Origin of the sequence: Larkinella rosea, from assembly GCF_003858635.1 — a bacterium.
Taxonomy (GTDB): Bacteria; Bacteroidota; Bacteroidia; order Cytophagales; family Spirosomataceae; genus Larkinella; species Larkinella rosea.
Window position 1 is genome coordinate 932,893 of the sequence record NZ_RQJO01000007.1, and the last position, 57,671, is coordinate 990,563.

General features: G+C 48.9%; 47 protein-coding genes (2 of these 47 only partly in view). 25 read left to right on the forward strand and 22 right to left on the reverse strand.

Going from position 1 to position 57,671, the window contains the following annotated elements:
* On the reverse strand, nt 1-26 hold the 5' end (the start) of the coding sequence (gene hemN / locus EHT25_RS04145) for an oxygen-independent coproporphyrinogen III oxidase (RefSeq protein ID WP_124871061.1). The gene continues 1,342 nt to the left of window position 1, outside the view; 26 of the gene's 1,368 nt are visible here — the first part of the coding sequence; it begins with the start codon at nt 24-26; its stop codon lies beyond the left edge, outside the window.
* 128 nt (nt 27-154) lie between these two features.
* On the opposite strand from hemN, the gene EHT25_RS04150 reads away from it, so the two are divergent.
* Nucleotides 155-2,569: a heavy metal translocating P-type ATPase gene (locus EHT25_RS04150; RefSeq protein ID WP_124871064.1), complete on the forward strand. Its 2,415-nt coding sequence runs from the start codon at nt 155-157 to the stop codon at nt 2,567-2,569.
* Between the two features lie 48 nt (nt 2,570-2,617).
* Here EHT25_RS04150 and EHT25_RS04155 read toward each other — a convergent pair whose 3' ends face one another.
* The 3 genes from EHT25_RS04155 to EHT25_RS04165 form a co-directional block, all read right to left on the reverse strand.
* Complete coding sequence (locus EHT25_RS04155) at nt 2,618-3,367, reverse strand: fatty acid desaturase (protein WP_124871067.1); 750 nt, start codon at nt 3,365-3,367, stop codon at nt 2,618-2,620.
* A gap of 239 nt (nt 3,368-3,606) precedes the next feature.
* A complete protein-coding gene (locus EHT25_RS04160) occupies nt 3,607-4,092 on the reverse strand; it encodes a YybH family protein (RefSeq protein ID WP_124871070.1) in 486 nt (161 codons plus the stop codon).
* 43 nt (nt 4,093-4,135) lie between these two features.
* Entirely contained in the window at nt 4,136-4,669 is a 534-nt protein-coding gene (locus EHT25_RS04165) for a YMGG-like glycine zipper-containing protein (RefSeq protein ID WP_124871073.1), read from the reverse strand.
* A gap of 534 nt (nt 4,670-5,203) precedes the next feature.
* Between EHT25_RS04165 and ccoS the strand changes: the two genes are divergently transcribed.
* The 8 genes from ccoS (at nt 5,204) to EHT25_RS04200 (ending at nt 12,810) form a co-directional block, all read left to right on the forward strand.
* On the forward strand, nt 5,204-5,386 hold the full coding sequence (gene ccoS, locus EHT25_RS04170; RefSeq protein ID WP_124871076.1) for a cbb3-type cytochrome oxidase assembly protein CcoS: 183 nt from the start codon (nt 5,204-5,206) through the stop codon (nt 5,384-5,386).
* Nucleotides 5,383-7,581: a cytochrome-c oxidase, cbb3-type subunit I gene (ccoN, locus tag EHT25_RS04175; RefSeq protein ID WP_124871079.1), complete on the forward strand. Its 2,199-nt coding sequence runs from the start codon at nt 5,383-5,385 to the stop codon at nt 7,579-7,581. The genes ccoS and ccoN overlap by 4 nt, the downstream gene beginning before the upstream one ends.
* Before the next feature lie 120 nt (nt 7,582-7,701).
* Complete coding sequence (locus EHT25_RS32580; RefSeq protein ID WP_185731277.1) at nt 7,702-7,869, forward strand: hypothetical protein; 168 nt, start codon at nt 7,702-7,704, stop codon at nt 7,867-7,869.
* 10 nt (nt 7,870-7,879) lie between these two features.
* A complete protein-coding gene (locus EHT25_RS04180) occupies nt 7,880-8,692 on the forward strand; it encodes a cbb3-type cytochrome c oxidase N-terminal domain-containing protein (RefSeq protein ID WP_124871082.1) in 813 nt (270 codons plus the stop codon).
* A gap of 123 nt (nt 8,693-8,815) precedes the next feature.
* On the forward strand, nt 8,816-10,264 hold the full coding sequence (gene ccoG / locus EHT25_RS04185) for a cytochrome c oxidase accessory protein CcoG (RefSeq protein WP_124871085.1): 1,449 nt from the start codon (nt 8,816-8,818) through the stop codon (nt 10,262-10,264).
* Nucleotides 10,265-10,299: 35 nt separating this feature from the next.
* Nucleotides 10,300-10,731, forward strand: coding sequence for a FixH family protein (locus EHT25_RS04190; RefSeq protein WP_124871088.1), 432 nt, complete (start codon nt 10,300-10,302; stop codon nt 10,729-10,731).
* 18 nt (nt 10,732-10,749) lie between these two features.
* Entirely contained in the window at nt 10,750-11,442 is a 693-nt protein-coding gene (locus EHT25_RS04195) for a sulfite exporter TauE/SafE family protein (RefSeq protein WP_124871090.1), read from the forward strand.
* A 183-nt stretch (nt 11,443-11,625) separates the two neighbouring features.
* On the forward strand, nt 11,626-12,810 hold the full coding sequence (locus EHT25_RS04200; protein WP_124871092.1) for a hypothetical protein: 1,185 nt from the start codon (nt 11,626-11,628) through the stop codon (nt 12,808-12,810).
* Nucleotides 12,811-12,979: 169 nt separating this feature from the next.
* Here the strand turns inward: EHT25_RS04200 and EHT25_RS04205 are convergent, their stop codons facing one another.
* The 8 genes from EHT25_RS04205 to EHT25_RS04240 form a co-directional block, all read right to left on the reverse strand.
* The gene (locus tag EHT25_RS04205; RefSeq protein ID WP_124871094.1) at nt 12,980-13,876 is read right to left on the reverse strand and encodes a DUF4595 domain-containing protein; all 897 of its coding nucleotides are present in this window, start codon (nt 13,874-13,876) and stop codon (nt 12,980-12,982) included.
* 287 nt (nt 13,877-14,163) lie between these two features.
* Nucleotides 14,164-18,261 (reverse strand): hybrid sensor histidine kinase/response regulator transcription factor, encoded by a 4,098-nt coding sequence (locus EHT25_RS04210; protein ID WP_124871096.1) that lies wholly within the window; start codon nt 18,259-18,261, stop codon nt 14,164-14,166.
* Between the two features lie 258 nt (nt 18,262-18,519).
* Nucleotides 18,520-19,332: an acyl-CoA desaturase gene (locus EHT25_RS04215; protein ID WP_124871098.1), complete on the reverse strand. Its 813-nt coding sequence runs from the start codon at nt 19,330-19,332 to the stop codon at nt 18,520-18,522.
* A 125-nt stretch (nt 19,333-19,457) separates the two neighbouring features.
* A complete protein-coding gene (locus tag EHT25_RS04220; protein WP_124871101.1) occupies nt 19,458-20,129 on the reverse strand; it encodes a DUF4159 domain-containing protein in 672 nt (223 codons plus the stop codon).
* Nucleotides 20,130-20,215: 86 nt separating this feature from the next.
* Complete coding sequence (locus EHT25_RS04225; protein WP_124871104.1) at nt 20,216-20,917, reverse strand: 16S rRNA (uracil(1498)-N(3))-methyltransferase; 702 nt, start codon at nt 20,915-20,917, stop codon at nt 20,216-20,218.
* Between the two features lie 45 nt (nt 20,918-20,962).
* Nucleotides 20,963-21,532, reverse strand: a complete 570-nt coding sequence (locus EHT25_RS04230) for a hypothetical protein (protein ID WP_124871107.1) — start codon at nt 21,530-21,532, stop codon at nt 20,963-20,965.
* 90 nt (nt 21,533-21,622) lie between these two features.
* A complete protein-coding gene (locus EHT25_RS04235; RefSeq protein WP_124871110.1) occupies nt 21,623-22,831 on the reverse strand; it encodes a M28 family peptidase in 1,209 nt (402 codons plus the stop codon).
* A gap of 202 nt (nt 22,832-23,033) precedes the next feature.
* Nucleotides 23,034-25,223 carry a glutamine synthetase III family protein gene (locus EHT25_RS04240; RefSeq protein ID WP_124871113.1) on the reverse strand — a complete coding sequence of 730 codons (2,190 nt, stop codon included), beginning with the start codon at nt 25,221-25,223 and terminating at the stop codon, nt 23,034-23,036.
* Between the two features lie 316 nt (nt 25,224-25,539).
* On the opposite strand from EHT25_RS04240, the gene EHT25_RS04245 reads away from it, so the two are divergent.
* Entirely contained in the window at nt 25,540-27,372 is a 1,833-nt protein-coding gene (locus EHT25_RS04245; RefSeq protein ID WP_124871116.1) for an LTA synthase family protein, read from the forward strand.
* Nucleotides 27,373-27,484: 112 nt separating this feature from the next.
* Nucleotides 27,485-28,828, forward strand: a complete 1,344-nt coding sequence (gene mtaB / locus EHT25_RS04250; protein WP_124871119.1) for a tRNA (N(6)-L-threonylcarbamoyladenosine(37)-C(2))-methylthiotransferase MtaB — start codon at nt 27,485-27,487, stop codon at nt 28,826-28,828.
* A gap of 211 nt (nt 28,829-29,039) precedes the next feature.
* On the opposite strand, the gene EHT25_RS04255 is transcribed toward mtaB, so the two are convergent.
* The 3 genes from EHT25_RS04255 to EHT25_RS04265 all read right to left on the reverse strand — a co-directional run bounded on the left by EHT25_RS04255 (nt 29,040) and on the right by EHT25_RS04265 (nt 32,363).
* Nucleotides 29,040-30,371, reverse strand: coding sequence for an ammonium transporter (locus EHT25_RS04255; protein WP_124871123.1), 1,332 nt, complete (start codon nt 30,369-30,371; stop codon nt 29,040-29,042).
* Nucleotides 30,372-30,441: 70 nt separating this feature from the next.
* Nucleotides 30,442-31,659, reverse strand: a complete 1,218-nt coding sequence (locus EHT25_RS04260) for a porin (protein WP_124871126.1) — start codon at nt 31,657-31,659, stop codon at nt 30,442-30,444.
* A gap of 350 nt (nt 31,660-32,009) precedes the next feature.
* Nucleotides 32,010-32,363, reverse strand: coding sequence for a 4Fe-4S dicluster domain-containing protein (locus EHT25_RS04265; RefSeq protein WP_124871129.1), 354 nt, complete (start codon nt 32,361-32,363; stop codon nt 32,010-32,012).
* A gap of 187 nt (nt 32,364-32,550) precedes the next feature.
* Between EHT25_RS04265 and EHT25_RS04270 the strand changes: the two genes are divergently transcribed.
* Nucleotides 32,551-33,570 carry an acyl-CoA reductase gene (locus EHT25_RS04270; protein ID WP_124871132.1) on the forward strand — a complete coding sequence of 340 codons (1,020 nt, stop codon included), beginning with the start codon at nt 32,551-32,553 and terminating at the stop codon, nt 33,568-33,570.
* Between the two features lie 100 nt (nt 33,571-33,670).
* Here the strand turns inward: EHT25_RS04270 and EHT25_RS04275 are convergent, their stop codons facing one another.
* Nucleotides 33,671-34,393 carry a hypothetical protein gene (locus tag EHT25_RS04275; RefSeq protein ID WP_124871135.1) on the reverse strand — a complete coding sequence of 241 codons (723 nt, stop codon included), beginning with the start codon at nt 34,391-34,393 and terminating at the stop codon, nt 33,671-33,673.
* Between the two features lie 125 nt (nt 34,394-34,518).
* Between EHT25_RS04275 and EHT25_RS04280 the strand changes: the two genes are divergently transcribed.
* From EHT25_RS04280 to EHT25_RS04300, 5 genes are all read left to right on the forward strand, one after another.
* On the forward strand, nt 34,519-35,100 hold the full coding sequence (locus EHT25_RS04280) for an RNA polymerase sigma factor (RefSeq protein ID WP_124871137.1): 582 nt from the start codon (nt 34,519-34,521) through the stop codon (nt 35,098-35,100).
* Complete coding sequence (locus EHT25_RS04285) at nt 35,097-35,822, forward strand: tetratricopeptide repeat protein (protein ID WP_124871140.1); 726 nt, start codon at nt 35,097-35,099, stop codon at nt 35,820-35,822. The genes EHT25_RS04280 and EHT25_RS04285 overlap by 4 nt, the downstream gene beginning before the upstream one ends.
* Before the next feature lie 199 nt (nt 35,823-36,021).
* The gene (locus tag EHT25_RS04290) at nt 36,022-36,723 is read left to right on the forward strand and encodes a tetratricopeptide repeat protein (RefSeq protein WP_124871143.1); all 702 of its coding nucleotides are present in this window, start codon (nt 36,022-36,024) and stop codon (nt 36,721-36,723) included.
* Nucleotides 36,724-37,888: 1,165 nt separating this feature from the next.
* A complete protein-coding gene (locus tag EHT25_RS04295) occupies nt 37,889-39,400 on the forward strand; it encodes a S8 family serine peptidase (protein ID WP_124871146.1) in 1,512 nt (503 codons plus the stop codon).
* Nucleotides 39,401-39,599: 199 nt separating this feature from the next.
* Nucleotides 39,600-42,245 (forward strand): CHAT domain-containing protein, encoded by a 2,646-nt coding sequence (locus tag EHT25_RS04300; RefSeq protein ID WP_185731278.1) that lies wholly within the window; start codon nt 39,600-39,602, stop codon nt 42,243-42,245.
* Here EHT25_RS04300 and EHT25_RS04305 read toward each other — a convergent pair.
* Nucleotides 42,239-43,042 carry a glycoside hydrolase family 16 protein gene (locus EHT25_RS04305; RefSeq protein WP_124871152.1) on the reverse strand — a complete coding sequence of 268 codons (804 nt, stop codon included), beginning with the start codon at nt 43,040-43,042 and terminating at the stop codon, nt 42,239-42,241. The genes EHT25_RS04300 and EHT25_RS04305 overlap by 7 nt on opposite strands.
* 33 nt (nt 43,043-43,075) lie before the next feature.
* Nucleotides 43,076-43,912: an alpha/beta hydrolase gene (locus EHT25_RS04310; RefSeq protein ID WP_124871155.1), complete on the reverse strand. Its 837-nt coding sequence runs from the start codon at nt 43,910-43,912 to the stop codon at nt 43,076-43,078.
* A 156-nt stretch (nt 43,913-44,068) separates the two neighbouring features.
* On the opposite strand from EHT25_RS04310, the gene EHT25_RS04315 reads away from it, so the two are divergent.
* From EHT25_RS04315 to EHT25_RS04340, 6 genes are all read left to right on the forward strand, one after another.
* Nucleotides 44,069-44,773 carry an esterase family protein gene (locus EHT25_RS04315; RefSeq protein ID WP_124871158.1) on the forward strand — a complete coding sequence of 235 codons (705 nt, stop codon included), beginning with the start codon at nt 44,069-44,071 and terminating at the stop codon, nt 44,771-44,773.
* A 90-nt stretch (nt 44,774-44,863) separates the two neighbouring features.
* Nucleotides 44,864-45,334: a DinB family protein gene (locus EHT25_RS04320; protein ID WP_124871161.1), complete on the forward strand. Its 471-nt coding sequence runs from the start codon at nt 44,864-44,866 to the stop codon at nt 45,332-45,334.
* A 49-nt stretch (nt 45,335-45,383) separates the two neighbouring features.
* Entirely contained in the window at nt 45,384-46,451 is a 1,068-nt protein-coding gene (locus EHT25_RS04325; RefSeq protein ID WP_124871164.1) for an ATP-grasp domain-containing protein, read from the forward strand.
* A 31-nt stretch (nt 46,452-46,482) separates the two neighbouring features.
* The gene (locus EHT25_RS04330) at nt 46,483-47,583 is read left to right on the forward strand and encodes a carboxylate-amine ligase (RefSeq protein ID WP_124871167.1); all 1,101 of its coding nucleotides are present in this window, start codon (nt 46,483-46,485) and stop codon (nt 47,581-47,583) included.
* Between the two features lie 84 nt (nt 47,584-47,667).
* Nucleotides 47,668-48,465, forward strand: a complete 798-nt coding sequence (locus EHT25_RS04335; protein WP_124871170.1) for a type 1 glutamine amidotransferase — start codon at nt 47,668-47,670, stop codon at nt 48,463-48,465.
* A 52-nt stretch (nt 48,466-48,517) separates the two neighbouring features.
* Nucleotides 48,518-49,714, forward strand: a complete 1,197-nt coding sequence (locus tag EHT25_RS04340; RefSeq protein WP_124871173.1) for a hypothetical protein — start codon at nt 48,518-48,520, stop codon at nt 49,712-49,714.
* 87 nt (nt 49,715-49,801) lie between these two features.
* Here EHT25_RS04340 and EHT25_RS04345 read toward each other — a convergent pair whose 3' ends face one another.
* Nucleotides 49,802-50,680, reverse strand: a complete 879-nt coding sequence (locus EHT25_RS04345) for a hypothetical protein (protein WP_124871176.1) — start codon at nt 50,678-50,680, stop codon at nt 49,802-49,804.
* Between the two features lie 137 nt (nt 50,681-50,817).
* Between EHT25_RS04345 and EHT25_RS04350 the strand changes: the two genes are divergently transcribed.
* On the forward strand, nt 50,818-51,987 hold the full coding sequence (locus EHT25_RS04350; protein ID WP_124873497.1) for an aspartate aminotransferase family protein: 1,170 nt from the start codon (nt 50,818-50,820) through the stop codon (nt 51,985-51,987).
* Nucleotides 51,988-52,008: 21 nt separating this feature from the next.
* Here the strand turns inward: EHT25_RS04350 and EHT25_RS04355 are convergent, their stop codons facing one another.
* Nucleotides 52,009-52,773, reverse strand: a complete 765-nt coding sequence (locus EHT25_RS04355; protein ID WP_124871179.1) for a helix-turn-helix domain-containing protein — start codon at nt 52,771-52,773, stop codon at nt 52,009-52,011.
* Between the two features lie 230 nt (nt 52,774-53,003).
* Here EHT25_RS04355 and EHT25_RS04360 point away from each other — a divergent pair, with 230 nt between their 5' ends.
* A complete protein-coding gene (locus tag EHT25_RS04360) occupies nt 53,004-53,393 on the forward strand; it encodes a DUF1398 domain-containing protein (protein ID WP_124871181.1) in 390 nt (129 codons plus the stop codon).
* Nucleotides 53,394-53,733: 340 nt separating this feature from the next.
* Here the strand turns inward: EHT25_RS04360 and EHT25_RS04365 are convergent, their stop codons facing one another.
* Both EHT25_RS04365 and EHT25_RS04370 read right to left on the reverse strand, forming a co-directional pair.
* Nucleotides 53,734-54,876, reverse strand: coding sequence for an efflux RND transporter periplasmic adaptor subunit (locus tag EHT25_RS04365; RefSeq protein ID WP_124871184.1), 1,143 nt, complete (start codon nt 54,874-54,876; stop codon nt 53,734-53,736).
* Nucleotides 54,860-57,671: the 3' portion of an efflux RND transporter permease subunit gene (locus EHT25_RS04370; RefSeq protein WP_124871187.1), read on the reverse strand. The gene runs 482 nt beyond the window's last position; 2,812 of the gene's 3,294 nt are visible here — the last part of the coding sequence; the start codon falls outside the window, past its right edge — the gene reads right to left on this strand; it ends in the stop codon at nt 54,860-54,862. The genes EHT25_RS04365 and EHT25_RS04370 overlap by 17 nt, the downstream gene beginning before the upstream one ends.

Sequence of the window (57,671 nt, forward strand, 5' to 3'; positions counted from 1 at the left end):
TATTTGCGGATCAGGTCAGTGTCCATCGGGTTTCTTTTTTGCAAAAATGATCCCACCGACAGTGGATTATTCTAATGACAATCAGACTCGAAGCTGATTGTTATCATGTCTGTTGCAGGGCAGAAAGTCAATTTTTGTAAAAAGATAAGGCATAATGAGTCCAGTCCTTGCTACCCAACAGACGTGCTATCATTGCGGTACAACTTGTAATAAAACGATCCTTCTCGACGATAAACCGTTCTGCTGCGAAGGCTGCCAGGCGGTTTATCAGATTCTGAATGATAATCAGTTGTGTCAGTATTACAACCTAACTGCCGCGCCGGGTCAGTCGCCCAAAATCTCACGGTTCAGTTTTCTGGATCATCCCGACATCGTTGCCCAGCTGATTGATTTTTCGGATGGCAACCAGTCGAACGTTACATTTTACGTTCCCACGATTCATTGCAGTTCGTGTCTGTATTTGCTGGAACACCTGTACCGGCTGCATCCGGGCGTTCGTCGGTCGCGGGTGGATTTCCTCAAAAAACACGTTCACGTAACGTTTCAGCCCGCCGATTTGTCGCTCCGCCAGTTGGCCGAGTTGCTGACTTCATTGGGTTACGAACCGCTGATCAGCCTGAACGACGTGGTGCAGGAGCAGCAAAAACCGTCGTATAAACCGCGATTGTATAAACTGGCCGTTGCTGGTTTTTGTGCCGGAAACATCATGCTGTTCAGCTTCCCGGAATACCTCGGTCTGGATGATCCGGCGTTTCGGCGTTTGTTTGGCTACCTCAACTGGCTGTTGGCAACACCGGTCGTCTTTTACTCCGGGTGGGAGTATTTCGAATCGGTCTGGTCGGCGTTGCGCCGAAAAATGATTAACATCGATTTGCCCATCCTGACGGGAATCCTGACCGCCTACGGGCGGGGCATTTACGAGGTGCTGACGCAAACCGGCGCCGGTTATTTTGATTCGGTTTCCGGGCTGATTTTCTTTTTGCTTATCGGCAAATGGTTTCAAAAACACACCTACGATTTTCTGTCGTTCGAACGCGATTACAAATCCTATTTTCCACTGGCGGTGACGGTTTTGAAGCCGGATGGTGAACAGGCGGTTCCGGTGGCCCAGGTAAAAAAAGGCGATCACCTCCGTATCCGGAATGGTGAGCTGATTCCTGCCGATGGCATTCTGTATCATGGACAGGCCACCATAGATTACAGCTTTGTTACCGGAGAATCTGAACCGGAATACAAACATGTGGGATCGCTGCTCTATGCCGGAGGCAAGCAGATCGGCGAAACCATTGAACTGGAGGTTGTCCGGGAAGTTTCGCAGAGTTACCTGACCCAGCTCTGGAACAACGACACGTTCCGCAAAGGTGCTCCCAGCCGGATTCGCACCTTTGCCGATCTGGTCGGCAACTACTTCACCATCTGTGTACTTACTCTGGCTTTTCTGGTCGGAACGTACTGGTATTTGAACGATGCTTCACGGGCGGTAAACGCCTTCACGGCCATTCTGATCATTGCCTGCCCCTGTGTTTTGTCGCTATCCTACCCATTCGCGCTGGGCAACGGCATGCGGATGTTGGGAAAACTGAGGCTTTATCTGAAAAACGGCGATGTTATGGAAAAACTCGCGGCCTGTGATACCATCGTTTTCGATAAAACCGGCACGCTAACCGTTAGCAAAACCGCTCCCGACAAGGATGAAAATTCAGTTTGCGAGCATTTCAAGAAACCGCTCACTGACCAGGAACGGTCGATGATCGCTTCGCTGGCGAATCATTCAGCCCATCCGCTCAGTCGGCGATTATTGACCCATTTAACTGACTTTCAGCTATTTTCAGTTAATAATTTTATAGAAATACCGGGTCAGGGGGTCGAGGGTGTGATCGATGGGCAGGCTCAGATCCGGATAGGCTCCCGTTCTTTTGTTGGTTCGGATGCTTTGGCTAACCGGGAGTCAGAGGATTCGGTGGTGCACGTCTGCATCAATCACCAGTACCGGGGATGGTTTCAGTTTTCGACTCAATACCGCGCAGGCATTGAAAATATGCTGGCGGCTTTGCGCCCGGATTATGATTTACAGTTGCTTTCGGGTGACAATGATGCGGCCCGCACCGAATTGCAACGCTGGTTTCCGGCCCCAAATCAGATGGTTTTTAACTGCCATCCCCAGCAAAAACTGGACGTAATCCGGGCGCTGCAATCTGCTGGTCGAACGGTGCTGATGATAGGCGATGGCCTGAATGATGCCGGAGCCTTACGCCAAGCCGATGCAGGCATTGCTGTTACCGACGACACCATTCAGTTTACGCCCGCCAGCGATGGGATTTTAGCCGCCGACAGTCTGCGCAATCTGGCTGGTTTTTTAACCTATTGCCGGTTTGGCATGCGTCTGATTCGCTTTAGCTTTTGTATTTCCCTGATTTACAATTGCATCGGGTTATCTTATGCGGTAACGGGAAACTTATCACCGGTTGTGGCAGCCATTTTGATGCCGTTGAGTTCAGCAACGATGGTGTTGATTGCGACGCTGGGAATGCGGTGGCGGGGAGCGGTTTTGATGAAGGAGGCAAACTAATTGAGCAGAGGTTGGGATAAAAAAGGGGCTAAAACGCCCCTTTTTCGTTTACATGTACTCCAAATCCCGCCCTCGGCGTAACTTCAGAACTTTCAATTTGTTCAGGAGGAGAATCAGCGGATAAGCCGGATCGAACTCGTGCCACCGAAAACCGCCGAAATTGGCCCGACCACCGAATTTATGGTGATTGTTGTGGTAAGCCTCCCCCATCATCAGAAAATCAAAAGGTAACAGATTTTTGGCCGTATCATTCACTTCGAAATTCGTGTATCCGTAGCGGTGCGAATACCAGTTGATGATGGCGCCGTGAATCGGTCCCATCAGGAAATGAAAAGGTAACAGCAGAAACATCCACCAGGCCGTCGCAAAATGGATGTAGAACAAGACATAAGCCGTTCCCCAGGCAATCCGAACGGGCCATAGGTCACCGAACCATTCCATCCAGGCCCAGTTTGGAACGCCTTTTTTAAACTTTTCCGGAATCGTGTCACGGTGATGAACAATGTTGTTATAAAACGATTTCGTCTTCCACATCATGTCGAAAAGTCCGTTCGAAAAGTCCGGCGAGTGCGGATCGTTTTCCGTATCGGCGTAGGCGTGGTGAAGCCGGTGCATGATTCCGTAGGCGCGGGGACTCAGAAAAGACGACCCCTGAGAGAGGAAGGTGAGTACATAAAAAAACTTTTCCCAGCCTTTGCTCATGGTAAACATCTGGTGAGCGGCATAGCGGTGGAGAAAAAAGGTCTGCATCAGCACCGACAGGTACCAATGGGCTACAAAAAACAGGAGAATGGGCATACAAAAAAGGCGAGCGTTGGCAGGCTCTCCATAACGGTTAGAAAATGAGAAGAAGGTCCCGAAAACCGGATAACCTTAACCGCAAAGGTGATTGACCCCCGATGGCTTTGCCATGAGTCCCGTCATTTTTCCACCTGACAGAGATCAGTGCTCTATCCGCCCAGGTGTTATAAAAACAACAAACCGGTACCGGAACATCACTGCTCCGGCACCGGTTTGGGCTTCTTACGAGATCGATTTTATTGCATGTGTCTGGCAGGAACCACATTCGTTCCGGTTCGAACGGGCAAATCTTCCAGTTGAGCGTAACTCAATTTCCAGGTATTATCGGCTCCTTTTTTCCAGAGCAGCATAAAATTTCCTTCGCCGATGCCCTTGGGTTCATCCGAATTGGCGGGCAATACCTCCACCGCAAATGTCCCGGCTTCGTAGGCGGTCTGGTTGTCCGATCCCGAACTCATTGCGTAAATTTTCAGGTCATCCAGAGTCGGAAGCGTGGCGCGGACCCATTTGTTCGAAACCTCCGATTTCCCCTGCCAGTGGCTGCTTCCCTGCACAAACTGTACATCGTCGGCCAGAAATCCAATGATTTTATCGGCCTCTTTCGTATTCCAGGCACTGATAAACTGCTTATTCAGTTCCTGAATCGTGACGGTTTCCTGCGTTGCCGTTGAACAGGCCGTACCCAGCACCATCAGCAACAACATATACATAACAGATTTCATGATTTTATCTTTTTTGTGTGAAATGGGATAAACGCTGGCCTTATTACCAGCTTTTTTGCCGGTATTCGGTCAAGCCGTAGGGCGAATCCGAAAGACCGTAGAACGGATTTGGTAAATAACCCTGATTCAGGATGTACAAAGCCGGATTGCTTTCGGCTTCCGTAGGCTGTGCGGTTGCAACCGCTGTGAATGCCGGCGTGGGCGTGGGCGATTTAACGGGTCGCGTCACCGAGACTGAGCGCTTCGTGATGGAAGGGGCCGCATTCGTATTGGCGGCTAAAACCGGTTTTCCCGCCGTCTGGCGCCCGGCTTCTTCCCAGGCCGCTTTTTTGCGTTTGTTGTCGATGTGCTTGCCAATCGCATAGCCCCCAACTCCGCCGACCACTCCGCCGATGACCCCACCCACAACCCGGTTTCGTTTGTTGATGATGGCCCCGGCTGTTGCTCCAACCCCAACGCCAATGGCGGTTCCTTTCGCCTGCGGGCTCCAGCGTTTCAAAAGCTGTGCCTGAACCGATTGTGCCACCAGCAACACCGCCAGCAGCATGGGAATATATTTTTTGTGCGTCGTTTTCATGGCTTCTCTTTTTCATTGGTGAATGCCCTATTGACAGCCTGATGAATCCAAAGTTTAAAAACCGGTAACTTCTATCGCGGAAAAATGGCGGAAAAACTGGTTTTAGGATGGTGCAGCTGTCGATGAAATAGCCTGGTTAATCGATTCATCATCGCAATTCGTCGATCTTTCCTTTAGCTAAAAAAATCTTCAAAAAATTCTGAATTTTTCTGACACCCAACCCGTCGAAAGCACCCAGTAAGCCTGATCAATCGGTGGGTTCAGGCTGCTTACAGCGGCCAAAAACCGGGCAGGTGTTTGCCGACGGAAGAAAATCTCAGGAATGATCCAGCCGGAATAGTCACGTTTTGCTGCTTTTCCACTGTAAAAAACCGGTTGGACCTCAGAAAGAAGTCTTCCGAAAACCTCCGTTGCCCACTACAAAAGCCGTTCTTTGACCTGACTGACTCTAATCACCTCCACAGTTGATCAGGCTCATACCTCCTCCGTAACCAATCGGCCAATTTTGGGGCTGTAATAGTTACCAAAACCGTCATGCAAGTCATTTTTTTCATGGTCGGCATCAGTCTGACACTGGCTCTGGGGTTTCTGGGAGCATTTTTCTGGTCAATGCGAAACGGACAGAATGATGACCTCTACACGCCATCCATGCGCCTGTTACTGGATGACGATCAGACCCCTTCCGAATCTCCCGCACGTAACCAATCGTCTTTATGAATGTATTAATTGAACCCAGTTCGTCCGGATTACCCACTCAACCCGATTCATTTCGCCGGGTTCCGAACCCACCAGCGCCGGTTGTGGAACGTTTTGCTTACGACAATGCCATTGTTCGCAATTTCGCCATCGCCACCATCATCTGGGGAGTTATCGGCATGCTGGTGGGTGTTCTCGTAGCTTCTCAGCTCTTTGCTCCGGCGGCCAACCTCGGCAATCAGTACACCACGTTCGGACGGATTCGGCCCCTGCATACGAATGCGGTTATTTTTGCGTTCGTCGGTAATGCCATATTTATGGGGGTTTATTACTCGCTGCAACGGCTCTGTAAAGCCCGGATGTTCAGCGATTTTTTGAGTAAACTCCATTTCTGGGGCTGGCAGGCCGTCATTCTGTCGGCGGTTTTAACCTTGCCACTGGGCATCACCACCTCGCACGAATACGCCGAACTCGAATGGCCGATCGACATTGCCATCACGCTGGTGTGGGTAGTTTTCGGGATCAACATGTTTGGTACAATCATCAAACGCCGGGAACGCCACCTTTACGTCGCCATCTGGTTTTACATTGCAACGTTCGTGACGGTAGCGGTTTTGCACATCATCAATTCGTTCGAAATGCCGGTTAGCCTGTTCAAAAGCTATTATCTCTACGCCGGAGTTCAGGATGCGCTGGTGCAGTGGTGGTACGGTCACAATGCCGTGGCTTTCTTCCTGACAACACCCTATTTAGGCATGATGTACTATTTTCTGCCGAAAATGGCCAACCGACCGGTTTATTCGTACCGACTGTCCATTCTCCACTTCTGGGCGTTGATCTTTATATACATTTGGGCAGGACCACACCACTTGTTGTATACGTCTCTGCCCGATTGGGCACAATCGCTGGGCGTCGTGTTTTCGGTTATGCTGATCGCGCCTTCCTGGGGTGGTATGATCAACGGCCTGCTGACGTTGCGCGGAGCCTGGGACAAAGTTCGGGAAGATACCATCCTAAAATTTATGGTTGTCGGTCTGACTTCGTACGGAATGGCGACTTTTGAAGGACCGATGTTATCGCTCAAAAACGTCAATGCCATTGCACACTTTACGGACTGGATCGTGGCCCACGTCCACGTTGGGGCCCTCGGCTGGAACGGTTTCCTGACATTTGCGATCCTGTACTGGCTGCTGCCCCGGCTGTATCACACGCCACTGTATTCTAAAAAACTGCTGAATATCCACTTCTGGATCGGCACTCTCGGTATCCTGTTTTACGCGGTTCCGATGTATATCTCCGGTTTCCTGCAGGGGATGATGTGGAAAGAATTTACTCCCGAAGGAACGCTGAAGTACCCCGGTTTTCTGGAAACAACACTCCAGATTCTACCCATGCACATGATGCGGGCCCTGGGCGGAGCCTTGTACCTGATTGGTGCCGTTCTGATGGCTTATAACCTGTTTAAAACGATGGCGGCCGGTTCGCTCGTCGCCAACGAAGCCGCCGAAGCTCCGGCTTTGGAGAACGTTTACGTGGCAACGGGCACCGATACGTACTGGCACCGCTGGTTTGAACGTAAGCCCATTCCGCTCCTCATCGGATCGCTGGTCATGATTCTGGTGGGGTCATTGATCGAATTGGTTCCGACATTTATGGTGGAATCGAACGTGCCAACCATCGCTTCCGTCCAGCCCTACACGGCCCTGGAAGTTCAGGGACGCGACATTTACATCAAGGAAGGTTGCGTCAATTGCCACACGCAGATGGTTCGGCCCTTCCGCAGTGAAACCGAGCGGTATGGCGAATACTCCAAAGCGGGCGAGTTTGTGTACGATCACCCGTTTCTGTGGGGCTCCAAGCGGACCGGACCGGATCTGCACCGGGAAGGCGGCAAATACCCCGATTCCTGGCATTTTCACCACATGCGCGAACCGGTGTCGATGTCGCCTGGCTCCATCATGCCGCCCTATCCGTGGTTGCTGGAACAGAAGCTGGATCTGTCCAACACATCGGCAAAGCTGAACGCGCTGAAAGCCGTTGGGGTTCCGTACGATAACCTCCAGATTGCCAACGCAGAAGCAAATGCCCAAGCGCAGGCGACCGAAGTAAGTCGGCGGCTGGCCAAAGAAGGAATCAAGATACAGTCTGACCGCGAAATCGTCGCCCTGATCGCGTACCTCCAGCGGCTGGGAACGGATATTAAGAAACTGGAATGAGGATGATGATTGACCATTGACCGTCGTCATAGATCAACAGTCTACCGACAATTGTTAATGGCCAATCGTCGATATCAATCGTCATCCTTCAATCAAAAATCCCCCATCATTCACAAAACAATGTTCAAGCAATTCATCGATAAAATCCCGGGTGCGGATATCTATATGGTGACGTCATTCCTCACTTTTCTGGCCTTTTTCGTGCTGGTTGGGCTCTACCTGCTGATCATGGATAAAAAACATATTCAGTACCTCAGTAAAATGCCGCTCGACGACCAACCTTCTTAACCCCCTATTTATGAATCTGTTACTAATTCTGGCCGGAATCGAACCAGATACCCGCTGGTTCAAAATTGACTCGGTAGACGACCTGATGCTGGCCATCCTATTCTCGTTCCTACTCGTAGGTGCCTGCTCGTTGCTAGTCGTTGCGGTTCATCTCTACATGACACTCAAGCAGTTAACGGAATCCAGCCCGATTGCCAAACCCATTGAAAAACCGCTCACGTTCTGGCAGCGGTTTACGGGTCTGGCACCCTTGAAAATGGAACGCGAACTCGTCATGGAACACGAATACGATGGGATCGAAGAACTGGATAATCCAACACCGCCCTGGTTCATGACCTTGTTTTACGGTACCATCGGTATTGGGGTGATCTACCTGCTGATCTACCACGTATTCAGTGACGGCAACATTATGGTTCGGGAATACACCCAGGACATGGCCATCGCCGAAAAAGAACGCGCAGCTTACATTGCCAAAGTAGCCGGTTCGATCAACGAAAATACCGTAACGCTACTGAAAACCCCCGATGCCATTGCCGCGGGCAAGGCGGTTTTTACTCAGTTCTGCGTAGCCTGTCACGGGCAGAATGCCGAGGGAGTCATCGGACCCAACCTGACCGACGCGTACTGGTTACACGGGGGCTCGGTTAAGGCGGTTTTTCAAACCATTACGGATGGTGTTCCCGAAAAAGGAATGGTGCCCTGGAAAAAACAGCTGAATCCGCTCCAGATCCAGCAGATTGCCAGCTACATCCTGTCTTTACAGGGGTCCAATCCGACCAATGCCAAAGAACCGCAGGGTGAAAAAGTGGCTTTAAATGATTAATAACGGTTTCGCGGAGACAAGCAGAGGAAAAACGAGTCAAGCGGAGTTTTATATTGATGCCTCTTTCTCTATTCCGCTCAACCGCCGGGTGGCCGCGTCCGTGAAACCACTCTCTTCCAGATTATGAAACCCCAAAAGGATAACTTCCGGGATCACCTGCCAAACGCCGACCAGCAGGGAGCGCGGACTTGGCTGTATCCGCGGGCTGAAAAAGGCCGGTTGCTCCGCTGGCGAACAGCCGTGGCCTGGATTCTGCTTGCCGCTTTGTTTGCCGGTCCATTCCTGAGCATCGACGGTCATCCGCTGTTTTTGTTCAACGTGCTGGAACGCCGGTTTATCTTTTTCGGTGTGCCTTTTTGGCCGCAGGATTTCTACCTTGTCGCCATCGGGCTGATTACCTTTATCGTCTTCATTGCGCTTTTCACGGTTATTTATGGCCGGGTCTGGTGTGGATGGGCCTGCCCTCAGACGATTTTCATGGAGATGGTTTTTCGGAAAATCGAAGTCTGGATTGAAGGGGATCATAACGCCCGAAAACGACTCGATGCCGCGCCCTGGACCGGCGAGAAAATTCTCAAAAAAACCGCCAAGCATACGGTTTTCTTTCTGCTTTCCTTCGTCATCAGCAACCTTTTTCTGGCTTATCTCATTGGTAAAAACGAGCTTTTTGCCATCATGACCGATAATGTTTCGGGCCATGTGGCCGGACTGGCCTCTATTTTGGGTTTCACCGGCTTGTTTTACCTCGTTTTTGCCAGGCTTCGGGAAATCGTCTGCACCACGATTTGCCCGTACGGACGGCTTCAAGGGGTTTTGCTGGACAAACACTCACTGGTAGTGGCGTATGATTACGTCCGTGGTGAACCCCGCGGAAAGATCGTCAGACAGAATCTGTCGCGCGGGCAGCAAGACGATCTGCCGCAACCGTTCAACGCTTCCGGACTCCCAAGCGCCACCAAAGGAGACTGCATTGACTGCCTGCTTTGCGTACAGGTGTGTCCGATGGGCATCGACATTCGCAACGGTTCCCAGCTGGAATGTATCAACTGTACATCCTGCATCGATGCCTGCAACAATGTGATGGACAAAATTCACCGACCGCAGGGGCTGATCCGAATAGACTCGCACGAAGGTATTGAGCAGAAAAAGCCGCTACGGTTTACGGGCCGCATGAAAGCCTATTCTGCGGTGTTGACGGCATTAATCGGCGTATTGGTTTATTTACTGGTCAGTCGTCCCGATGTTCAGACCACGGTTTTGCGGGCACCAGGCCAGTTGTTTCAGCGGGAAAAGGAGGGTGAAATCTCCAATCTTTATACCATTGAAATAATCAATAAAACGTACCACAACCTGCCGGTTTCCTTTCGAATCAAGTACCCGCATGCCCGCATTCACCTGGTTCAGGCGATTCGGCAAGTGCCGTCGAATGAAATGGCCAAAGGTGTTTTTTTTATCCGGATTCCGGAAAATGCCATACGTCAGAACAGCACGAAACTGACCGTGGAAGTGCTGTCCAAAAATGAAGTGATTGATCGCGTCCAGACCACCTTTTTAGGTCCTGGCCCCTTTTAACGGGCAATTGCTTCCAAACTTAAAACCGTACTCAAATGAACTGGGGGAAAAGCATTGTGCTCATTTTTATTCTCTTTGCCGGATTTATCAGCACGCTGGTCGTTCTCATGTCCCGGCAGCGGGTCGATTTGGTTCGCGACGATTATTACCAGAACGAACTGGTTTATCAGCGACAGATTGAGCGAATTGCCCGGACCCAACGGCTTGGCAAATCGGTTCACCTAACCTATCAACCGACCCGGCAGCAGATGGCGGTTTTGTTGCCCGATTCGCTACAAACGGGTGAAGTTCTGTTTTATCGCCCATCTGATCGAACGCTCGACTTCCGCGTTCGGCTGAACGCCAACGACCAACGGATTCAAATCATCCCGGCGACCGATCTGAAAAAAGGTTTCTGGAAAGCCGAATTTAGCTGGACGGACGGCCAGTCCGAGTTTTTTTCATTCAGTGAAGTTTCCATTCAATAACTTGATTTACACCACCGAATGAACGTCTGGTATAGTACGGCCTTGATGACCGGTTTTGCCGGAAGCCTGCACTGCATCGGCATGTGCGGCCCGTTGGTGATGGCGCTGCCGGTCGGGCGATTGCCAAAAATCCAGCGGCTACCGGCGGTTTTTCTGTATCATTCCGGACGACTGGGGGGCTATGCTCTCCTCGGTGCACTGGGCGGCTTATCGGGTAAAGGCTTGCTTTTGGCGGGTCTGCAACGTCCGGTTTCCATCGGTGCGGGCCTGCTACTGTTGGTTTGGGTACTGAATCGACGTTTTTTTTCTTTCCTCCCCTCTTTTGCTTTTGCCCGACAGCTTACGGCCCCCCTTTCGCGGCTGTTGATTCGCCCGACCTTACCAGGCTTTGTCGGAGCCGGTTTTTTCAACGGCTTGCTGCCCTGCGGTTTTGTGTACCTGGCGTTGACGGGCGCGCTGGCGCAGTCGACCATTCCGTCCGGAGCAATTTACATGGCATTATATGGTTTTGGAACCTTACCGGCCTTACTGGCTATTCGCTTCTTCCAGAAGTTATTTTCGCCGAAACTGCGAAACCGGTTTAATCGGTTACTACCGGTTCTGACCGTGCTTCTGGCTTTGCTGTTAATTGGTCGGGGCATCCGATCGTACGGGTTGACCACGGCGACTCCTCAGCCAGCCGTTCCGATTTGTCATGGTTGGGCACCCTGAGATCGAACCGGAGACCCTGGTTTTCTAACCCAATCTGGCATTTCCAATGCGTATGTAGAGGCCGTTTTTAATTAAAAATTCAACCGGCAGAAAAACAATCCAACGGCCAGCTACTTTTTAGGGTCCAAGCTAAACCCGCAAGGGCTTTCATTGTCCAACCCGCATAAAATTGTAGTTTACGCTATGTTTCGCCTGGTGCTTTTGTCCGGACTCTTCGCGCTTCTGCTGGATGGGTGCAGCAGCGGCAAAACCGCTCTAAAGCGGGGCCAGTTTGACCTGGCGGTTAAGCGGGCGTCGCACCGACTGACACAATCGCGCGGGCTTTTTAAACGGGGCTATGAAACCGCACCGCTGGTGTTAAAAGAAGCCTTTATCCATGCCTACAATCAGCACCAGACCGCTATTCGAAAACTCACTTCAGCTGCGGACTCGAACCAACCGTTTCGTTGGGAAACCGTATTTCAGGAATACACCCACCTGCAAACGCTGACAAACGACGCCCGACGCGGGTTTGCTGCGCATTGTTCAACCTGCGAAGAGTGGCTGGCGGCTTACCCCGCTTCGTACTCGGACCGGCTCAATGAAGTCCGCGAACTGGCGGCAGCCGACCGTTACAACGTTGCAGAACAAGCCTTTCCGTATCGTGAAGAAAACCGCCTGGCCGCCAAAGAAGCTTATTTGAGTTACCAGAAAGCCGTGGATTGGGTACCTGATTACCGCCACGCCAGTGCGAAAGCCCAGGAAGCTCTGCCATTTGCCATTCTGCGGGTGGTTGTCGAACCGATCAGTCCGACGAATGAAATCAGTCCCCAGCAAAACAGCGAATTAGAACACCTTATTTACCAGAACGTGGCCCAGCGCTCCAAGCCATCGCCTTTCGTTCAGCTTTACCCCTCCTCAAAACCGCCGGACATATACCTGCCGGTTCATCAGGTCGTCCAAATGCAGGTCATCCATTATTTACCATTTGACGAAACCAGGACTTCCTCATCAACTACTATCTACAGCAATCAGTTGTATAAGGTGGGTGAGAAAAAAATCAATGATTCGACCAAAGTCGATGTCATGGAGAAAGTTAAAGGAACCTTAACGACCTATCGGTTGGAAATCCGGGCCGGACTGGACTTACGTATGCGGGCGCTGGATCTCTCATCCGGAAAAGTGTTGTGGGAAGAACCGGTTTACGAGCGCGAATCCTGGGAGACCACCTGGGAGACCTTCAGTGGTGACGATCGGGCACTCAACGGAAGCTCCCTGAAAAGTGCCGATCCGTTTTCGCCATCCCGGTGGAAACTCTACCGTAACCTGCGCGACGGGCTCGCTTCGAGTGTGGCCCAGCGATTGCAATCAAAGTATAAACGTGATTAGCCCTGCTGTTGCGCGATTCGGTGGCTCGCAAACAAAAACGGGAAACCGCAGTGGTTTCCCGTTTTTTCAAAGAAATAGCTAACGTAGGACAGAAAAATGGGATTCAATTTCATTTAGGCTGCCAGCCTTCCCGCGGTCTTCCATTCAGCGGTCAAAACTGTGCGATTCATTAATAATTCTCGTATTCATATTGCAGGGTTTCCGTCACGTTGCCCCCTTCTGTTGTCGTACGGGTAAGAGGCAAATTGGCCGCGTTGTAGGTATACGCGTAGGTCCTGGTTCCGTCCGACGTCACATTATTTTCGCTCAGGTTAAATACATTATCAATCCCGCCATAATAGGTGTAATACCGAAAGATGCCGGAAAGCGGATTCGATAGAACCGTAAATGGAGCCGGAATGACAAAGACGCCATAAAAAGGGTTTTGGCTGGTGTCGAACGTATAATCAGTCGTTAATGTACCAACGGAGGGCGTTCCTGGCGGTGTGCGTGTCAAGGTAGTGGTTGTAAAGATTTTGGTTACATTATTCCCCGTATAAGTATACTCCAGTTCTTCCTGGTAACTAACCGGGAAAAGCGAAAAGGTTCTGGTGCTGTTTATCAACTGGTTAGAAGGGTTATACTGAAATTTCACTTTCCACTTGTTGTTGTCATCCGAGGAATTATTGACGTAGTTTAGTTCCGCAACCTTTCCCGCATCAGTATAGGTATACGTATAGGTCTCCTCTGGATCTGGCGTCCCCCCTTGCTGCTTAATCACCCGCTTAAGCTGGCTCAGACGATTTTGTCCATCATACGTAAAAACGCTGTTTTCAGATGGAGCGTCCGCATTAGCGGGCGAAACCGAGGTTACAATTCCACTCAGGCGTCCCTGCCCGTCATAACTGAAGGCACTCACTTTTTGAGCGGCACTGATTCGCCCCCCGTTATCAGACAAAACCTGCGTGATGGATTTAACGCGCAACTTGTCAGTTGGCGAACCCGGTATCTGGTGATCGGAACAATTAACTAAACCGACAGCCAGCAGGCCGAACAGGGTTGCCCGAAGTAAATACGTAATTTTCATAGCGTGTGAAAGTCTTGTTTTGATTTTTCAGTAGTACAGAGAAAATTTTGTTGATTATGACTATGAATCGGTACCATTCATAAAAGGTGAATGATTTTTTTCACAGCCTAATGCAATCTCAGCACACGCATACGTATTGGAAAGGTTTTCAAAAAAATGGTGTGGATACGAAACCGTTTAACTTGTGGTCAAAGGTCACTTTTTATCCGTGGGAAGGCTGTCAGTTTGGGGACATTAATTGTCAAATTTGGGGCATTTTACCTATAAAAAGGCGATTAAAACCTTTCTTACCCATTTTTGCCCCGACTCGCCAGGTATTCGGTGGGCGTTTGCTGGTAAATTTCCTTGAAGACCATCGAGAAATGGGATGGCGTGCTGAATCCGGTTAAATCGGCGGTTTCGGCCACACTTTTACCGGCCAGAAGCAACTCAACACCTTTCCGAATCCGGTATTGCCGGATCAGGTCCGTCGGAGCCAATTGAATCAAACTCTGGATTTTCCGGTATAAAGTTTTCCGATTCATGGCTAGCTTATCAGCCAGCCAGTCTACACCAATCGAAGAATCATCCAGGTTTTCTTCCAGCAGCGCATAAATTCGCTCCAGAAACGGGTCGGTTTTTACCGCTGATACCGGTTTCTCCTGCCGGACATCCGAAATATCGGACAAATTAAACTGCTGACGGTAGAACTCACCGAGTTTCTGCTGCCGGTTCACCAGGTTTTGAATCCTCAGCTGAAGTTCCGCCATATTGAATGGCTTGGACAAGTATTCATCGGCTCCTTGCTGTAATCCCAGCATTCGACTCGGTTGAGCGGTTTTGGCCGTCAGCATGACAACGGCGATGTGATCGGTTCCTGAATTTTCTTTAACCAGCCGACACAATTCATTGCCATCGAGTCGGGGCATCATCACATCGGTCAGGATGATATCAGGCAATTCAGCCTGGGCGATTTCCCACCCTTCCAGTCCATCTACTGCTTGAAAAACCGTATACGACGCATTTAATTCACTGACCAAAAAATCCCTCAATTCCTCATTGTCCTCCACTATCAGAATGCGGGGCATAGCGAATCCGTCGCCGGACGTTTTCGGAAGGGCAGTCGATTTTGTCGAAATCTCTGTCTCTAGCTGAAATGCCGGTTTGTTGTAACCCGGCCGAAGCGGTAAGGACTCCACCGCTAAAACCTGCGCAACGGGCAACATCCATTCAAAAGTGGTTCCGGCTCCCACCTTACTGTCTACGGAAATAGTGCCGCCCAGTAATTGAATCAATTCGTTGACCAGGGCCAGCCCCAGGCCCGTTCCTTCGTGGGCCCGCGTGGTAGAGGTGTCAGCCTGATAAAACCGGTCAAAAATATGCGGGAGTTTCTCCTTACTAATACCGATTCCGGAATCAACGAGCTGAAACTGAACACCGGTCATTTCGTCGTCGGTCCAAACCGGGTTGGTCGTAAGGGTAATGCTTCCACCCGCTTCCGTAAATTTGAGTGCGTTTGCCACTAAATTCGTTATAATTTTCTCCCATTTATCAGCGTCAAACACATGCTCGCTCGATGGAAAGTCATTCAACGTATACGTAAGCTTGACGCGTTTATGATCCGCTGCTTGTTGAAAAACCGCGATGGTTTGCTCAATAAACTCCCTGACCTGCCCCCGCACATTAACGATAGTCATAAATTGTCCTTCCAGTTTGGCCAGATCCAGCAATTGATTAATCAGCCGCAGAAGTTTTTCCGCATTCCGATAAACCAGCGCCAACACGGCACCGTCGAACTGTTTTTCCTGAAGCAATTTCTCCACCGGCGCAATAATCAACGAAAGCGGAGTTCGAAATTCATGGGTAATATTGGAAAAAAAGCGGGTTTTCAACTCATCGACCGCTTTTAGTTGTTCCGCCTGCCGACGATTCAGTTCAAGCTCCTGACGTTGCCGGATTCGATGAGTCGAATAGCGGATGTATCCCCCGATGGCTCCGGCCGCCAATAGCACATACCCAACATACGCAATCCAGCTTGACCACCATGGCGGCAACACAATGAGTTGGAGTGAGGCTTCATCTGTCGTCCAGAAACCATTGCTGTTGGCAGCTCTTACCCGAAACGTGTAGGTACCCGGCGACAAACTATTGAAATTGACAATGGTTCGGTTCCCATTCTCGACCCAATCGTCATTTAGTCCATCCAGTTTGTAAGTATATTGATTCTGTTCGGGATGTTCGTAGGCCAAAGCCGCAAAGCCAATCGTCAACAGGTTTTCATTGTGCTTTAAATAAACGATTGTATCCGTAAGCGCCCGCTCCTGATCCATAACCGTCAGTTTCGTGATATGCACCGGGAAAGGGAGTGTGTCGTCTTTAATCTGGGCGGGGTTAAACTGAACTATTCCATTATCCGTCCCAAAAATGAGTTGGTTACCGTGTCTAAAGACATCGTTCTGCTTGAACTCATTACTGGGCAATCCGTCCGACACTTTGTAGGTATGAATTGTTCTGGCCGATGGATTAAACCGGCAAAGGCCGTCGTTCGTACCCAACCAGAGATCCCCCGATTCATCAGAAATAATGCAGAAAATCGTCGTACCGGGAATGCCATTCTGGTGGGTAATGGCGCTAAAACGACCGGTTTTCGGATCCAATCGGTTTAAACCGCCCCGATGTGTTCCGATCCAGATGATCCCGCTCGGGTCCTCATAAATGGTATGAATATCGTTACTGCTAAGTTGCCCCGCGCCACCGGCCGTGTAGCGGGTTATTTGCCCGGTTTTCGGATTTAGCTTGCAAAGACCCAATCGATGGATGACCAGCCAGACGTCTCCAGATTTGCTAACCAGAATACTGTATACGTCCTTGTCCGGAATGCTGTTCGGATTCTCCGGCTGGATGGAATGATACGTGAATTGGTGAGTCTTGCGATTAAAGGATGCAAATCCATTGTCACCACCCACCCAGATGTCCCCTGTAAGTTTATTTCCTTCCGTTCGTCCGCTGATAAACTGGGCTGAGATTTTTGAAGGATAGGCAGTAAACCGGTTGGTAATCAGATCATAATGATATAAACCATACAGCGAACCGAACCAGATTCCGTTCGAACCATCGGCCAGAAATGAGGTTATATCCCGGGAATAAGGTCCATTAACCGGCAGGATATGGGGCTGAACATTCTCCAGACGGCTCTGATCAGCGGATAAGCGGTACAGATCCGGGGAGTTATTGAACCAAATTTGTCCGCGTGAATCTTTGAAAACCGAATAAGCCCGGTTTTCGGGAACACTCGCCCTCCGCTCATTGGGTTTGGCCTGGTACGTCATAAAGGGTTTGGAATTGCCGGATTGCCGATCAATCCCGTATTCTGTGCCGATCCAGAACATTCCAGACCGGTCGTGGTAAGCCGCCTGGATGCTGCTACTCGACAAGCCTTTATACCGATTGGGATCGGATCGATAGGTAAAAACCTGATCGGTAGCCGGATCAATTCCCTGCAAGCCATCGGTTGTTCCTACCCATACGATACCCGTAGAATCGCGGTGGAGGGTATTCCGCCAAATGTATGGGTTGAGTTTGCCGCCCGGATTGTACGGAACGAGTTTCCAGGGCTTGTCGCGTAAATTCAGTTTAAGCAGGCTAAATCCTTCAGTGGCACTCCCCATCCAGAGCACATCATTTTGATCCAGATAAAAAGATTGCAGGGAAGGTTGCGCTCCTTTAATACCCTGCACCGGAACCAGGCTGAATCGGCCGGTCGCACGGTCAAATAGAAACAGGCCCTGGTGTGTGGCCACCCAAAACCGGTGTTGTCGATCTTCATAAACCGATTTAACAGCTACGTCGGCTACGGGTGAAGGATACAGGGTAAAGCGACGACGAACCGGGTCAAAGCGGGCCAGTCCGGCCATGGTCGTAATCCATAGAATGTGTTGCTGATCCAGGTAGACGGAAATCTGGCTATTCCAGCGCGTGGCCTGGGCTCCGCGAATGAGGTGAGGTGTAACCTGACCGGTTTTACGGTTCACTTCGTGTAACCCTCCTCCGTTTGTAATCGCCCAAATCCGGTTTGCGTCTCCCTCGCATAGACCCATGATAAACCCGTTCTGAAGGCTGCGGTTGGGCTGGGCGGGATCAACTTTAAAAACAGTGAAAGAAGCCCCGTCGTACTTGTTCAGCCCTTCTCCGGTACCGAACCACATGTAACCATCCTGATCCTGAAGAATTGCGGTTACATTATTATTTGATAAACCATCTTCAACCGATAGGTGCTCAAAATGATTGGAAATGGGGTATTTGACCGGTTTATTCGAAGTCAGATTTGACTGAGCCCGTAACCGGACAGGCCACAGAAACAGGAGGATAAGCCAGAAAAATCGTATAACATAGGTGGTCAACAGCATTGGTAGTAATACCTACTGAGATAATTCGCGATGCAATATTAGTGTTTTTAAACTAAATAGTTGGAATATGATCAGGCAAGAATCTATTTCGATGGGTGGGCTGGGTCTAACGCAATCGCGAATCACATTTTCAATACATCAGGTAACTAGCTGCTTAAATTCTCCGGTTTTGACTGGATAGTTATCAATAAAAAAAGGACTCCCCGGCGATGCGTTCGCCGGGGAGTCCTTTTATGTAAAGTCTATTTCCTTAAACCGTTAGGCAGACATGGTTTCGTTTTTCTCAACCAAACGATCGTGACCGGTTTCGAATTCAGGGCTGGTTGCCTTTACCGGGCGCATTTTGATAATTCCAGTCGCTGACAGCAATTTGATAACCGGATAGGTCGGATCAAGTTCGTACCATTTAGCGCCAAAATTTGCCGCATTCGGGCGTTTGTGGTGGTTATTCTGAAACAACTCGCCCATCATCAGCCAATCGAAAAACATGGAGTTTTTAGAACGGTCATGGTTATCGAAGTTGGCATAACCGTACTTGTGTCCACTCCAGTTTACAATAGCACCGTGGATCGGCCCCATCAGGAAGTGAATCGGCAGCAGGAAGAAAAAGGCCCAGTGCATATCCAGGTAAACGAATGCGAAAATGTAGAACAAGGAATAAGCGGTCCCCCAGGCAACCCGGGAAATCCAGGAATCACCGATTTTCTCCAATGCATACCACTCCGGATAGTTGCGGTCAAATTTCGCTTCAATTGGCCGCACCCGGTTCAGGACAGCATTGTATAAATCTTTTGTTTTCCACATCATCGTAAAAACATTTTTCGTGTGATGGGGAGAATGGGGATCTTTGGGAGTATCACTGAACGCATGATGCATCCGGTGCAGAACGGCATAGGCTCGGGGGCTCAAATACGATGATCCTTGTGACAGATAGGTCAGGAAAAAGAAAAACCGTTCCCAAACCTTACTCATCGTGAACATTTTATGCGCCGAATAGCGGTGCAGAAAAAATGTCTGGCAGAAGAGTGAAATGTACCAGTGAAGAACAAAGGCAATAAGGATTATTACCACGGGATAAAATTTGTTAAAGGTGAATGGCTAAAAACCCACTTCAGTGCAATTAGATTACACAAATCTACAACAATAACGTAGATAGTTAACCGAATAAGACAAATTTTTGAAAATTATTTTTTTCGTCAGAATGCGGTCGTTGAATACTGTAAAAGGTTTGCGCCCATCCGTAAAGCCTGCTGGCGAGCCTCTTCAGGGTCATTATAGACCGATTGATCCTCCCAGCCATTCCCTAAATCGCATTCATAGCTATAGAAACAAACCAGCCGGCCTTCCCAAATTAATCCAAATCCCTGCGGTGACTTTCCGTCGTGTTCATGGATTTTAGGCAGGCCATTTGCGAAGGCATATTTCTGATGATAAACCGGATGATTGTACGGCAATTCTATAAAAGTTAACTCCGGAAACACTTTTTTCATTTCGCGCCGGATAAATTTATCCAGCCCGTAATTATCGTCGATGTGCAGAAAACCGCCGGACATCAAGTACCGGCGCATGTTTTGAGCTTCCGCATCGGTAAAAACAACGTTTCCGTGGCCGGTCATGTGAACAAACGGATAGGAAAACAACTCCGGACTGCCGACCTCCACAATGTCTTCTTCTGGAAAAATATTCATCCGCAGGTTGGCATTACAGAATTTGATCAGATTCGGAATCGACGTTTTGTTGGCATACCAGTCGCCACCGCCGTTGTATTTTAGCTTGGCAATTTTGTACGAAAACTGCGCATGAACCGACCCCGCCGTCACCACCGTAAAAATCAGTACCCAACATGCAAATCCAGTAAGTCGTTTCATGAAATGAATATACGGTTTATTGGTTACGGTTTTCGGTGAAGCCGCCGTTGTGGCAGAACGCTTCAACTTAATAACGCAAAAACGGACTACTCGTTGTCATTAATCAAGTGTATGATGTGACAAGCGGCCAATGCCGCCGTTTCAGTTCGCAACCGGGTTGCGCCCAAGGTCACCATTTTGAATCCATTTTCCCTCGCCTGCCGAATTTCATTCGTCGAAAAGTCGCCTTCCGGCCCGATCAGCACCAAGGTCGTGCCACCGGGCGAAGCGGTTTTCAACAATGAGCCAGCCGGTTCATTCTCAGGCAAATGGGCCAAAAACCGCTGATCAGCTAACAGTGTTAGAACGGTTTTAAAGTCGATAATTGGGTCAATAACCGGCTTGAACAGCTGCAACGATTGTTTCATGGCAGCAACGGCAATCTTTTCAAGACGATCCGTTTTCATCATCCGGCGTTCGGAATGTTGACTGACAAAAAAGCTGAACTGATCGACGCCCAGCTCGACGGCTTTCTCGACCAGCCATTCCAGCCGGTCCGTATTTTTAGTCGGCGCCACTGCCAGATGAATCCGATACGGCCGGGGTTGCTCCACGGAGGTCTCCACAATCCGAAACGAACACCGGCGCGGATCGGCGGTTTCAATCACGCATTTATGACGCTTACCGGCTCCGTCGGTCACATCGATGACCGCATCTTTGGCCAGTCGCAACGTTTTGACGCAGTGCCGGGACTCTTCTTCACTCAGAAAGGAATGCGATTCCGTTTCGGGCTGATAAAACAACTGCATAACTACTACCTGACGTACGCCAATCGGCTCCCCTTTCCACCATCCCTATTCTTCGGACTCGCTGTTCGAAAATGAATACAGGGTTTTATCCATTTTCAGCGTGTCGGCGTTAAATTGCTCAATAAAATCCTCAATAACATCTTCGGTGATTTCTTCCACATTCAGGCAAACATCCAGGCTGATCCCATATTCGAAATCATGATCGATTTCGATGTGTTCCTGCACTTTAACGGCTTCAGTTTCTTCAATTTCCTCGATCAGTTCGGTTAAAAACAGCTCGATTTCCTCTTCGAGTTCCGCATCGATCCGGTAATCGGGTTTGCGTTCCTCCACCGGCACATACTGCGGAAAGGATTTCTTTACCTTTTCCATCGCCATTTCATACACCAGGCTGCTGTGGTGAAGCCGTAACGTATAAATGATGGCATCATAGATCACTTCATTGTCCTTGTGCTTTCCAACAAACTGAATGTGAACGCATTCGCCGGAATTCAGAACTTCCAGATCGTCATCTTCGTCTTCTACATAAACGAATGTGCTTCCTTCTTCTTTACACTCATCTTTCAGAAGTTGAATCGTTGCCGGATCAAATCCTTCGTTTTTATACGTCGCCATTTACTTATCGTTATGTATGCTTGGTTCAATCCAACAAATCTACGAACCCACCTGCGAATTTCAACATTAATAACCGGTAGTCGGTTCAATTCACAAACGCTCCGCCGTGATTTCGTAGGTCTGGTAATGCCGTACAATCGTCTGAATGGCAAAATCGATGGCCGTCGGAATCGTCGACAAATCCGTCACCAGCAGCTGATCTTCCGGCCGGTGAATGTTGGGCATCCGGCCCTTTTTATCCATCGCGGTCAGCGTCATCACAGGGATTTTCCGGCGTACAAACCAGACGCTGTCGAAGTCGGCAATGTGCCAGCGCCCCGGTTTTACGATACCCCGGAATGGTTTTTCCTCCAGCAATTTTTCTGCCGACTGCATCAGTTCGTTCGTGTACTCAATGACTTCCACCGTTCCGGTGTGTTTGATCAAATGCAGGGAACCGTTGCCAAGGGTATCGAAATTGACCACCACCGTGCGGCCTTTGGGCCAGCTTTCAATGTGTTTGTTGAGGTAAGCTCTGGAACCAATCATACCCACTTCTTCGGCTCCCGTCAACACGATTTCGGTTTCCAGTCCGGGTAAATACAATTGTTTTAATCGCTCCGCCGTAGCAACCGCGGCTGCTACGCCCGTTGCGTTATCGCTGGCTCCGTTGGAATACCCGTAAAGCCAGAAACCGAGTGTGCTGAGCAGGGCCTGCAGGACAAAATACGCAATGAGTCCGTAGCGAGTCCAGGGCACCCAGTCGCTATTGAATCCGAGTTGTTCGATGGTGAGCAAAAAACCGCTCCCGAGCATCAGGATCAATGACAAAACGAGCGAAACATGGAAACTGTTTACGGTGCCGGTACGGTAAAGAAGGGAAATTGGGGCCGTGTCGTAATGCGCCATCAGAATGACCTTCATGACCGGTTTGTCGTTGTCACCGGCGTATCCAAAACCGGTTTCGCGCCAACGGCCAATGACATTGTGAGAGGTGACCTGGGGAGGAAGTCGGGTTACGGGCGAAAACCGCCAGTTAAAGAATAACCAGGCCAGCGTAATCCAGCCCCAACTCCAGGTAACCGCCAGCCAGCCCAGCCACGGAGCCGTCAGCAATCCGCTGGCAATGCCGGCAATTAACCAGTAAATAATAGGTATGTAAGTTCTGGGCGTTCGAAACGGTTCTACGTTAACCGTAGCCTGAAGTTCCTTCAGTGTCGATGACAGAATTTCGATGGCAGACGCTTCGAAGGCCGTGGCCGCCCCCCGGTGCGGTAAACGACTCAAATCGCGGATCAACGTCTCAACGGTAAACGGCATCTGTCAATTAGTTTTAGGTCGGATGAGACTTCCAAAATGCATTAAACCCGGTTTCGGGTCATGATCCTCAAAAATGTAAATAAACGTCTAATTCTATAAAAAGTCGTAAATGGTGACAAAAAATCCCTTCCTAATTTACGCAAAAACAAAAGCCTGCACCAATTGGCGCAGGCTTTATGTAACGATATGGTTGGAAAATAAATTATTTTACAAACAGCATCTCGCGGTATTTCACCAAAGGCCAGTCTTCATCGTCGATGATCAACTCGAGTTTGTCGACTTCGTACCGAATCACATCGAAGAAATCCTTCACCTCGGTCGCGTACAGTTTCGCCATTTCGGCAGTGTCCGACAATGCGTTGGCTTTTTTCCGGGTTTCGGTCATCGCATCGACCCCTTTCTTGATCGCCAATACGCGGGCCGAAACCTCCGAAATGATGTCTTTTATCGGTTCGGCTTCCGTCGTCATGCCCAGATCAACCAGCGCCTTAGCGGTTTCGGCCAATTTGTTCAGGTACTTCAAAGCCGTCGAAACCACGTGGTTCATCGCCAGGTCACCAATCACACGGGATTCAATCTGCACTTTCTTCACGTATTTTTCGAGTTCGATTTCGTACCGGGAATGTACTTCGGAGTGGCTCAAAACGCCCGTGCGCTCGAACAGATCCAGCGATTCCGTTTTCAGGTAAACGCCCAGCGCTTCCGGCGACGACTTAATGTTCGATAAACCCCGTTTGGCGGCTTCCTCCACCCACTCATCGGAATACCCGTTGCCTTCGAACAGGATCCGTTTCGAGTCGGCATAATAGGCTTTCAGGATATCGACAATGGCTAGTTCTTTCTTTTCGCCATTCGCCAGACGAGCGTCCAGATCCTGTTTGAATTTCGTCAACTGATCGGCCATGATCGCGTTCAGAACCGTCATGGTCGACGAAGAGTTGGCCCCTCCGCCGACGGCGCGGAATTCGAATTTATTACCGGTGAACGCAAATGGCGACGTCCGGTTTCGGTCGGTGTTGTCGCGCAGCAGCGACGGAATCCGGTTGATCCCTAGTTTGTAATAAACGTTATCGCCTTTGTTGACAATCACTTCCGATTTGGTTTCGAGGTCTTCCAGCGCTTTCGTCAACGACTCACCCAGGAAGATCGACACAATGGCCGGGGGAGCTTCGTTGGCACCCAGCCGGTATTCGTTACCCGCCGACGCAATACTGGCACGCAGCAGATCAGCGTGATCGTGTACGGCTTTCACCACGTTTACGAGGAAGGTCAGGAAGCGCAGGCTTTCTTTTGGTTTCGAGCTGGGAGCCAGCAGGTTAACGCCGGTATTGGTACCCAGTGACCAGTTGTTGTGCTTACCGCTACCGTTGATACCAGCGAACGGTTTTTCGTGGAACAACACCTTCAAGTTGTGACGTTCAGCCACTTTCTCCATCAAATCCATCAACAGGGCGTTGTGGTCGATGGCGAGGTTAACTTCTTCAAACGTCGGCGCTACTTCAAACTGGCCGGGAGCTACCTCGTTGTGACGCGTCCGAACCGGCATACCGAGTTTCATGGCTTCGAATTCGAAATCAACCATGAATGCGTTCACGCGCGGAGGAATGGTTCCGAAATAGTGGTCTTCCAATTGCTGACCGCGGGCCGGAGCGTGTCCGAAAACCGTACGACCGGCCATCACCAGATCCGGGCGGGCATAGAACAGGGCTTTGTCAACTACAAAATATTCCTGCTCAGGCCCGAGGGTTGGGGTAACTTTTGTCACATTCCGGTCAAAATACTGACACACTGCGGTAGCCGCTTTGTCAACGGCCGACAATGCTTTCAACAGCGGAGTTTTATAATCAAGGGCTTCGCCGGTATATGATATAAATACGGAGGGAATACACAGGGTTTTTCCGCCAGCGCCGTTGTCCATCAAAAAGGCCGGAGAGCTGGGGTCCCAACCCGTGTAACCGCGTGCTTCGAACGTATTACGCAAACCGCCACTCGGAAAAGAAGAGGCATCCGGTTCCTGTTGAACCAGGGCACCGCCTTTAAATTTCTCGATTGCTTTGCCTTCCATGGTAACGTCGAAAAACGCATCGTGTTTTTCAGCCGTATCACCCGTCAGCGGCTGAAACCAGTGGGTGTAGTGGGTTGCCCCCTTTGCCACAGCCCAGGATTTCATGGCGTTGGCCACCTCATCCGCAATGTCGCGGTCAATTTTACCGCCAGTTTCAATGGCCTGCGTAATTTTGAGGTAAGCTTCCGGCGACAGCAGGGAACGCATTACTTCATTGTTAAAGGTGTAAGAGCCATAGTATTCGGCTACACGTTCTGATGGAGGAGCTACAGACAGAGCTTGCCGACTTTGTGCAATTTCGAGAGCTTTAAACCGAAAGTTAGACATATTAGGTTCGAGGTGGTTTTTGGATTAAAAACGCTCAAAAATAATGATATTTTGTTATAATTTCCAAGAAACCGCATTCATTTTAACCTGTTTTTCACAAAATTCTGACAAAAATCATGAAAACCGGTTTTTATGCACTCAAAATATCACTTCTAAGAAAATAACTATTTCACAAGTTTTTTGCACCTACCACAGAACAAATTGTACCAACTAAAGAAATGCTGTCGGTATTGCCTGTAACCGTTTACGTAATAAGCATTTATACCAGCTTAAAACCTGTTAACTTTACCGGGTGAATACCGTAATTTTGTATTGAATGAAGAGTCGATTGCTGCTTATCGTTGCGTATTTCAGTGGCTGGACGGGCTGGTTATTAATCGGTCGGGCGCTTTTTTTAATCTATCAGCCCCAAACCCGTCAACTCGATTCTTCTACCTTATTCGGCGTTTTTGGAAACGGTTTACGAATGGATCTTTCGACGGCTGGCTATCTGACGATACTACCGGCTCTCCTGATTGCATTTTTGCCGGGCCTCGCTACCCGGACAATCGCCCGAATACTCCGTATTTGTACGTTCGTTGAACTGCTCATCGTTTCTTCCATCACGGTCGTCGATCTGGAAATTTTCCGTACCTGGGGTTTTCACCTGGATCTGACGCCCTTCCATTACCTGAAATCACCGCAGGAAGCAGCCGCATCGGTGGCGGCCTCCCCCATTCTGTCGCTGTTTGCGTTATTTCTAGGACTGATAATGGTCGGAAATTATTGCTTTAATCGACTAATTGCCAGTTTTATCGCCAAATTCGAACCGGTAACCTGGTGGGTCGCAACACCTGCACTGCTGATCGCGACAGCCGCATTGCTTCTTCCCATTCGGGGAGGCATCCAACTGGCACCCATGAATGTGAGTGCGGTTTATTTCTCCCCGATCGCATTTGCCAATTACGCGGCTGTGACCCCCCAATGGAATTTCATGCAGTCTTGTCTGGAGGGCAACAAATACGGCGAAAACCCATTTGCATTCTTTCCGGAAGGGCAGGCGACTCAAGCGTTAAAGGCTCTGTATCAACCCGATACTACCCGCCAGCCGTTACTTTCTTCATCCCAGCCCAATGTAATTTTGATTGTTTGGGAGAGTTTTACGGCTAAATCCGTGGCATCCCTGGGCGGTCGCACCGGCATTACACCCCGATTTGAAAAACTGACGCATGAAGGTCTGTTCTTTAAGCAGGTTTATGCGAGTGGGGATCGCAGCGAAAAAGGTTTGATTGCCCTCCTGAGCGGTTTTCCGGCCCAGGCGACGGCTTCGATCATGACGCTTCCGGCCAAAGCCGAAAAATTACCGACCATTGGCCAGCATATTAAAAAAGCCGGTTACCAAACCTCCTTCTATTACGGGGGCGAAACGGAATTTGCCAACATCAAATCCTATCTCTTTCACAACGCGTTTGACCGGATAATATCCAAAGCGGATTTCAAACCCAGCGAGTGGAATTCAAAATGGGGGGCTCACGACCACATCGTCTACAATCGAATTCTGTCCGATTTAAACAAAACAAAATCTCCCTTCTTTGTTTCACTCTTCACGCTGAGCAGTCACGAACCGTTTGAAGTTCCGATGAAAACCGTCATAAGTGGTACGGACGAAGAATCGCAATTTTTGAATTCGATGTATTACGCCGACCAGAGTTTAGGAAACTTTATTGCCCAGGCGCAGCTGCAGCCCTGGTGGTCGAACACCCTCATTATCATTACCGCCGACCACGGCCATCGCCTACCGGTTTTGTCCACCGACCGCGTGCGCGACTTCCACATTCCCATGTTGTGGCTCGGGGGAGCTCTGAAAAGCAGTCCTCAGCAAATCGATCAAATTGGTTCACAAACCGATCTGGCCGCGACCTTGTTGCACCAGTTGAATCTGGATGCCTCCGATTTTAAATGGAGTCGCGATTTGCTCAACTCCCGAAACCGCCCCTTTGCTTATTTTGCGTTCAACAACGGTTTTGGTGTCGTTCAGCCCAACCGGCATCTGTTGTTTGACAACACCAGTCGCCAGCTCATTTCGTCGGGAGGAACTGTTGACAAACAGGATATTGAATTAGGCAAAGCCTTCGAGGAAGAATCATACCAGGATTTTTTGAATAAATAAAATACCCTTGGACGTTCGTCCCTGAAATATTCATTTTATCCGAAGTCCTCGAATTAGGCGGATCTCCCGGACTTTATCCGTGGGTACGTAAGTTTTCGTATTTTTGCACTTCATGAAAAAGATTGCGTTCTATACACTCGGCTGTAAACTGAATTTCTCCGAAACCTCAACGCTTGCCCGCATGCTGGAACAGAAAGGGTATGCCCGGGTGGAATTTAACCAAAAGCCCGATATTTTCATCATCAATACGTGCTCGGTGACGGACAATGCGGATAAGAAATGCCGGAAAATTGTTCGCGAAGCTCAGCACATCAATCCCGACGGCTACGTGGCTATTGTGGGTTGTTACGCCCAGTTGAAACCGGAAGAAATTGCCTCTATTCCCGGCGTCGATGCGGTTTTGGGTGCGGCCGAAAAATTCCGTCTGGCCGAACTGTTGGGTGATTTTGTGAAAGAACCGTCCGGAAAAGCGACCGTTTACAATTCCCCCATCACCGAAGCCATTGACTATCACGCTTCCTATTCACTCAATGACCGGACGCGCACGTTTCTGAAAGTGCAGGATGGTTGCGATTATCCCTGCGCCTATTGCACCATTCCGCTGGCTCGGGGAAATAGCCGGAGTGATACCATCGAAAACGTAATTCGGGCAGCCCGGGAAATTGCGACTCGCAATGTGAAGGAAATTGTGTTAACCGGCGTTAACATCGGCGATTTTGGTCTATCGTCAAAAACCGCTCCGGGAAATCCCCGGAAAGAGACGTTTCTGCAATTGATTCAGGCGTTGGACGAAGTAGAAGGCATCGAACGGTTTCGGATTTCGTCGATTGAACCCAATTTGTTGACCGACGAAATCATTGCGTTCGTCGCCCGATCGAAGCGATTTGTCCCGCATTTTCACGTTCCGCTGCAATCCGGTTCCAATCAGGTATTGGGGTTCATGCGACGTCGGTACAAGCGCGAATTGTACGCCGAACGGGTGGCAAAGATCAAAGAATTGATGCCACACGCCTGCATTGGCGTCGATGTCATTGTTGGGCATCCGGGCGAAACCGATGAAGCGTTTCTGGAAACCCACCGGTTTTTGAGCGAACTGCCGGTTTCGTACCTGCACGTTTTTACCTATTCTGAACGGCCCAATACGCTGGCACTGAACATTAAACCGGTCGTGAATCCCTCCAAACGGGCGGAACGCTCGAAGATGCTCCACATTCTTTCCGAAAAAAAGAAGCGTTTTTTTTACGAAGAACAGATTGGTCACGAAGCCCTGGTATTGTTTGAAGAAGATGTTGAAAATGGCCAGATGCTCGGTTTTACCGAAAATTACGTTCGCGTAACCGCCACCTACGACCCCTTGCTCATCAACGAAACCAAACCGGTGTTGCTGACGGGTCTGAATGCCGCCGGTTTAATGGAAGTCACCGAAAGGGCAGGCATCGAATCGCTTGTTCATTAACCCCGACAGCGGTTTCAATTCCCCTGATTTCACGCGTTTCTGGCCAATCCATCGTCGTTATTACCACGAATAGGGCCGATGCTTGGTACTTATCGAGCCGCTGACCGGGTGCTGTACGACAAAAAAAGAAGGTATCCGTCAAAGACAGATACCTTCATCGAGTACAACAAAACCACAGGCAACCCCTGTGGCTCTGTCATAATATCTTGAATTATGCAGCGTCAACCAGGAATTCGTCGTGCTGGCTTACATCCAGACCCACTTTTTCGTCTTCTTCGCTAACCCGCAGCGGCAGGATTGCGTTGGTCACGATCAACAACAGGTACGAAGCACCGAAGGCAAAAACCGAAACGATTACGAGTGCCAGCAAGTGAATGAAGAACAATTTGGTATCTCCGAAAGCCAGCCCCTCGTCAACAACCGCCGAGTTGATGCCTTTTGAAGCGAAAATGCCCGTCATCACCATCCCCACCATACCGCCTACACCGTGGCAGGGGAAAACATCCAGCGTATCATCCAAAGTTGATTTCGTACGCAGGTGAGCAACCGTGTTGCTGATGATACCGGCAATCGAGCCAATGAAAATCGAAGTCGGAATGGTTACAAAACCGGCCGCTGGCGTAATGGCCACCAGACCCACAACCGCACCAATTGCGAAACCCAGGGCGGAAACTTTCTTGCCTTTCGAAGCATCGAACAATACCCAGCCCAAACCAGCCGCAGCAGCAGCCGTGTTCGTCGTTGCGAAGGCAGAAGCCGCCAACGGAGTTGCACCAACTGCCGAACCCGCGTTAAAACCGAACCAACCGAACCACAGTAAACCCGTACCCAACAGAACGAAAGGAATGTTGGCTGGTGGGAAATAGCTGGATTCAACTTGTGACTTCCGGCGTTTCAGGTATAAAGCTCCCGCCAGTGCGGCCCAGCCAGCTGACATGTGGACAACCGTACCACCTGCGAAATCGAGCACACCCAGTTTAAAGAGGAAGCCATCCGGATGCCAGGTCATGTGGGCCAAAGGCGTATAGACGACCAGGCTGAACAGCACCATGAACAGGACGTACGATTTGAAATTGATACGTTCTGCCATCGAACCGGTTACCAGCGCCGGGGTAATCATCGCGAATTTCAGTTGGAAGAAAGCAAAAACGACCAGCGGAACCGTAGCGGCTAACGGCCAGGGTTTGCCGTCTAGTACGTTATTGAACATGAAAAAGGTTGTCGGATTACCGATAAATCCACCGATGTCATCTCCGAAAGCGAGGCTAAAACCAACCACCACCCAGAGAATACTGATTACGCCCATCGCAATGAAGCTTTGCAGCATCGTTGAGATCACGTTTTTGTTGTTCACCATCCCGCCGTAGAAATAGGCCAGACCTGGCGTCATCAACAAGACCAGGGCGGCCGATACCAGCATCCAGGCGGTATCACCCGAATTGATGCCTTCCGTCACGATGGTTTTGGGTACGGCGGGAAATATGACTCCTAATACACTGACAAACAGCAATAGGATAAGCGGTAAATACGATTTTTTTTGCATGGGACTAAAAACGGTTTAGTTGTACGTTAGGATTGGAAAGGTCAAAAAAGGACCAGTGTGGGGTTGCGTATTAGAATTTGTAAATGAATGCGAGACCAAGTGTTGCCTGCGAAGATTTGGTAAATTTGCCTTCGCTGTCCTCAAACTGTTGCGCTTCGGCGGTGTTGCTGCCGGAAGGCTTGGCGTAGCTATCGAGCCGGAATTCCGGTTTGATCAGCAGGTTGCCGTCAGCTGCGGTAATGTTCCCGGTCAGGGTGATCGAGTTAACGCTCGTTCCCATTCCGAGGTAATTACGCAGACCGCGGGCGCCGTCTTTGTTGTCAAAATATTCGTAGCGGGCTCCTAAGCCAAATTTGCCGGTGAAAGCGTAATTGGTGTAGACCGCCACACCGCTCCATTTCGACGTACCGGCTTTCACCGGAGCATACCCCTGGAAATCTTCTTTTTGTGAACCAATGGCGGCATTCAGACCCAGGTAGAATTTCTCCGTAATCTGATAGGTGGTGGTCAAATCGAATACCGAGTACATTCCTTTTACAGCTTTACCGGTTGAATCCGGATTTGCTTCGTTGCTGACAATTCCGTTCAGGTAGACATTCCAGCCCGAAACCGGTGAAAAGAAGAACTGACCAATAATGCCTTTCGCTTTGTTATTGTCTTTCCAGCTATCCACATTGTTCACAATCCCCAGCATCAACGACGCTTTATCGCTGAAGGCATACGTTCCTTTGATCCCGGTGTGGTAGAAAGGACCGTTGTTGAAGAGGTTGGAGAGCGAATAGTTGTAGTTGACCGGCGCATCGATGACTTCATACCCGATGTGAGTTCCGAACTGGCCCACCATGATCGAGAATTTGTCAGAGGTCTTCCAGTTGATGTACGCCTGTTTAATAGCCAGCGAAGTTGAACCAGGCCCCAGTGAGCCGACTACGTTACCGTAGTTACCCAGATCGGCGTTCGGACCAAAGGTCAGGTCCAACATCATGTCAACTTTGTCGGTGCTGTACCCAATCTTGGTTTGAACCAAGCCCAAAGAAATTTGTCCGGAACGCTGATCGAAGACGCGGCCGGTTCCGGCAGCGCCAAGATTACTGCGTGATCGTGGATTATTGAAATTACCGCTGTAATACGAGTCAATGTACCCTGAAAAAGAGAATTTACCTTTGTTTTCGGCTCCCGTCTCAGTGGCGGCTACCTCCTGCGGCTTAGAGGTAGTCGTAGTACTGTCCTGAGCTTTGGACAATAAGATGGAAAACGAACAACATACAAGTAAAATAGTTTTTTTCATAATTTCCTTTGGTTTGTTCGAGGATTAACTAAATAATAAATTCGACGCACAAATATTATTAGCGAATACTATAAATGCAAGTATTTAATAAAATTTAATGCTGTTTTACATAAAAAATCAGTCAAATTGCCAAAAAGACTGAAAATTGAAACCTATTTTCCTGTTTTTACACGCTTTTTTTCATTTTTAGCATATTTTGTAATAATGGCCTATTTTGAAATATTATATAACTTAAGATCTATTCATTTATTCAATTAATTATCGGAATGTTACAATTTTTCAGGCTATTTAAACAAAAAAAATCCCGGATCGGCGATCCGGGATTTTTTTTGATGTATGTGGTAAGTCAATTAGACGGCTTCAGCGTGGAGCCAGGCTTTTTTGGCCAAAAGAGTTTCTTCCTCTTCCTCATTGTCCGGGTCGGGAATACAACAATCGACCGGGCAGACAGCTGCACATTGTGGTTCCTCATGGAAACCAACACATTCCGTACATTTATCAGAAACGATGTAATAAAATTCGTCGGACACCGGGGTTTGTGGATCTTTCCCGTTGACTACCGTACCATCACCAAAATCGACAACATCTAATTCGGTTCCTCCGCTCCAGGTCCACTCAACACCGCCTTCGTAGATGGCCGTGTTCGGGCATTCGGGTTCGCAGGCACCACAATTGATGCACTCATCTGTGATCATGATTGCCATTTGCAGGTAGAGATTTAATGATTCGTAATCGGATTTCTTCTTCGGCAAGAATAATCAGTACATTACGAAACCGTTGCTTGATTAAATAATATGATAACTAGTCAACAAATATAATTATTTAAAGGTTGGCAGCAAACTATAATTTATTTTTGCCGGTTGAATACTACATAAAGCAGCCAAATCCAGAATGAATTTATCCGAACGAATTACCACCTTTATTGAGTTGGGTCGTTTCCTGAAAGATGCCGAAAATACCGCGGAATTGCAGGAAATCGCCGAAAAAGCCTATTATTCCAACCATTGGTTTACGCCCGAAAACACCGGAAAAGCCATCCAGACGATTGCCGCTGAATACCTGAATGAAGAAAAGTTATCGGAATGGATAAAAGGTTATAACGTCACAACTGAAGCAGCTAAAAATGTGGGAGTTGTCATGGCCGGCAATATTCCGGCGGTCGGTTTTCACGATCTGCTGTGCGTCCTGCTGAGCGGACATCGACTACTGGCCAAAGTGAGTACGCCCGATTTTGTACTAATCAATTATTTTATACAAAAAATCGTTGAAATCAACCCCGCTTTTGCGGATCGGATCGTTATCAGCGAGCGTTTGAATCAGGCCGATGCATACATAGCCACCGGCAGCAGCAATTCGGCCCGGTATTTTGAGTATTATTTTTCCCGAAAACCGCACATTATCCGCAAAAACCGCTCATCGGTGGCCATTCTGTCCAATCGTGAAAGTGCGGAAGATTTGGTGGCGCTGGGGACCGACGTGCTTGATTACTTTGGATTGGGGTGTCGCAGCGTTTCAAAACTGTATGTGCCGGAACATTACGATTTCATTCCTTTCCTGAACACCCTCGAACCACTGGCCCTGCGATTTGCGAATCACCACAAATACTTTAACAACTACGAGTATAACAAGTCGATCTATCTGATCAATGGTGTCCCGCATTTCGATAACGGTTTTTTATTGGTAACCGAAAATGAAGGACTGGTCTCCCCGATTTCAACCCTCTACTTCGAGCGGTATTCGGATTTGAATGAACTGGAGAAAAAACTGGAAGCGATTGCCGACACCATTCAGTGCGTAGCTTCGAAAGACGGTTTTTATCCGGGCAGTGTTCAACTCGGCCAGACCCAACACCCTGGCCTGGCCGATTATGCCGACGGAATCGATACGATGCGGTTTCTGCAAACGTTATAACCAAAAACCGGGCGTGGTTTGGCCAAAGAGCAAGTTCCGGAAGGTCGAAATGACCGTCCGGAAGCTTATACTACAAACCTATAATGAATGAGATGAATCGTCACTGATTATCTGATGCCCGGGAATCGTCGGAGGGTGTGACCGTTCTTTCGGTTTGCACGGAAAAAACCGTCTGGGAAGGTTGGCGACTCAACAAAACCAGGTTATCGACGGCCGGTACTTTATCCTTCGCGTTATAGATACGAACCCGGTAAGTCCCCGAAGGCATGTTGCTCAGGTTGAAACGATAATACTGCTGAAAACTGTCGTTGTATTCCTGACAGATCGTGTTGTTTTTTGCGGTCAGAATATCAATCCGCAACCGCTCCTCGTGAGGATTGTACACATAGATCTTCAACATCGCATTTTCACCATCCGTACTCGGAACCACCCGGGCCGACATTCCTTCCGGCGACAACCGGCGCTGCTCCTCCATCCGTTTTCTGCGGGTGCGCGTAAGTCTTGAATCTTCATGATCAAGTGGTAAAACCACGGTTTTGACGTTTGAAGCTTCTTTTTGCTGCAAATTGACTTTGACTAGCGTGGCATTCAGTCGTTCGACGTTGCGTTTTGTCAGCTTAACCAGCTGATGGGGGAACACTTCCTGATGAATCAATTTCTGATCAGGAGTATAGTACCGGATTTCTGTGCTGCTGGTACGATAATCGGTCAAAACCTCCCAAAAACCGGAAGTAGTCGATTTTGCACTGTCGTAATAAGCCAGCTCCTGCGAACGGGCCGGGCCGATTATCGCAAGAATGAGAAGCTGAAAAATCGTTTTCATGGGATGGACGAAAGTTTGGTATGCTCTCTTAGTCGCATTATTTCGTCAGGCGGAAACATCTTCCTGAAAAAAATTGAAAATCACGCATTTTTCGGCATATTTGACCAAAACTTCAACGCCCCCGCATGCGGTTTTTTGTCCGTCAACCTGCTGACTCTGACCTGATTGCCGGACTCAGAACCGGCGGAAACCAACGTCGACAAAGCGAAGATCGCTTGTATCGAAAATACGTTTACCTGATTGCCGAAGGCGTCCGGAAACATCGTTTGGAGGAAGACGATTGCGCCAGTGCCTATTCTGACACCATTCTAACCGTGATCGAGCACATCCTGAATCAACGGTTTGAAGGCCATTCGGCGTTGAGTACGTATATTTACCAGATTTTCAACAACAAGTGTATTGACCTGATTCGAAAGAAAACCAGTCAACGGAGTCAGGTGCACAATGCGGTTTCACTGGATGATTCGCTGCTGCAACTGCCCGATTCGGCCCGATCGATCGTGCAGCAACTGATTGCCCAAAGCGACGTTGACCGGCTCCGACGACTGATCAACCAGTTGGGCGATAAATGCCGTGAAATGATTTTGGCGTGGGGAGAAGGTTATTCCGACGATGAGATTGCCCGGCAACTGAATTATAACACGGCTTCGGTGGCCAAAACCAGCCGTTTGCGGTGTCTGGAACGTTTGAGGGAGTTATACAAATGAACAATCTGGAACGCATCGAAGATTATTTTTCCGGCCGACTGCCCGCGGAGGAGCGCGCGCGTTTTGAATTGTCCCTGCAAACCGATCCAGACCTTACCGAAGCCGTCGCCTTTTACCTGGCGGCACAGCAGGCAGCCCAACGCGAAGCGCAATCCCGCCGAAAAGCCGAGCTGGATCAACTAAGAACCGGAAAACCGGTGGTTCGCCAAATTTCCGCCGGAGCAGTTATCGCGCTGGCAGCCAGTATCGTACTTGTTCTGGGGTTAGGAGCTTACTGGTTATTTCAGCGACAATCGCCGTCGGCGGTGATGTTGGCCAATCAGTATATTCAGGAAAATTATGCGCAGTTGTCGACGACGATGGACGGACGAGCCGACAGCCTGCAAATCGGGATCAGCTTCTATAATGCCGGTGAATTCAGCAAAGCCGAAGCGATTTTTACCGCGTTAGTTCAACGGCAACCCACCAATGACCGTTTTTTGCAGTACGCCGGACTCGCCGAACTCCAAACCGGCCAATATGACCAAGCCATCGACCATTTTCACCGCCTGAGTGAACTGAATGACCTGTTTTTCAATCCGGGGCTTTTCCTCGAAGCCATCACCCGGCTAAAACGCAATCAGCATAATGATCAAAATACGGCGCAGACCCTTCTGAAAACCGTGGTTGAACGGAATCTGGAAGGGAAAGCACAAGCGCAAGCATTGCTGGAAGCTTTTTAAAGATTGCGCGGTTTTCGGTAGCCGCAAATTTATTGAATGCGTCAATGCTGAAGGAGAACCGCATCGAATACCGTCAACTAAACACTATTTCTCAGACATTCTGTTTACCGAAAAGACCAAAAAAACGACTAAGAAGTGCCGACGGTTTTAATGGGCGGTTTGGTGCGATAGGGTCGATTTTTGATTGAACTCGGCGACAATGAATGAACTGGATGTGATCGACCGTTACTTCGCGGGGCAATTATCCCCAATGGAAAGAAAGCGTTTTGAAGCCTCACTGAACAATATCGATCGGGTCAGGCCGATCGCCTTTTACCTGCTGGCCCGTCAGGTTGCCCGTCAGGAAGCCAATCGCCGGAAAAAACCGCTGCCGGTTTACCGCCCGATCTTTCCGATTATTTCCATGGCTGCCAGTCTGCTATTCTTCCTTGGATTTGGCTGGGCAATCTGGATTTGGCAAACGCCCGTTTCAGCGGCCGAACTGGCTGACCAGTATCTTACCGATCATTTCCATCAATTTCCAGTCACCCTGGATGGTACATCCGACAGTCTGAAAACCGCTTGCCGGTATTACAATCAGGGAAACTGGCAGGCCGCCGAAGCGGTTTTTGAAAGCCTCCTTCAACGGCATCCCAATCAGCCGGATGCATTAAAATTTGGCGGCATTGTTTCCCTCCAACTCCGGAAATACGACCAAGCCATCCACCGCTTTCACCGATTGGGTCAGCAAACCGATCTATACGCGAATCCCGGTATTTTTCTGGAAGCAATTGCCCATTTGAAGCGGGGACAACCGATGGATAAAAACCGGGCTAAACACTTGTTACACACGGTTATTCAAGGCAATCTGGAAGAGAAGAATGAAGCCGGGCAACTGGTTGGGCGGTTAGGAGACCATTAATTTCGGTCAACTTCAAAGGATGCAGTGAAAAATTCATTTCCTCACACTGAACTACAATAGTTCTAAAAAGCTGAAAGTACCGGCTGCTATAAATCACAAACAGCTACATTTATCGGCTTAATACCGACTCCTTAATAACATTTAGAATTTGGTAGTTAACCGCTTTAATTTCGGTTTATTACCGGATTCTTTTTGTGCAGCAGGCAAACCGGCTTTTCTGGAGACGCCCCCACTGGGTCGTGTTCCATCCGCTAATTCACGTCCATCGACTGATTTGACAGTGTCAATCGGCGCTTCGTTAAGATCACTTACAGTAATTTTATCTTTTGCAGCAGGAATAGACTCCGGCGCACATGAAAGCAAACCGCAGCCGAATAGCCCAAGGAAAACAAAACCGGTTCTTAAAATTTAATTAATAGAAAAATTCTTTATATGATTAGAGGTTAAATTATTTAATTAATATGGCTTCTATGCGTTGCCCCTTTTTGAGTTATCCATTGAAAAAAAGCCCTTATTCTGTTCCTTTTATGTATAAAAATAAATGAGGTTCAGTGGTAATTTTTTGTTCTGCGTTATCCTTCTATTTCCACACTCAGGCAGTTCTCCTAATCTAAATAAAGGGTTAAAACAATGAATCCTATTTGCCTAATCCAATCGCGACAGGTGAATTGTCGAAGTAAAAGCAACGGTTTTTCTTAATTGCGTGAGTAATCAAGCCTGGATAACGGATTGCCGTATCATTTATACCCATAATTTACATTAAATAGCCGGGGCAGTTTAGTCCACTAATTTGGAAGTTATGCAGGAAAGTGCAGGAACTTCATCCTCATAAAAGGAAGACTGATTGATTTATAATATATCATAATGGGCTTATCTACAGTCATATAATTGCCACACCATCTAAAAATCCATTAAAATATTTCATTAATCGTTTCCCTTTAGATGGTAGAATCCGACTAACACATGGCGTGTTTCCATCATTCGTTTAGATAATTTGACTAACCCGTATCATTTTGGGTAATGCTGCCTGTCCGGACTGGAGATAACCGATGGATAAAAACCGGGCTAAAAACTTGTTGTGCACTGTAATTCAAGGCAATTTGTAGAGAAATGAAGGACCGGAAGGATTGATAAACGGATTAATTACGATCTAAAACTTATCTCCATGCGTGTTTTTAAAACTGTGGTGCTTTCCTGCCTGACAGCCGCTGCGTTGCAGTCCTGCCAGTGGCTTTATCCGTTTATCAGAATATCGCCAAAGGAAACTACCTATAATCCTGACCAGAACATTATTCTGTTTGCTCCAAGCATACAAGGACAGGATACAATTTCAATGCCGGTTGCGCTCCAGCTTTCGATGGTTGCCAAAGTAAATCAAACTTTGCGTGATGCTGGAAAAGATACCATTTCAATTCGTTCCTGGTGTCCGTGCGATAGTTCACTTGTCTTACTGGAAGGCTCTAATCTGGATCAGTTAAACATCAGCGGAAAAGAAATGGCCTCCAATACGCGACCCAGCGGTGGTGTGGAAGGAAATCCGCCCAATGGAGAAATATCATTTAAAGGTGGATCAAATACCTTGAGATGGGATCAGGTCATTGAAGGTGGTTCGCGAAACTATGTTCTCACCTTACCTTTTGCTGAAAAAGACAGTGTAATGCTGAAAAGCTTACCGACGATCAGTGCACCTGCCACAGCCACACCGCAGCCATTCATCATTGCCATTACCGATACCGGAATTAAACCCGAACTTTATCCGGCTGTCAACAACTGGACCTGGGTAAATCCGGAAGAACTTACCGCACCCAATCAGGATAAAAACGGCCTGATTGCCGACAGAAATGGGTGGAATTTTGTCAATAACAGCAACGTATTAGCCGATAGCAATGGGCATGGAACGTTAGTCAATTCCCTGATTCATGAACAATTAATCGGCAATTCATGGGCTAATCTGCACGTGCGGTACCTGTATCTCAAAACGTTTAATGCGGACGGAAAAGGTACTCTTTTCAACAATCTTTGTGCAATGTCCTATGCCCGTCAAAAAAAGGCTAAAATTATCAACGCAAGCTGGGGATATTATAACCCGACGGAAAGTAAACTGCTGAGTTATTTCCTGCGGGAATTGGGAAACAACAACATTGTCGTGGTGACAGCCGCCGGAAATGCATCCGCCAAGTTGGAGAATTCCTGGTTCGGAATGGTTCCCGCATCTTATTTTCGAAATCTGGAATCTAACCCATTCTGGCCAGCTAATTTTAGCAAGTCGCACCAAAATGTATTGACAATCACCACCATTCATCCCACGCAATCCGCCGGACATACGGGGCATTCCAGAGATAGCTACGATGCTTATGAAACGTGTGAAGGACAAAACTATTCCAATCATTTCGTCAACTTGGGCGTTTTCAACTTTAACCTGCAAAATGCTCCTTTTTGCAGTGTGTGGGATTTTACAAAAGACTCACCATTGTATGTATCAGGAACGTCATTTGCGGCCCCGGTTGTAACGGGAAAACTGGTTGCCAAACTCGGCCCAACCTGGGTCAGCAGTGAGCGCAGTGTGCTTTTAAAAACTCTGGATAAACTTCCTGCCCCATCTCCCGGTCAACCCATTCTGAGGAAGCACTCCACCCTGAAAAATCAAACGAATAACGGCGCGTATATTCTACGGTAGAATCTGAAAACCGAGTACAATGCAAAAAACCAACGTTCTTTCAATCACTCCGCCCATCCGATTCTGCCCGTTCCCAGGTTGGATCAGGTGGCTACGGCTGAGGCCAGTAATTGGATTTTTGCTGCTCTTCGGAAGTAGATTTCAGGCTTTTGGGCAATGTCCGGGGCCGAAAAGTATCGGCGAACGTTATGATAGTTTGATGACGTTAGCCAAAGACCAACAGGAAAGCGGTTTTCAGGAACTCCGTACGGTTTGCGAGCGCTGCGGACAAAATCGGGATTCAACTTTCGCTAAAATCCTGCACCGCCTGGGTGCGCTGGCTTATTATCACAAGGAATATGATACTGCCATTCAATGGACCCGCCGGGCGATTTCCGTCAATTCCCAAAAACGACCGGATACAAGCCCATCCTTTTTAACTAAAAGTTATTTTAATCTGGGTAAAATTTATCTGGACCAGCAAGATTACCACTCAGCGCGACTCCTCTTGCAATTGTTCGTTGAAAAAGGCAGGCAGTACCCCGAACGTTATGAGCAAGTCGCAATGGCATATTGGCATTTGGCGAATCTGTTTTTTAAGGAATCTGACTACCAAAAAAGCATCCGTCAGGCCGAATTAGGCGCTTCGTTTGCCGAACGAATCGGCCACATCGAATTCATGGCCGCCAATCTCACCGAAAAAGCAAACTGCCTGAAAGAAATGGGGGATTATGAGCAGTCCCTGACGATTATTCGTCGGGTCACTCTCCTATTTGGCAATTCACCCAAACCATCGGTCGAGTTAGCCAACACCTATGCATATTTGGCTAGTGTCCTCGTCCGATTACACCGTTTTGACGAAGCCTTTACCGCTTATGACAAAGCCTACCAGGTCCATAAGAGTCTACAAAACTCAAATGGGTTATCGGAAGTTACGGCCAACATCGGATTTGTGTACGATAATTACCTGCACCAGTACGACAAGGCTTTGGTTCAATACCAGAAAGCTTTGGCAACGATTGGGGACGATAAATACGGTCGGGTGCGGATTCTGGGCAATATTGGCGAGGTGTACTCACGGAAAAAGCAATTCCGTTCGGCGCTGAATTACTTCCAGATCGCGCTCGACAGCCTGCATTTTGATGACCGGCAAAAACCGCTGGCCCAAACCGAAGCCATCCAACTGACACCGTATAAAGAATATTTGCTGTCGATCATTCAGGATAAGGCATATACCTGGCTGGATTGGGCAAAAAGTAAACCGGATCGACAACTACAGTTCGGTCAGCTTGCCCTGAAAAGTTTCCTGACGGCCGATCAGATCATCGATGTGATGCGGTTTGAGCAGGTTGGTCAGCAATCGAAGTTGTACTGGCGGGAAACAACGCACAGCCTTTACGAACGCGCCATTGAAACTGCTTTCCTGCTGAAAAATGACGAGCAGGCGTTTCATTTTTTCGAAAAAAGCCGGGCGGTTTTGCTTAACGACAAGCTCAACGAACTGGGCGCCCGGCAACATTTGCCCATCCGGCTGGCTCAACTGGAGCAGGCATTTCACCGGCGGATCAATTCCTTACAAAACGAGCTGGCTGAGTTAAAACCCGGTCGGCGAGCGTATGATTCCACACGAACGGCTTTGCTGACTGAACAGGAAAAACTGGATTCGTTTCTCAAGAAACTGGAACAGGAAAATCCAGCGTATTACCGCTACAAATTCGATAATTCCGTTCCGTCGCTGGCTCACCTTCAAAATTGGCTGAAAGACCGGCAATCGACCCTGGTTTCGTATTTCGTCGGCGACAGCGCGCTGTACATTCTTTCCGTCGAACCCGCTGCAACTCAACTAGTGAAACAGTCCGTTTTTGCCTACCAAAAAGCCGTGCAGGAATTTGTGCCGCTGTGTACAACGAGCCAGCAAAACCGCCACTTTGGTCGATACCTAAGCGTGAGTAATGTGATTTACAATCAGTTACTTAAACCGTTATCGCTTTCTACCGAGCGCGTGATTGTATCACCGGATTATCATTTCATTCCGTTTGAAACGCTCAGTCGAACAGCCAGTCAACCCGATTTTCTGATCAATTACCATGCTTTTAGTTACGGCTATTCGGCGACGGTGTTGTTGAAAGAAACTGCAGCTTCGACCTCGGGCAGTTCGGCGTTTCTGGGCATGGCGCCGGTCCATTTCAACCCGCAACTTCAGCAGGCAAGCCTGTTGGGCTCGGGTCTGGTAGTAACCAAAATTGGCAAGTTGTTCAGCAATCCAACCGTTTTGACCGATCGGGCCGCAACCCGCCGGGCTTTTCAGAACATGGCTCCCGATCACCGGATTGTGCAGTTATTTACCCACGCCGAAGCCGATAGCGTTGGCCGTGAACCCCGGCTCTATTTTGCCGATTCAACCCTGCAACTTTCGGATTTGAATGCTGATTCGCCCTACCAAACCCAGTTGATCGTCCTTTCGGCCTGTAAAACCAGCCTTGGGGTCAATCAGCAGGGCGAAGGGGTTTTCAGTCTGGCGCGGGGCTTTGCGACCCTGGGAATTCCCAGTGTGCTGACGACGCTCTGGAGCGTAGAGGATCAGGCAACCTATGGGCTGACCGAACGATTTTATAAACACCTGAGTAAGGGAATTGCCTTAGATCTGGCTCTCCGGCAAGCCAAGCTTGACTGGCTCAAAACGGCATCCCGCGCCGACCAGCTCCCCTATCGCTGGGCCGGAATGATTCTGGTGGGCAACGCCGACCCCATTTCTTCCCCAACGCGAATGGGCTGGTGGCTGGGGAGCGGTTTAGTGGTTATTCTGGCCATTATCGGCGGAAGGCAACTGCGCCGACGGAGTAAGTCACCGAAAGCGGTTTATTGAAAAACCCGAACGTAATCCACGTCCATGTGCTGCGGCCAGATCGATTCGTCCACCCCTTTCTGGCCTCCCCAATTTCCGCCAACAGCCAGATTGATAATCAGGTAAAACGGCTGGTCAAGCGGCCATTGTTCGTAACTGCTGCCGGTTTCTTTTTTGGAAATGGAATAGTAAACCGCATTGTCGATCAGAAAATCAATCTTGTCGGTCGTCCAGTCGATGGAATACACGTGAAAATCCTGCGTGACGCCGGGAACCACTTTAAAACCGCCTTTCTGGGTGTGTTTAACGTGGTTATACGCTTCGGTGTGAATCGTTCCGTGAATCTGATTTTCGTTGAAACCGACGTGTTCCATGATGTCGATTTCGCCATCGAGCGGCCATTTCAGGGGTGTTTTGGCACTAAGCATCCAGATCGCCGGCCAGGTCCCGCGCCCTTTTGGCAACTTCGCCCGCACATCGATCCGGCCGTATTTCCATTCGGCAAGGCCTTTGGTGATTAGCTTCGCGGACGTATAATCGCGGTTTTCATGCTTTTCTTTCCGCGCTTCGATGATCAGAAAACCGTTCTCAACGCGGGCATTTTCTGGTCGAGATGCGCGATAATATTGCAGTTCGTTATTCCCAAAACCGCTGCCGCCAACGTCATATTTCCACTTGCTGGCGTCGGGAAGCCCGGCTTTGTCAAATTCGTCGGACCAGACCAGTTTGCGCTCGGTACTTGTTTTTTCCGGTTGAGGACCGTCAATTTTACAGGCGATTAAAACGCCGAGCGTGACCATAGAAAGAAGGATGCGCATAAACCAGGCAGAAATAATAAATGGAACGATTCGTTACTTTTGTTTTCCAAACGCCCAAACCAGAAATTGCGGCATGACCGCACTCCAGGTTTCGGGATTGTGAAAACCGCCTTTTACTTCAACGTACTGCACTTCATTTCCCCACCGAAACCCTTTCCGTTCGATTTCGGCAATCAGGTCGAGGGTATCGTCGATGGAATCAATAACGCCGTCGTGATCTCGATCGTCGGTTTCATCCAGCGTTCCGGTTTGAAACCAGAAACGTGCGCCTTGCGGCCGTTTTGTCTGGCGAACCCGCGCGTGCATAATCCGGTCGGTATCATCGGAATAACCCTCATTCAATCCACGCTGTCGCCACCAGAACGAGCCGGAAAAAACCCCGGCTTTCCCAAACAACTCCGGGTGGTTCCAGACTAGATCGAAAGCCGACAATCCGCCCAGCGAAAAACCGGCAAAAACCGCCTGAGCCGGATCGTTGGTTATTCGGTAGTGCTTTTGCACGTAAGGTAATAATTCATGAATCACAAAATGGGTATATGCTCCGGCTTTCGAACCCCGGTTGAGGTAGTCGGCCTGCGCGGCAACGCCATATTCCTGAATCCGATCACCGCAATGAATGGCCACCAGTACAAACGGCTGGATCGTTTTCTGCTGGTAAACCGCCTGTAGAACATGAGTCATCCGGAGTCGTTCCAGATCCTGTCCATCATTCAGGTACAAAACTGGAAACCGCTCCGTAGACGCATCGTATTCTTTCGGAAAAATTAGATCCAGTCGAACGGAACGGTTCAGATAAACCGAAACCAAATGGGTGTCGGTTCGGCACCATACACCACCGGCATCAGACGAAGAAGCAACAAAAACACTCATTTGTAAACAGTTACGAACAACTCCCCTCCGCATTCTGAAACGGACCCGAGCCAAATATTAGTTGGAAATTGTCCCGAAATTACGTACAGTTTTCTTGGAAATTCGTAAAAAGGATTATCTTTCCTCCGGAATCATCAACAAAAAACACCGACTATTTTGCAGGAAGACTACAGGAAATGGTATTCGCACCACCTCGGGCGCGATATAGAAATGTTGGTTTACGGCGACTGGGGTTACCCGGTTTTGCTGTTCCCGACCACGATGGGAAGGTACTACGAAGCCAAAGATTTTAAACTGATTGAATCCGCCCAGTGGTTTATTGACAATCGGAAAGTCAAGATTTATTGCATCGACAGCATCGATCGCGACAGCTGGTACGCCAAACACCTGCACCCGGCCACGCGCATCCAAAACCACCTGTGGTACGACCGAATGGTCAACGAGGAACTAGTTCCGTGGATTCAGCAGGAATGTAATGTTGGAAAAATTGCGGTCGGGGGTTGCAGTTTTGGCGGTTTTCAGGCGTTGAATTTCGCCTTCCGGCATCCCGACAAGGTCGCGCACCTGTGGTCGATGGGGGCCAAGTTTGACATCAGGTCGTTTATGAACGGGTATTATGACGACAATGTCTATTTCAACAATCCGCCCGATTACATTCCCAATGCGCACAACGATCAGTTCTACCAGATGAACATTGTGCTGGGCACATCGGAACACGACTTCTGTAAACCGGATAATTACGCCATGTCGGATATTTTTAGTCGGAAAGGCATTCACCACTGGCTCGATGTCCGGCCCTGGGGCTCGCATGACTGGCCCGTCTGGCGCGAAATGTTCCCGCATTATTTGTCGCGGATTTAATTAACGGGTTTCGGTTTTCAGTATTCGGTTTACGGTGCAGTTCCCCGCCGAATACTGAAAACCGTATACCGTAAACTCTTTGTAAAAATTATGAAATACGGTTACGCAGAAACGCATAGCCCGTTTTTGGGAGCCCTTCAACAGCTTCGGACGTACATCGACGAGTTGCCGGAGCGATTGCGGACGTTTTCGGACGCAGAATTAACGGAGCGAAAGCCCGGAAAATGGTCGCGGAAAGAGATTCTGGGGCATCTGATCGATTCGGGCTTGAATAACCTGAAACGGTTTACGGATGCGCAATTTCTACCGTCGCCGTTTGTTGTTGAGCGGTATAACCAGAATCAGTCGGTGATTTATAATCGCTACCAGGACCTACCGTTGGAACATTTGATCGCCTATTGGCAATCTTTGAATCGACAAATTTTGTATGTTACCGAAGTTATACCGGAGGACACTTTGCGAAAACCGGTTTTACCACCCGACCACGGTGAACCCGTTACAGTAGCCTGGTTGATTGTTGATTACGTTGCCCACCTGGGCCATCATTTCAAACAATTTTAGATTCAAAACAGTATCCATTTACCACAGACTTTGTCTCAGAAAAACGTATATGAAGAAAATTGGAATCCTTTTTGGTCAGGAAAATTCGTTTCCCCAGGCTTTTGTCGACCGCGTCAATAGCAAGAATGAAACCGGCATTGTCGCCGAATTTGTCAGCATCGACAAAGTGGTTCAGGGCGAAGCCACCGACTACGCCGTCATCATCGACCGGATTTCGCAGGACGTCCCCTTCTACCGGGCCTATCTGAAAAACGCAGCATTGAGCGGCACTGCCGTAGTCAATAACCCCTTCTGGTGGAGCGCCGACGAGAAATTTTTCAATAACGCCATTGCCACCAAACTGAACGTTCCGGTTCCGAATACCGTACTGTTGCCATCGAAAGCCCGACCGGACGATACCAACGAAAACTCCTTCCGGAACCTCAAAATGATGGACTGGGAGTACATCTTCAAGTACATCGGTTTTCCGGCCTACATGAAACCGCATTCCGGGGGTGGCTGGAAAAGTGTTTACAAGATATACAACGCCGACGACCTGTGGGAGAAATATGCCGAAACGGGCCAGCTCGTCATGATGTTGCAGGAAGAAATCATTTTCGATGATTATTTCCGCTGCTATTGCATTGGCGGAACCGATGTTCGGATCATGCCCTACGAACCCCGCAACCCGCACCACCTGCGGTATGCCGCCGAACCCAAAGCCACGGGCGAAGCCTACAAAAAATTGATGACGACGGTTAAAAATTACGTCATTGCACTCAATCGGGCATTGGGCTACGATTTCAACACCGTCGAATTTGCCGTCCGCGACGGGATTCCGTATGCCATCGATTTCTGCAACCCGGCACCCGATGCCGATATCAATTCGGTGGGTCCGGATAATTTCGAGTGGGTGGTGGAAGCAGCTGCCAACATGGCGATTTCGCGGGCAAAAGCACAAAAGCCGGGGGGCGACAACCTGACGTGGGGCTCGTACATCCAAAGTTCGGCGCACGGACAGCTTTTTGTACCGGAGCAACCGGTGGAAGTGTCCACCGAAAAACCGGTCGAAAAGAAAAAGGCGAAAAAAGAAGAGTCCTTAGCCGCCGACAAGCCGAAAGCAAAGAAGGCAAAATAATTCATCGGTTCACTCAGCCCCATCCGGATTCATGCCAGTTTTCACGTTAGGAATCGAAGAGGAATTTCAGACAATCGACCCGGTTACGCGGGAATTACGCTCTCACATGTCGAAAATTGTGGAGGGCGGTCAAATTCAGTTGCAGGAACGGGTTAAAGCCGAGATGCACCAGGCTGTGGTGGAAGTCGGCACCAATATTTGCACTAATATTCAGGAAGCCCGCGAAGAAGTCACGTACCTGCGACGGATGGTTTTCGATCTGGCGGAAAAACAGAATCTGAAAATTGCAGCCGCCGGAACGCATCCCATATCCGACTGGCAGGATCAGCTCATTACCGACAATGAACGCTACGACAAGCTCATCGACGAGATGCGCGACGTAGCCCGTTCCAACCTGATTTTTGGGCTGCACGTCCATGTGGGCATCGAAAACCGCAATGAAGGACTGCAAATCATGAATGCGGTGCGGTACTTCTTACCGCATATTTACGCATTATCGACCAATTCGCCGTTCTGGTGTGGCCGGAATACCGGTTTTAAATCGTACCGTTCCAAGGTTTTCGACAAGTTTCCCCGGACGGGAATTCCCGACTATTTTGCTTCAGCCGCCGAATACGACGATTACATCAATCTGCTCGTTAAAACAAACTGCATCGACAACGGCAAGAAAATCTGGTGGGATATCCGGTTACATCCTTTTTTCAACACGATCGAATTCCGGATTTGCGATGTGCCGATGCGTGTGGATGAAACCATTTGCCTGGCGGCAGTGATGCAGGCGCTGGTGGCCAAAATTCATAAACTGCACAGTCAGAACCTGAATTTTCGGCCCTATCGGCGGATTTTAATCAACGAAAACAAATGGCGGGCGGCCCGTTACGGCATTGAAGGCAAGCTGATCGATTTTGGCAAACAGGAAGAAGTTCCGTATCACACATTAGCGCAGGAACTGCTCAATTTTATTGACGATGTGGTGGATGAACTCGGCAGCCGGAAAGAAGTGGAATACATCAAAACCATCCTGGAAATGGGAACCGGCGCCGATCGCCAGTTGGCGGTTTTTCGGCAAACCAATGATTTGAAGCGCGTTGTGGATTACATTGTGGAGGAAACTTCTCACGGCTTGATCTAGTTATCTTTTAACCACCCTATCCTTGGGAGCGCCAATCGTGGCAAAACCGGGTCTTGGGTTATAACTGTAGCTTTGAAACTTACAATGGAATCAATGAAAGTGGCTGTTCTGGACTTGTACAATAACGTCCCGAATGAAGGAATGCGCTGTATTTTGCAATTGATACGGAATATTAGCGCCAAAGAGAAAGTCGAATTGACGCATACGGTTTTTAACGTTCGCGGAAAAAACGAAATCCCCGGCCTGGAATTCGATATTTACATTTCAAGTGGTGGTCCGGGAAGTCCATTGCCGAGCGGTGAATCCTGGGAAGATCCGTATTTTGCGCTGATCGACCAGTTATTTTCGCACAATCGGATCAGTGATCAAAAGAAATTCTTGTTTCTGATTTGTCATTCGTTCCAGCTCGTTTCGCGTCACCTCGGAATCGGAACCATCAGCAAGCGGAAATCGACTTCGTTCGGTATTTTTCCGATTCACAAAACCGACGAAGGGCAATTTGATCCGTTGTTTCAAAAATTGCCCGATCCGTTTTTTGCGGTCGATTCGCGGGATTATCAATTAACCGAGCCGAACTGGCAGCGAATCAGCGAGCTGGACGCCAAAGTGCTGTGTCTGGAAAAAATTCGTCCGCATGTCGACTATGAACGTGCCATTATGGCGGTGCGGTTTACGGACGAAATTTTCGGGACCCAGTTTCATCCGGAAGCCGACGGCGAGGGCATGCTGCGGTATTTTATGAAAGACGAAAAAAAGCAGCAAATCGTTGAAAATCACGGGGAAGCAAAATACAACGAGATGGTTGCTTCGTTGATGGACCCCCAAAAAATTGTCTTGACCGAATCGGTTTTGATTCCGGATTTTCTGCGCCAAACTATCTGATAAAACCTTAAAGCGGGAACCGGTTTTTGTTACCGGTTCCCCGCCAACGATTATGATCGCATCCGTTCGTCAGGCATACAATCAAGCATTCAGCCCGGAACAATACCGGGCTTTTTTGGATCAGATTCACCACGATTATCCGGGTCAGCTGGATTTTCGGGTTGCAGAGACCCCGGTCTTTGTTCCCATTACGCTCAAAAACCGCCTATTGGATGCCTGCGACTCGATCATCGATACGATCACCAAAGCGGATTTTAAGGACCTGTCGGAAGCCGCGATTCCACCCCACCAGCGGGTTCCGAATGAAAACGATCATGCCTCATTTCTGGCCATTGATTTTGCCATTTGCCGGGACGAAAATGACGAACTGGTCCCCCAACTGATCGAGTTGCAGGGCTTTCCTTCCATGTTCGGGTTTCAATCGTACGTGTCCGGTACTTTTCGGGATTATTTCCCCATTCCGACCGGTTTTAGCCACCTATTCGACGTGGACTCGGACGAAACCTACCGCCAGCATTTACGCCGATTGATTATCGGAAATGAGCCGCCGGAGCAGGTTATACTGCTGGAAATTTATCCCGAAAAGCAGAAAACCCGGATCGATTTTGCCATTACGCACGAGATGCTGGGCATCGAAGCGGTGTGTCTGACGAAGATTCAGAAGGAAGGGAGAAAGCTGTTTTACGAAAAAGAGGGACAACGATACCACATCAAGCGAATTTATAACCGCCTGATATTTGACGAGTTAGAAAACTTTCCAGATTTAAAAACCGCTTTTTCGCTGACCGACGATGTAGACGTTGAATGGATTGGCCATCCCAACTGGTTTTTCCGCATCAGCAAACACACGCTGCCGTTGCTGAACAGTCCGTACGTTCCGGAAAGCCGGTATTTGAATACACTGGAGATTTATCCGGATGATCTGGAAAATTACGTTTTAAAACCGCTTTTCTCCTTCGCGGGCAGTGGCGTTAAGCTCTCGGTCAATCAGGCCGAGCTGGATTCCATAGCTGATAAAGAGAATTATTTACTGCAACGGAAGGTCAGATACGAGCCGGTGATTCAGTCACCCGAAGGATTGGTGAAATGCGAAATCCGGATGTTGTACATCTGGCACGAGAAAGATCCTCGCCCTACCCTGCTGACCAATCTGGCCCGGTTGAGCCGGGGTGAAATGATCGGCGTCCGGTTCAACCAGGATTTCGACTGGGTCGGCGGAACGGTTTGTTTTTTTGAGGAAGATAGATGACCATTGACCGCAGACGATCGACCAATGACCATTGACGCTCGACTCCTGACAATGGTCATTGGTCGATCGTCATTGGTCAAACACCCCTCACTTCCCAATCCGCACCTGATAACTGAGATAGGGCAGCGGGCTGGTGCGAATCAGGCCATTCGAACTGTAAACCGGCAATAAAAGGGCCGTATCAAAAGCGTGGCGACGGCGATTGAACCGCAAACCGGCAGACGATAAACCAGCCAGATAGGTATACTGGGGTTCGATCGATTCACCGATCAGAATGTTGTTCTGGTTGATGAACGTCAGATCCGGCGTTAATTTCCGGACATAGCCAATGGTTACAACACCGGAAGAGGCAATTCCTTTTTGGGAAAACGTTACGCCAGCTCCTACCGTGATGTTCCGTTCCAAGTTGCCAACGGTGGCAATTCCCTGCGCCAGTCCGAAACGGGTTAGCAGTTGTTCGTTCAAGCGAATGCCAATGTATTGGACATTCAGCGCAACCCGGGTTCGTTCGGTTAGTTTAACGCCGTATTTAGCCGAAAAAGTGTGAAAATTCCGGGGATTCAGGGTTTGAAAGGTAGTTCCAACGCTGAAATTTTTGGTAAATCCTGCATCAAGGCGGCTGAATAAAACGTAACTGCTTTGAAAATACAGACTTCTTTTTTCGGGCATGTACGCCGTTGGCATGACAAAGAGCCGAAACGGAAACCCGTTCGGATAGTCGGGCCCGCTCCGTAACGTACCGCCAATGAGATCCGCCCGGACAATCGTGTTGACCGGCAGCAGTTGATCGCCATCTTTTTTAGTCCGAATCAGATACGACGCACTGTCCCGACGCACGAATTGACCACGCAGGGTTGTACCGTTTTTGAGCAGAAAATCATAAGTACCGGGAATGTGCGCCTGACCAGGTTCGTAGTAAACCTCCTGCGCCCGACTCTTCGAAATCAGCAAAAATCCCAGAAGCATAGATAGGTAGATTATCCTCATAGGCGCACAATATGGAGTGATTACGAAAGTTAATAAACAAACTGGTTTCGCCCAAGCGTTTATTAGATGTAATTTTGTACCGACTAATAACTATTTCTTTGACGAACAATCCACATTTGACCCACCGGCAACTCTTTTTTCAGCACGTTGCACAAACTTCGGACTTTCCGCTGGCCCTTGAAATCGAGCGGGCGGAGGGCGTATACCTGTACGGAAACGGTTCCCGGTACATCGACCTGATTTCGGGCATTGGGGTCAGCAATGTTGGGCACCGGCATCCTGCGGTCGTGGCGGCTATTCAGGAGCAGTTGGACAAATACCTGCATTTGATGGTGTATGGGGAATACATTCAGTCTCCGCAGGTCGAATTGGCGCAGGCTTTGGCCCAAACTTTACCCGAACCGCTGGATACCGTTTACTTCACCAACTCCGGAACCGAAGCCATTGAAGGGACCATGAAACTGGCGAAACGGTTTACGGGCCGGCGGGAGATTATTTCGTGTTTCAACGCGTACCACGGTGCAACCCAAGGTGCTCTTTCACTATCCGGCAGTGAGAATTTTAAACGAAATTTTCGCCCGCTTCTACCCGAAATCCGTCACATTCAGCACGGAGACTGGCAACACCTTGAGCTGATTACCGGACGCACGGCCGCCGTCATCCTGGAAGTAGTTCAGGGCGAAGCGGGTGTCCGGGTTCCGGATGCTTCCTACCTTCAGGCTGTTCGACAACGTTGTACGGAGGTCGGCGCGTTGCTGGTTTTCGACGAAATTCAGACCGGTTTTGGTCGAACCGGCACCTTTTGGGCTTTTGAAGGTTTCGGCGTTGTTCCCGACATCGTGGTTTGTGCCAAAGGAATGGGGGGCGGTATGCCGATCGGTGCCTTCATCAGTTCGGCGGAAATCATGGGCGTTTTCAAAGTCAACCCAATTCTGGGACACATCACCACCTTCGGCGGTCACCCGGTTTGTTCGGCGGCCTCGCTGGCAACGCTGCGGGTTGTTCAGGCCGAAAAATTACACGATCAGGCCGAAGCCAAAGGACAGTTGATCCGGCAATTGCTGGTGCATCCGGCCATTCGCGAAATTCGGGGCAAAGGCTTGATGCTGGCGGCCGAATTTGAATCCTTCGACGTGTTAAAACCGGTCATCGATCGCGCCATCGAGCGGGGTGTCATCACCGACTGGTTTTTGTTCTGCGACAATTCCATGCGCATTGCCCCGCCCCTGATCATCACGGAAGCACAAATCCGGGAAGCCTGTGACATCCTGTTGGATTCGATTTAATCTGAAAATTAACAACTGGTGTTAATAAAATCGCCGGAAGGTTTCGGGCGATTCTCCCGTGTAGGCTTTAAAGTCCTTGCTGAAGTGCGCCTGATCGAAGAAGTTATTCTCAAAGCAAATGTCCATCAACGACCTGGAACCATTAAGCTGGCTGAGAACGGTATTGAACCGAACAATGGAAGCAAACTTTTTAGGGGTTGTGCCCACCAGTTTCCGAAACCGCTTTTCGAACGGGCTTTGGCTGATCATCAACCTTTGATTAAGCGCTCTGATTCGAATTGCTCCTTTGGCCTGGTAAATAAGTCTAACGGCTTCGATGATGAGCTTATCGGTCTTGCTATCTTTGAGTTGCGAAAGTAAAAAAAGCTCCACCAGTCGGATTCGCTCCTGATCGGTCGTAGCGCTGCCTAATTTGTCCTCAATATCGAGGATCTTTTGTTTCTCAAATATATTTTCAAGTGAGACATTCAGATTAAATAATTCGTTTGCCGGACAGCTTGTAAAATGCGCCAGCCCCAGTTCGGTAAAATAAATCAGAATGGTACCGATGTGAGCCGAGTTAGAAAACAATTTCACCTCATCGGCAATGCCGGTAATACCGGCGGTGGACAGGTTGGTTTCGATACCGGTTTTCCCCGTTTTTAGACTTCCACCATACTGAATACCAATGACCAGACTCGTACCGGGAAATACTTTGTATACACTTTCGTGGTTTTTCTCGGAGATGACAAAATGGCTGATGTAGGGCTTTAGTCGATCAATGGGAATAAAGCTGTCAAAGCGCATAAAAAAGCGAATTCGTATACCTCAAAGATACAAATTCAGCTATTCAGTTCGCTACATAGGATCTCAAACGTTTCGCTGAATCAGCACAGAAATCAGCGCACTTCGAAGGTGCATCCTTGGGCAGCAATCGTTCAAAACTTGCAGCAAAAACGATTTTTTACAATTACCGGCATTGGGGCTTGCCGACCTTTGTGGTATAACAATATAGGTTATATTAACGAACAGATCCCATGTTTACGATTGAACAAATCAAGCAAGCGCATAGCAAAGTCAGGACGGGCGCCGACTTTCCCGCCTATATCCAGGAGATTAAATCAGTGGGAGTGCGGTTTTATACAACCTATGTCACCGACGGGCATACTGATTATGTGGGAAAGAATGATTTCAAGACCACGGCCCCAGCCCGGTATCCGACGCTTCCCATCGCGGATCACTGTGACCTGGAGCAATTCAAAGCCGAGTTGAAAGATCATCAGCAGGGCAAAACCGATCCCCCAATGTTCTTCCGCACTTGCGCAGAATTGGGCATTGCCGAATGGACCGTTGACCTCATAAAAATGACCTGCACGTACCATGACAAAGCAGGTCAGAAAATTCTGGCAGAAAAAATCCCTTCCTGAATGCGCACGGATGGGTTGGTAGGAGTTGAGGGAAAGCCCAACTCCTACCAACCTATACAATAAGCGTTATAAAGCTGCTTAAATTCCTAAACTCCCTTGTTACATGAATCCCCCCGCCTGGCGCGTTTCTCCTTTTTTTTAAACCCAGAAAGCCGATACCTAAATCATAATTCGGGAAACGGTATTCGGGAATTTGCCCAAAAAAAAGGCACCACTTTTACCTATAGACCGATTCATAAACCGGCCTGGGCATCGATTCCAATTACCTGATAGAGAACCTATTGCAGTCTTTTTCAAAAAGAACTAATGCTGCTCAAAACCGGATGACCGGTTATTGAACTTACTTCGAAACCAATTTCGATGAAGGAACCGGCGAACCATTCCGGACTTCCTCGGTGGCCGTCGTCATGATCTGGTCTCCTTCTTTTACCTCACCGAAAACCTCCACCTGATCGCCTTCTTCCAGCCCTTTCTGAATGGGCACCCATTCTGCCTTTTGATTAATGACCTTCACAATAAAGACGCCAACCGATGAATTTATAATGGCGGTTTTAGGAACAATAAACGTAGTGTTTTTGGTCGGTAGCGGAATGGTTACTTCGGCAATCATGCCCGGCAGCAGTTTTCGGTCCGAATTAATCACATCGACTTCCGTCCGCTCCGACCGCAGCCGTTTGTCCAAAGCACCCGCCAGCCGTTTCACCTTGCCGGTAAATTTTTTATTCGGAAACGCTTTGACCGTAAAACTTACCTCATCATTCAGATCCACATAACCCGTATAGGCTTCCGGAACGGAAACCACCAAACGCAGCCTTTTTTGTTCGGTCAAAACAAAAAGCGGCAATTCTGAACCCTTGCCCGATGGCCCAATGTACGCACCTGTACTAACGTTCCGCAAGCTAATGATACCACTAAATGGCGCCCGTATTTCCAGGTATTTCCGCATATCGGCCACTTCCCGATACGCAGATTTGGCGGCTTCAAGCTGGGCGAAATCCGATTCTTTTTTCGCCAGCGTTTGCTCAATCATCGAAGCCGCCACGGTCCCGGGGGTTTTAGCCGCATCCACATAGCGGTCGTAATTTGCTTTGCTGGCAATATACAGCGCTTCCTGCGCTTTCAGTTTGGATTCGGCGGAGGCCAATTGGGCATTCAGTTCAGGGGCTTCAGCCAACGCCAGGAGTTGACCTTCCTGCACTTCCGAACCGACATCGGCGTGTATGGATTTCACAAAACCGCTGATTTTGGCGTACATATCCACATCCCGAAATGCCAGCAACTCGCCGGGAATCTGGAGGCTGGAGGATAATTTCCCCTTTTGAAGAGCAAATACCTCAACCGGTTCCGGTGCTTCTGCCGCAGCCACCTTTTCCTTTTCGGCCTTGCCTTCCGTCGAATGACAACCCGTCAACGAATTGGCCACCAAAAAACCGGTCAGGACCGTAAGCAATGGATACCCTAATCTATTAATTAACCGATTCATATACATCAGGAATATAATGTTTACTTTCTTTGTCTTCTGGGTCGAGTGAAACCGATTGCGTGGATGATTTGGCCTGCACCCAGGCAAATACCAGCGGTAAAATATGCAGAGCCGCAAAGGTGGACGCGATCAGCCCGCCAATAACCGCTCGTCCCAGTGGAGCGGTTTGCGATCCGCCTTCGCCAAAACCAAGTGCCATCGGGAGCATCCCCACCACCATTGCCACGCTGGTCATCAGGATGGGCCGCATCCGCAAAGAAGCCGATTCTTTGGCCGCCAGCAACGCATTATGGTTTTTCATCCGCAACTGTTCCGCATTGGTAACCAGCAACACCGCATTGGATATCGACACGCCCACGGACATGATCATGCCCATGTACGATTGCAGGTTCAGCGTCGAACCGGTCAACAGCAGCAACGCCAGGGAGCCTGCCAAAACGGCCGGAACCGTACACAACACGACCAGCGACACTTTAAATGACTGGAAGTTGGCCGCCAGCATCAGGAAAATAACAATGATAGCGGTTAACAGACCGGTTTGTAAACTGTCGAGTGTTTCCGTCAATACCTGCGTCAATCCCCGGGCTTCAATGAGCAATCCGCGCGGCAACTCTCCCAAATCGGCAATGGCTTTATTCACATCGGTCGTTGCCGTTCCCAAATCCATATCGTTCAAATTGGCCGTGACTGATAAAACCGGTACGGCACCGATGTTGTCATTTTCGCCGTACGTTTTATCTTTTTTAATCGTCGCCACATCGCTCAAAACCGGTCGATTCTGATTGGGCAAAACCGGTATTTCACCAATATCGTTAATGCTCGACATTTTATTCTCCGGAATCTGCACCTGAACGCTGTACATCTGAGCACTTTTCGGATCGATCCAGACGTTTTTTTCCGTAAACCGGGATGATGAAGTTGACGCTGTCAATGAGCGGGAAATAACCGAGACATCCGCGCCTAACTGGGCGGCTTTAACCCGGTCAATTTCAATATTTATTGCCGGATAATTAATGGCCTGACCAATCTGAATATCGCGTAAATAAGGGATTTCCTTCAGTTTGGCAATCACCTTATTGGCATACTCCTCATTCTGCGGTTTATTCTTCCCAATCACCTTTACTTCGATGGGTGTTGGTGATCCCTGACTCAGAATCTTATCGGTCAATTCAATCGGTTCGAAAGATAGTTTTATATCCGGTAACGCCTGTTTCATTTTCGCCCGATACTGATCTTTTAACTGATCAAGATTTACCTCATACTCATCATTTAAACTCACCTGAAGAACACCTTCCTGAGGTCCGGCCATAAAAAGATAAATCGGACTGGTCGAAAACTGCGAACCGTGCATTCCCACCATCGCGGAGGTAATTTCCACATTTTCTTTCCCCACCAATTGATGTAATACATCGATGGCTTTTAACATCGTGGTTTCGGTTTTTTCCAATCGGGTTCCATCCTGCGCACGCAACCGAACCTGAAACTGACCGGCATTTACGCGGGGTAAAACGTCACGTCCAATGATGGATAAGAAAAAGGCCGTGCTACCCAGCGCAATCACGAAATACCCGATTGTGATGGATCGTTTGTATGGAAGCGTCCAACCAATGAAGCGCACGAAATTAATCCGTAGCTGCTCAAACTGGCTGATTTTCCCGTCATTGTTCAAATCGGCCTGATGCGCCAGTTTCTGTTTCCCGCTCAGAATCCGGTCTTCCGCTGTCAACGCTGCGCCATTGGCAGCGGCAGTCCTTGCCCGCTTCGAATCCTTTTTCCCGGCTTTGCCATTGGTTTTAAAAACGTGATCTTTCATCAACCAGTTTGACAAAACCGGTACCAGTGTTTGCGCCATGACGTAGGAAGTAATCATGGAAAAGGCGATCGCTAACGATAAAGGAAAAAACAACGCACCCGGTATTCCTTTCATCGTAAAAGCCGGTGCAAAAACCGCCAGAATACAGAATAAAATCAGCAGCTTTGAAAACGCAATTTCTTTACACGCATCCCAGATTGCCAGCGCTTTGGGCTTTTTCATATCCATGTGCTGGTGAATATTCTCAATCGTTACCGTCGATTCATCCACCAGAATCCCAATCGCCAATGACAAACCGCTCAAGGTCATAATATTGATGGTCTGCCCGAATAAAGAAAGGAATAAAACCCCGGAAATAATACAGATCGGAATCGTGATAATAACGATCAATGCTCCACGCGGGTCGCCCAGAAAAAGCAACACCATTAAACCCGTTAGAATCGCGCCAATGACACCTTCCGTAACGAGACTTTCAACGGAATTGATCACGTAAACCGATTGATCAAACTCGTAGGATAATTTGACATCTTCCGGCAATAAAGACTGAAACCGGGGCAGCTCTTTTTTGAGGTTCTGAACCACTTCCCAGGTCGATGCATCGGCCGATTTAGTGATCGGTAAATACACGGACCGACGGCCATTGACCAATACATAACCCGACGTGATATCGGCCGCATCTTCCACTTTGGCAACATCTTTCAGGTAGATATTCTGAACGGAACCGGAGTAGATCGGAATATTTTCAAAATCCTTGACATTTTTGATCGTTGTGTTAGCCGGGGTGAAATAATTCAGGTCGCCAACGCGTACATTTCCGGCTGGTGTGGCCTGATTATTCACCCGTAAAGCCGCCACCAACTGATCAGGTGTCAGGTTATGGGACCGCAACAATGCCGGATCGGCTTTAATCACGATGGTCCGGGAGTTTCCACCAAAAGGTGCCGGAGCCACCAGACCCGGAATGGAACTAAAACCGGCCCGA

What these genes read in the sequence shown, in the direction of transcription:
- EHT25_RS04295 (WP_124871146.1), top strand. Translation starts at nt 37,889, where the DNA reads ATGCGTGTTTTTAAAACTGTGGTGCTTTCCTGCCTGACAGCCGCTGCG.
- EHT25_RS04245 (WP_124871116.1), top strand. Translation starts at nt 25,540, where the DNA reads ATGAAGAGTCGATTGCTGCTTATCGTTGCGTATTTCAGTGGCTGGACG.
- EHT25_RS04160 (WP_124871070.1), bottom strand. Translation starts at nt 4,092, where the DNA reads ATGAAATCTGTTATGTATATGTTGTTGCTGATGGTGCTGGGTACGGCC.
- EHT25_RS04265 (WP_124871129.1), bottom strand. Translation starts at nt 32,363, where the DNA reads ATGGCAATCATGATCACAGATGAGTGCATCAATTGTGGTGCCTGCGAA.
- EHT25_RS04205 (WP_124871094.1), bottom strand. Translation starts at nt 13,876, where the DNA reads ATGAAAATTACGTATTTACTTCGGGCAACCCTGTTCGGCCTGCTGGCT.
- EHT25_RS04225 (WP_124871104.1), bottom strand. Translation starts at nt 20,917, where the DNA reads ATGCAGTTGTTTTATCAGCCCGAAACGGAATCGCATTCCTTTCTGAGT.
- EHT25_RS04310 (WP_124871155.1), bottom strand. Translation starts at nt 43,912, where the DNA reads ATGAGTGTTTTTGTTGCTTCTTCGTCTGATGCCGGTGGTGTATGGTGC.
- EHT25_RS04240 (WP_124871113.1), bottom strand. Translation starts at nt 25,223, where the DNA reads ATGTCTAACTTTCGGTTTAAAGCTCTCGAAATTGCACAAAGTCGGCAA.
- EHT25_RS32580 (WP_185731277.1), top strand. Translation starts at nt 7,702, where the DNA reads ATGTTCAAGCAATTCATCGATAAAATCCCGGGTGCGGATATCTATATG.
- EHT25_RS04300 (WP_185731278.1), top strand. Translation starts at nt 39,600, where the DNA reads ATGACGTTAGCCAAAGACCAACAGGAAAGCGGTTTTCAGGAACTCCGT.
- EHT25_RS04340 (WP_124871173.1), top strand. Translation starts at nt 48,518, where the DNA reads ATGATCGCATCCGTTCGTCAGGCATACAATCAAGCATTCAGCCCGGAA.
- EHT25_RS04230 (WP_124871107.1), bottom strand. Translation starts at nt 21,532, where the DNA reads ATGGCGACGTATAAAAACGAAGGATTTGATCCGGCAACGATTCAACTT.
- EHT25_RS04325 (WP_124871164.1), top strand. Translation starts at nt 45,384, where the DNA reads ATGAAGAAAATTGGAATCCTTTTTGGTCAGGAAAATTCGTTTCCCCAG.
- EHT25_RS04180 (WP_124871082.1), top strand. Translation starts at nt 7,880, where the DNA reads ATGAATCTGTTACTAATTCTGGCCGGAATCGAACCAGATACCCGCTGG.
- EHT25_RS04235 (WP_124871110.1), bottom strand. Translation starts at nt 22,831, where the DNA reads ATGCCGTTTACCGTTGAGACGTTGATCCGCGATTTGAGTCGTTTACCG.
- EHT25_RS04355 (WP_124871179.1), bottom strand. Translation starts at nt 52,773, where the DNA reads ATGCGCTTTGACAGCTTTATTCCCATTGATCGACTAAAGCCCTACATC.
- EHT25_RS04280 (WP_124871137.1), top strand. Translation starts at nt 34,519, where the DNA reads ATGCGGTTTTTTGTCCGTCAACCTGCTGACTCTGACCTGATTGCCGGA.
- mtaB (WP_124871119.1), top strand. Translation starts at nt 27,485, where the DNA reads ATGAAAAAGATTGCGTTCTATACACTCGGCTGTAAACTGAATTTCTCC.
- EHT25_RS04270 (WP_124871132.1), top strand. Translation starts at nt 32,551, where the DNA reads ATGAATTTATCCGAACGAATTACCACCTTTATTGAGTTGGGTCGTTTC.
- EHT25_RS04360 (WP_124871181.1), top strand. Translation starts at nt 53,004, where the DNA reads ATGTTTACGATTGAACAAATCAAGCAAGCGCATAGCAAAGTCAGGACG.
- EHT25_RS04320 (WP_124871161.1), top strand. Translation starts at nt 44,864, where the DNA reads ATGAAATACGGTTACGCAGAAACGCATAGCCCGTTTTTGGGAGCCCTT.
- EHT25_RS04165 (WP_124871073.1), bottom strand. Translation starts at nt 4,669, where the DNA reads ATGAAAACGACGCACAAAAAATATATTCCCATGCTGCTGGCGGTGTTG.
- EHT25_RS04365 (WP_124871184.1), bottom strand. Translation starts at nt 54,876, where the DNA reads ATGAATCGGTTAATTAATAGATTAGGGTATCCATTGCTTACGGTCCTG.
- ccoS (WP_124871076.1), top strand. Translation starts at nt 5,204, where the DNA reads ATGCAAGTCATTTTTTTCATGGTCGGCATCAGTCTGACACTGGCTCTG.
- EHT25_RS04345 (WP_124871176.1), bottom strand. Translation starts at nt 50,680, where the DNA reads ATGCTTCTGGGATTTTTGCTGATTTCGAAGAGTCGGGCGCAGGAGGTT.
- EHT25_RS04155 (WP_124871067.1), bottom strand. Translation starts at nt 3,367, where the DNA reads ATGCCCATTCTCCTGTTTTTTGTAGCCCATTGGTACCTGTCGGTGCTG.
- EHT25_RS04335 (WP_124871170.1), top strand. Translation starts at nt 47,668, where the DNA reads ATGGAATCAATGAAAGTGGCTGTTCTGGACTTGTACAATAACGTCCCG.
- EHT25_RS04220 (WP_124871101.1), bottom strand. Translation starts at nt 20,129, where the DNA reads ATGAAACGACTTACTGGATTTGCATGTTGGGTACTGATTTTTACGGTG.
- EHT25_RS04200 (WP_124871092.1), top strand. Translation starts at nt 11,626, where the DNA reads ATGTTTCGCCTGGTGCTTTTGTCCGGACTCTTCGCGCTTCTGCTGGAT.
- EHT25_RS04290 (WP_124871143.1), top strand. Translation starts at nt 36,022, where the DNA reads ATGAATGAACTGGATGTGATCGACCGTTACTTCGCGGGGCAATTATCC.
- EHT25_RS04275 (WP_124871135.1), bottom strand. Translation starts at nt 34,393, where the DNA reads ATGAAAACGATTTTTCAGCTTCTCATTCTTGCGATAATCGGCCCGGCC.
- EHT25_RS04210 (WP_124871096.1), bottom strand. Translation starts at nt 18,261, where the DNA reads ATGCTGTTGACCACCTATGTTATACGATTTTTCTGGCTTATCCTCCTG.
- EHT25_RS04285 (WP_124871140.1), top strand. Translation starts at nt 35,097, where the DNA reads ATGAACAATCTGGAACGCATCGAAGATTATTTTTCCGGCCGACTGCCC.
- EHT25_RS04195 (WP_124871090.1), top strand. Translation starts at nt 10,750, where the DNA reads ATGAACGTCTGGTATAGTACGGCCTTGATGACCGGTTTTGCCGGAAGC.
- EHT25_RS04150 (WP_124871064.1), top strand. Translation starts at nt 155, where the DNA reads ATGAGTCCAGTCCTTGCTACCCAACAGACGTGCTATCATTGCGGTACA.
- EHT25_RS04260 (WP_124871126.1), bottom strand. Translation starts at nt 31,659, where the DNA reads ATGAAAAAAACTATTTTACTTGTATGTTGTTCGTTTTCCATCTTATTG.
- EHT25_RS04305 (WP_124871152.1), bottom strand. Translation starts at nt 43,042, where the DNA reads ATGCGCATCCTTCTTTCTATGGTCACGCTCGGCGTTTTAATCGCCTGT.
- EHT25_RS04190 (WP_124871088.1), top strand. Translation starts at nt 10,300, where the DNA reads ATGAACTGGGGGAAAAGCATTGTGCTCATTTTTATTCTCTTTGCCGGA.
- EHT25_RS04255 (WP_124871123.1), bottom strand. Translation starts at nt 30,371, where the DNA reads ATGCAAAAAAAATCGTATTTACCGCTTATCCTATTGCTGTTTGTCAGT.
- ccoG (WP_124871085.1), top strand. Translation starts at nt 8,816, where the DNA reads ATGAAACCCCAAAAGGATAACTTCCGGGATCACCTGCCAAACGCCGAC.
- ccoN (WP_124871079.1), top strand. Translation starts at nt 5,383, where the DNA reads ATGAATGTATTAATTGAACCCAGTTCGTCCGGATTACCCACTCAACCC.
- EHT25_RS04330 (WP_124871167.1), top strand. Translation starts at nt 46,483, where the DNA reads ATGCCAGTTTTCACGTTAGGAATCGAAGAGGAATTTCAGACAATCGAC.